The following is a 54,753-nucleotide window of genomic DNA, read 5'->3' as shown; positions in this document are numbered from 1 at the left end:
GCCACGAGTCCCGAAGCCCCGACTCCCGCAAGCCAGGCCCCCGAGGCCACGACTCCCGAAGTGCGGTGATCGCCCTGTCCAGGCCCCGTGTCGGCCTCGTCCTCCCGCTCGTGCTCAGTGCGGTGCTGCTGTCCGCCGGCACCCCGACCGCCACCGCCGCGGACGGCCTCGGCGACCCGGTCTTCCCCTCGCTCGGCAACAGCGGGTACGACGCGCTCGCCTACGACCTGTCGTTCGACTACCGCGCCGATACCCGCACCGTCGACGCGACCGCGGTGATCACCGCCCGGCCGTCCCGCACCCTGGCGCGGCTGGAGCTGGACGCGCTGGGCCTGACCGTCCGGGCCGTCCGGGTCGACGGGCGCCCGGCGGGGTTCGCCGCCCACGACGAGAAGCTGACCATCACCCCGCCCCGGCCCCTGCACCGCGGCACCACCGCGCGGCTGACCGTCGAGTACACCGCCGACCCGCGCGCCAGGCTCCCGCACACCGGCTGGGTCCCGACCCCGGACGGCTTCGCGGTGGCCGGTCAGCCGGACAGCGCGCACACCGTCTTCCCGTGCAACGACCACCCCAGCGACAAGGCCCGGTTCACCATCGCCGTCACCGCGCCCGACGGCCTGCTGGGCGTCGCCAACGGGGAGCTGACGCAGACCCAACGGCTCGGCGGCGGCCGGACCACCCGGCGCTACGCCTCCCGCGAGCCGATGGCCACCGAGCTGGTGCAGGTCTCCGTCGGGAACTACACCGTCCGCGAGCGCACCGGCCCGCACGGCCTGCCGCTGCGCGACGTCGTCCCGACCGCCCGGGCCGCCGACCTCGAACCCGCCCTGGCGCTCACCGCCGGCCAGCTGACCTGGGCCGAGCAGCGCCTCGGGCCGTTCCCCTTCGAGACCTACGGCCTCCTGCCCGCCGACACCGACGACCCGGACGCGTTCGGCTTCACCGGCCTGGAGACCCAGACCCTCACCCTGTACAAGCCGAACTTCCTGCGCCGGCCCGAGTCCGCGATCGGCTCGCACCAGATGCACGAGCTGGTGCACTCCTGGTTCGGCGACAGCGTCTCCCCCGCCAGCTGGGCGGACCTGTGGCTCAACGAGGGGCACGCCGACTACTACGCCCTGGTCTACCGCTACGAGCGCGGCTGGCCGGACGCCTGGGGCCACACCACCCTGGTCGACCGGATGCGGGCCCTCTACGGCCTCGGCGACCAGTGGCGGCACGACTCCGGACCGGTCGCCGCTCCCAGCGCCGCCAAGCTCTTCGACAGCCAGCGCTACACCGGCGGCGCGCTGGTGCTGTTCGCGCTGCGCGAGCGGGTCGGCGCCGAGACCTTCGACCGGATCGAGCGCACCTTCCTGCGCGAGCACCGGTACAGCACCGCCACCACCCTGGACTACCTGCGCACCGCCTCCGAGGTCTCCGGCCAGGACCTCTCCGGCTTCCTCACCGACTGGCTGTACGGGCTGCGCACCCCGCCGATGCCCGGCCACCCCGACTGGACGGTCACCCCGGTGGCCTCGGCCCCGACGGCCGCCGCCCGCGGTGTCCCCACCGAGCCGCCGCGCGGCTCCGGGACGCTCTGACCCACCGCCACCCGGCCGGCCCGATCCGTGGTCCGCCGCCCCCTGCGTCCCACCCGTACGCCCCTGGCGCGCCGCATCGTGCGCCCGGACGCCCCGTGAGCGCCTCTGGCCGGACGGGCCCGACGCGGCCATCGTGGTGCCCACGGCCCGCCCGCCGCCCGGCCGAGTCCCGGCCGGCTCGCGGGCCGTCCAACCTCCCCGCGCCGGCCGACCGAAAGTCACCGCGCCCGGAAGACAACCCGGAACACCGTCCAGCACGTTCATCAGCTGTGAGTAGGACACCACGATCGCGGCCCAGCAGGCCGCCACAGCTGACAGGGACGGCGCGGACACCATGGCGGGGACGGCGGGATGAGGGATGGCACACCGGACTTCGAGGAGTTCGTCTCCGCCTGCGGCCCGAAGATGCTGCGAGTGGCCTGGCTGTTGACCGGCGACCCGCACCAGGCGGAGGATCTGCTGCAGACCGCGCTCGCCAAGATCTGGCCCAAATGGGACCGGATCTCCATCGACCGGCCCGAGGCCTACCTGCGGAAGGTGCTGGTCAACTGCAACGTCTCCTGGTGGCGCCGCCGCTGGACCGGCGAACTGCCGCACGGCGAACTGCCGGAGCCGCCGCCGGCGAGCGTGGACCCGTACGAAGGGGTGGTGCTCGGAGAGGTGGTCGCCCAGGCCGTCCGTGCCCTGCCGCCGCGCCAACGGGCCGTGGTGGTGCTGCGCTTCTTCGAGGACCTCAGCGTCGAGGAGACCGCCGAGGTCCTGGGCTGCAGCACCGGCACGGTCAAGAGCCAGACGCACCGCGCGCTCGCCGCGCTGCGCGGCCGGCTGCCGGCCCGGGAACTGCTGCTGGCGGGAGGACCCAGTGATCGGTACTGACCTGCTGGACCCGGACGACCCGAGGCCGGACGGCGGTGAGGGCGAGGAGCTGCGGGTCCTGCTCCACCAGGCCGTACCGGAGCTCGCCACGCCCGAGGACCGGATGGAACGGGTACGCGCCCGCGCCATCGGCACCCGACGCCGACGGCGGGCCGCCGGGCTCGGGGCCGGACTGACCGCAGGGCTGGTCGCCGCAGCGCTCGCCGCCGCGCCCGCGATCGCGCCCACGCCGGAGCACGGGGTGGCGGCGGGGCCGAGCATGGCGGCCGGACCGGCCGAGACGGTGCCGGGCGGGGAACCGCCCGTTCCGACGGACGGCGCCAGCGCGACACCGACCACGGTGCCGACGTCCCGGTCGCAGGTCCACTTCTCGTCGTACCCGGACGTGGTGCTCGACCTGCCGAGCGGCTGGTACAGCCAGAGCACCTTCAACGGCGACCCCCGGAACGGCATCGGCTACCTGGCCACCGGGCCGATCAGCCCCGCGTCCCCCTGCCGGACGGCGGGCATCACCTGCCCGTCCGACTCGCTGCTGCCCGCCGACGGCGCCCTCCTCACCCTCCGGTTGGTGGACCAACCGGACCTGGTGGGGAAGTTCACCACCTCATCGGCCGTCACCTCCGACGTCGCGCTCGACAAGGAATGCCTCTCCCTCGGCGGCACCCGCGAGCTCATCGGCAATCGGGCCCTCGCCCGGACCGGCACGCTGGTGCTGATCCGGCTGACGGCCTGCCTGCGGGAGCCGTCGCACCTGACGATCCAGCAGGTGCAGCAGGTGCTGGACTCGATCCGGACCGCCGAGGGGAGCACTCCCTCGTCGAGGGCGACCCGCTGAGAACCGGCCGGGCTGGCCGGGCCTCCCGGGCAGACCTGGCCGACCTGGCCGACCTGGGTCCAGTGTCAGTGGCTCCTGCTAGCGTCCCGAGCACGATCAGAGAACGGGGGTCCTCTCATGGGTGGCGAGCAGCGACGGGCAGGTGCCGGGGTCTGCGACCGGTGGACGGCGCGGTGGTACGGCGCGGGCGGCGGGGCGGCCCTGCGCGGTGCGGGCGCCCGGCCGATCACCGTCGGGCCGATACCCGGGGTCGGGCCGGTCTCCTCGGGCGCCGCCGGGCGGGCGTTCCACCGGTCCTGACCCGGCCGTGACACGGCGGTGCGGGCCCGGCTGCCGTGCCGGGCCCGCACCGGGCGGGTCAGTACCAGGGGGTCAGTACCTGGCGGGTCAGTACCGCAGGACGGCCGCGATGTGGCCGCGGGCGTCGAGTTCGCCGGTGGGGACGAACTGCACCTTGGCACCGGTGTCGAGGGCGCGCTCCACGATCTCGTCGACCATGTCCTCGCGGACGTCGGGCTCACCGGCCGCCGCCGGGACGAGGTGGTTGTCGGTCACCCGGACGGGCTGCCAGTAGTCCTCCTCCACCGCGACCAGCGCGGCGCGGCCCTCGGCGACGGTCTGCCAGACCTCGTCGATGCCGGCGGCCAGGCCCTTCACGCCCTGGGCCTGGTCGAGGCGCTCGTGGAGCTCGGTGACGGCCCTGCTGGCCTGCTCGGCGACCGTGGACCGGACGGCCTCGGCCACCGCGGCGGCGGCGGCGTGGCCGAGGCCGCCGTGCGAGACCTGGGCGGTGGCCCGCTTGGCAGCGGTGCCGACCTCGTCGAGCAGGGAGATCGCGGCGGCCTCGCCGAGCACGTACAGCGGGCGGTTGTCGGCCTCCAGCACGGCGGCCAGCGCGGTGTCGGCCGAACGCAGGAAGCGGCGGGTCTCCTCGTCGCGGAAGGTGCTCGGTACGTCCCCGATCCGCTCCTTGCGCTCGACGTCCCAGTCCGGCGGAACCTGGTCGAGCGGGAAGGCGGCACCCGTGTGCTCGGCCAGGTGCGTCCCGCTGCCGCTGAACAGGGCGACCCGGTCGGCGGCGACGGTCAGCACCCAGTAGGGCGCACCGGCGGTGTAGGCGGAGACCAGGTTGCGGGTCAGGAAGGTCTCGGACAGCACGACCCGGGAGGGCACCGGGCGCGGCAGGGACCACACCTGGTGCTCGCCGGGGGCGGCGAAGATCACCAGGCCGTCCTCGGCGTGCACGAGGTCGACCTCGGTGAGCGCGCGGTCCAGCTGCTCGACGACGTCCAGCCGGTCGGCCCGGCTGACCGCCTCGTCGGCGTGCAGCCGGTTCTTCGCCTCGGCGACGAGGTTGCGCAGGCGGACCGGGTCCTGGGTGTTGTCGGGCTCGCTGCGGTGGGTGGGCAGCAGAACGGAGACGGCCGGGTAGCGCCGGGGGCGGCGCAGCTCGGCGAGGACGGCTGGCGTGAGTTCGGCTGCGTGCATCGGGTGCCCTTCGTGTCGCGGTGGGGGGGTCCTGGTCGATGAGACCGACGTCGATGAGACCGAAAGTGTGGTGATTCAACCGATTTGCCGGAATCATTCCCGACCCCTCCCCATCCCACCGCCCTCCCACGCCTCCCGCCACCGGAAAAGGCTCGGGGCCCGACAGCCCGTCCGGTGCCCGTGGCCTCGACCGCACGGCCACGGACGAGGGAATCCACCACCGTCCTCGTAACCCGACCGGCGGATCGTCGTTGGACCCGCCATGAAGAAGCGCAGCATGCTCGCCGTCGCCTCGCTCGCCGTGGGTTTCGTGGCCTCGCTCACCGCACCGAGTGCACACGCCAGTGCGGTCGGGGGGCAGGACGGACTGTCCGGATCCCTGACCAGTGCGCCGGACGCGTTGCCGGGGCAGGTCGGGGACGCGGGCGGCGTGGTCGGGGAGGCGACCGGGTACGTGACGGGCTCGGCCGACGGACTGGTCGGGGTCACCCCCGCATAGCTCGCAGCGGCGTGGTGTCAGGGCAGCGCGGCGGCGCGGTGTCAGGGCAGTGCGGCGTCAGGGCAGCTGGGCGCCGAGGTCCTGGGTCCAGTAGGTGCCGGCGGGGCCGGTGGCCAGGCCGATGCCGACGTCCTTGAAGCCGCAGTCCAGCATGTTGGTCTGGTGGATGCCGCCGTCCATCCAGTGGGCGACCACCGTGGCGGGGGACGTCGGACCCCGGTCGAGGTTCTCGCCCCACTGGGACCAGCGGTAGCCGACCGCCGTCAGCCGGGCGTCGGTGCGGACGCCGTCCGGGTTGACGTGGTCGAAGAAGCCACGGGCGACCATGTCGTCGGCGTGCTTCTGGGCGGCCGCGTGCAGCCGGGGGTCGATCCGCAGGGGGGCGCAGCCCACCTTGCCGCGTTCGGCGTTGACGAGGTCGACGAGTTGGCGCTCCGGGCTGGGTGGCGGCGGGGCCACCGACCGGGTGGCGGTGGGTGACGGCGTGGCCGTCGGCGTCTCGCTGGGGGTCGGCGTGGGCGTGGCCGTCAGGGTGACCGGGGCGGCGGCCGGGGTCGCGGCGGGCACCGGGGCGGCGGGAGCGGCGGCCGGGGTGGTGGGAGCGGGGGTCGCCTCCCTCGGGGTGTCGGCGGGGTGCGACCAGACCAGGGCGAGGGTGGTGACGGTCACCACCGCCACCGCACCGCTCGCCAGGACGGCCTTGCGCGCGGCGGTCCCGGCCCAGCCCGCATGGGTGCTCGCGGCGGTCGGGGCGGTGGCGGCGACGGTGGCCGCGGTGTGCTGGAAGTGCAGCAGCGCGGGCGAGCCGAGCGGGATCGGCACCAGGGCGAGGCCGGCCAGCAGTCCCTCGGCGGGGAAGAGGTCGCGGCCGAGGCGGTCGCAGGTGGCGCAGCCGCGGATGTGGCGGGCGATGCGCTTGCGCCACACGGAGTTGGGGGTGCCGTCGAAACCGGTGGTGACGTCGGCGAGTTCGGGGCAGCGGGGGTAGGCGCCGAGGGCGCGGACGACGATCCGGCCGGCTTCGAGCTGCTTCTTCATCCGCTGCACCCGGACGGCGGTGTGCTGCGGGGTCAGGTCGAGGGCTTCGGCCAGTTCGGCGCGGGTGAGTTCGCCGCTGGCCTCCAGCCACCAGAGGGCGAGGAGTTCGCGGTCGTCGGGGTCGAGCCAGCGGGTGGCCTCGGCGACTTCCCGGCGCTGGCCGGAGAGGCCGAGGCGCAGGACGGTGAGGTCGGTGAAGTCGGCCCTGGGGTCGGCGAGTTCCCAGGTCTCGTCGAGGCCGCCGACGGTGGGCTGCTGCTGGCCGGCGGCGTGGCGACGACGGATCTGGTTCATCGTGATGGCGACCAGCCAGGAGCGGAAGGACTCCGGCTCGCGCAGCCCGTCCAGGCCGTCCAGGGCGCGGATCATGGTCTCCTGGGCGACGTCGTCGACGTCGGCGTGACCGTCCAGGGCGCGCCCGGCGACGTTGTAGACGAGCGGCAGCCAGGCGGCGACCAGCGCCTCCTGGGCCTGCCGGTCGCCCGCCTGGGCCGCGCGTACCAGGGTGGTCCCGGTCCTGTTCTGCACGTCAGCGTTCATGGTCCGCACTCCGTCTTGCCGTGTTCCGTTCGCCGCTGCCTCCTCGGAGACCTGTGGTGAGTGATCAGATAACAACAATTTGCGCGGAATCGGAAAACGGACCCTGCCGGAGGGCCGGTCAGGCCGGGGCGGCGAAGACCTGGGTCCACCAGGGGCCGCCGGAACCGGTCCGCACACCGACCCCGAGCTGCTTGAACGCGCAGTTCAGGATGTTCGCACGGTGACCGGGGCTGTTCATCCAGGAATCCATCACCGCGGCCGGGTCCTTCTGGCCGCGGGCGATGTTCTCGCCCCAGGTGCTCCAGCGGTAGCCGGTCGCCTCTATGCGGTGGTCGGCGTGGTCGCCGTCGGGGCTGGCGTGGTCGAAGTAGTTGCGGTCCGCCATGTCGTCGCTGTGCGACTGGGCTGCGCCGGCCAGCCGGGGCTCGGCGCTGACCGGGCCGCAGCCGGCCTTGGCGCGTTCGACGTTGACCAGGTCGACGACCTGCTGGGCGGAGGAGGGCGCGGCGCCGCCGCCGACCGGGGTGCGCACCGAGGCGCTCGTGGGGGCGGGGGCGCCGGTGCGCTGCGCGGCGGCCGGGGTGCCGGTGGGCTTGGCGGGAGCCGGAGCGGGAGCGGTCGCGGGCGTGCTCGGGCTCGCCTTCCCGGTGGCCGTCGGGGTCGGCGTCGCGGTCGCCGGAGCCGTCGGGGACGCCGGGGCGGCGGGGGTGGTCGCGGCGGCACTGGTCGGTGCCGGTGCCGGGTCGGTGGCGGTCGGGGTGACCGGCGGCGCGGCGACGTCGGGGCCCGCTCCCCCGGCGCCGGGGACCTGGATGCCGTCGTGGGTACCGGCCTCGGCTGCTATCAGGGCGGCGTCCGCCGCCAGCGCCTGGCCGGTGGCGTCCCGGTCGACCTGCTTGCCGCCGTAGGCCGCGTAGCCGGCGCCGACCAGGGCGGCGAGCAGTCCGGTGCCGGCCACGGCGGCGGCGACGGCGGCGACCGGGCCGACCGGACCGCGCCGTCGGGCCCGGCGGCTCCGGCCTCCGGGGCGTTCCGTGTGCCGCTGGGCGGCCCGGCGCGCGGCGCGGCCGCCGGGTCGGCCGGAGGCTCCGCTCCGTGCACCGCTCTCGGCACCGTTCGCCGGGAGGATGGTCGTCCTGTCGTCGCTGTTCACGTGCCCACGCTTTCTGTCCGGGTCGGCGGGTCGGGTGCCGACACCTGGGAGACCGCCCGGCGGCGCGCCGATAACAGAAAGTCCGAACGAATGTCCGGCGACAGGGGTGCGGGCCCGGTCGCGGCCGCACCCGGGGCACGGTCCCCAGGCCGCACCCGGGGCACGCCCTCAGGCCGCCCGGCCGCGGGTCACGGGGCGTCCGGGGCCATGTCGTAGGTGACGAACATCGTCCGGGTGGCGACCTGGTCGTACTTGCTGCGGGCGCGGTGGTTGTCGTCGGCGGTGATCCAGCGGACGGTGTTCCAGCCGCGCTCGGCGGCGATCGCCCGCAGCCGGGCCAGCAGCTGGTCCACCGCGCCGCCGCCGCGCACCTCGGGCGCGACGAACAGGTCGTCGAGGAAGCCCCCGCCGGCGCCGTGCAGGGGGCGGGCGAAGGGGCGGTAGTGGGCGAGTCCGACCGGCGTGCCGTCGCCGTCGCGGACCAGCAGGCCCTCCAGTTCGTGGTCCGGGTCGTGGAGCCAGGACCAGACCAGTTCGGCCTTCTCCTCCGGCATCGGCACCCGGTAGAACGCGCAGTAGCCGCGGAAGAGTTCGCGCCAGGCGGGGTAGTCGGCGCGCTCCGGCGCGCCGATGCTCCAGCGGGTCGTGGTGGTCAACTCGGTCTCCCTCGATCGGGCGGGCCCCGGGATCGCCGGGCCGCGGTGTGGCGCCAGCATGACGGGCCGTCGGCTCCGAGCCGAGCTCCACCACGGCCAAGACCGGCCGCCCGCGCACTCCACTCCGGCGCGGTACGGGCGCGCCGCCCGCCGTGCGGCGGCCGGTCGGGTGACCGATCCTGGACGCCCGGCCACGCACCACCCGAGGAGCGCCATGCGGCTGCGGCACCTGGCCCGGACGTCCCGCGCCGTCGCCGCCGAGCCCGGGCGGCGGGCCAAGACGGCGCTGCTCGCGGACTGCCTGCGCGCACTGGGCCCGGCCGAGGCCCCGGCGGCCGTGGGCCTGCTGTCGGGCGAGTCGCAGCGGCTGCGCACCGGCGTCGGCCCGGCGGCCCTGCGCGACCTGCCGCCGCCCGCCGCCGAGGCCTCGCTCGGCGTCCGGGAGACCGAACGGGAGCTGGAGCGGATCGCCGGGGTGCACGGTCCCGGCGCGCAGGCCGAGCGGCGGCGGCTGCTGGCCGGGCTGTTCGCCCGGGCGACCGAGGTCGAGCAGGCGTTCCTGCGCGCGGTGCTGGTCGGCGAGCTGCGCCAGGGCGCGCTGGACGCGCTGGTCGGCGACGCCGTCGCCCAGGCGGCCGGGGTACCCGCGGCGGCGGTGCGCCGGGCGCTGATGTTCCGCGGCTCCGCCCGGGCGGTGGCGGAGGCGGCGCTGACCGGCGGGGCGCCCGCGCTGGCCGCGTTCCGGCTGGAGGTGGGCCGGGCGGTGCGGCCGATGCTGGCCGCCTCCGCGCCCGACGTGGCCTCGGCGCTGGAGCGCACCGGCCCGGCCGCCCTGGAGTGGAAGCTGGACGGCGTCCGGGTGCAGGTGCACCGGGACGGCGCGGAGGTCGCGGTGTTCACCCGCGGCCTGGACGACATCACCGCGCGCGTCCCCGAGGTGGCCGAGGCGGCGCTCGCGCTGCCGCTGCGCTCGGCGGTGCTGGACGGCGAGGCGATCGCGCTCGGGCCCGACGGGCGGCCGCGCCCCTTCCAGGAGACCGCCGCGCGCACCGCCTCCCGACGGGATCCGGAGCGGCTGCGCGCCGAAGTCCCGCTCAGCGCCTTCTTCTTCGACCTGCTGCACCGGGACGGCGAGGACCTGGTGGACCGCCCCGGCCGGGAGCGGTGGGCGGCGCTGGACGAGGCGGTGCCGGAGGGCCTGCGGGTGCCCCGCACCGAGACCGGGGACGGCGAGCGGGCACTGGCGTTCTTCCGCGAGACCCTGGCCCGCGGTCACGAGGGCGTCCTGGTCAAGGACCCGGCGGCCGGGTACGCGGCCGGGCGGCGCGGCGCCGGCTGGATCAAGGTGAAGCCCCGGCACACCCTGGACCTGGTGGTGCTGGCCGCCGAGTGGGGCAGCGGCCGGCGGCGCGGGCTGCTCAGCAATCTACACCTGGGCGCCCGGGCGGCGGGCGAGCCCGGGCTGGGCCCGTGGGTGATGCTCGGCAAGACCTTCAAGGGCCTCACCGACGAGACGCTCGCCTGGCAGACCGCCGAACTCCTCGCCCGCGAGAGCGGGCGGGACGACTGGACGGTGCGGGTCCGGCCGGAACTGGTCGTCGAGATCGCCTTCGACGGTCTCCAGCGCAGCCCCCGCTACCCGGCGGGGCTGGCCCTGCGGTTCGCCCGGGTGGTGCGCTACCGGCCGGACAAGGGCGCGGCCGAGGCCGACACCGTCGCCACCGTCCGGGAGATTGCCGCCGCCGAGGGGCTGTGAGCCGTCCTTTGGCGGAGTAACGTCAATTTCAAACCCCTTTGCGGCGGCGCTGGACCGGCTCCGAACCGAATCGGCCATTCTGGACGATCCCCGCATCGCCCCTCCGTGGACGCAAGGGTGGCGGTTAGGTTGGCAATGACAACGAGAGGCGGCCGCCGGACGCCCGGCGCCGCACTGGCGAGAGGTGCTCGACCATGAAGGTGAGCGTCGACCGGGACCGCTGCTGCAGTTCCGGGATGTGCGTCCTGAACGCTCCGGAGATCTTCGACCAGGACGAGCAGGACAGTCTGGTGGTCCTCCGTCAGACCGAGTTCAAGCCACCGCAGTTCGCCGTGCTGAGGCTCGCCGCCGAGCTCTGCCCGGGCGGCGCGATCACCGTCACCGAGGAGGACTCCGCCGAGGACGCCGGCTGACGCCCCCACCGGCTCCCGACGGTCCCCCGCCCGCGCCGACCCCGGCCACCGTGACGGCCGCCGCTCCCGGCCGCCGTCGCGCGAGCCGGCGGCCCCGGCGCCATCCCACCCACCCGAGGACATCGCGACGCAAGGAGACCCCACCTTGACGAGCACACCCACCGCCCGGACCTTCCCGATGCCCGCCCCGCGCGACGCCGGCTGTCCGTTCAGCCCGCCGCCCGCCTACACCGAGGCCGCCGCGACGGCGCCCATCACCCGCGCCGACCTGCCCGGCGGCGAGTCCTGCTGGCTGGCCACCGGCTACGCCGAGGTCCGCACCATCCTGTCCGACCGCCGGTTCAGCGCGGACGCCCGCCACCCGGGGTTCCCGATGCTGGTGCCCGGCCGCCGGGAGGCCCTCCTCGCCAACCCGAGCTTCCTGCGGCTCGACGACCCCGAGCACGCCCGGCAGCGCCGGATGGTCACCGGCGACTTCCTGGTCAAGCGGGTCGAGGCGATGCGCCCCGGCATCCAGCAGATCGTCGACGAGGCGCTCGACCGGATGACCGACGGCCGGACCGAGGCCGACCTGGTCGCCGACTTCGCGCTGCCCGTCCCCTCGCTGGTGATCTGCCTGCTGCTCGGCGTCCCGTACGAGGACCGGGACCGCTTCCAGGGCCTCAGCCGGACCCTGCTCAACAAGCACAGCTCGGCCGAGGAGGTCCAGGCCGCCTCGGACGAACTGCGCGAGTACCTGGGCGGCCTGGCCGCCCGCAAGCGGGAGGAGCCGGGCGACGACATACTCAGCCGGCTCGCCGTCCGGGACGACCTCACGCCGGACGAGGTCGCCACGACCGGCATCCTGCTGCTGATAGCCGGGCACGAGACGACCGCGAACATGATCTCGCTCTCCACCGCCCTGCTCCTCGACCAGCCCGAGCAGATCGCCAGGCTGGCCGACCCGGCCACGCTGCCCGGCGCCGTCGAGGAACTGCTGCGCCACCTGACCATCGTGGACCACGGCCTGCCCCGGGTCGCGCTGGAGGACGTCGAGCTGGGCGGCACCGTGATCAGGGCCGGGGAGGGCGTGATCGCGCTGATCTCCACCGCCAACCAGGACGAGGAGATGTTCGGCGGCGCCGACCTGCGGCCGACCGACCAGCTCGACCTCGACCGGGACGCCCGGCGGCACATGGCCTTCGGCTTCGGCGTGCACCAGTGCCTCGGGCAGCCGCTCGCCCGCGCCGAGCTCCAGATCGCCCTGGCCACCCTGTTCCGACGGCTGCCCGGCCTGCGGCCGGCGGCCACCGGGGAGGGCCGGAAGTTCCGCTCGGAGGCGTTCATCTACGGAATGCGGTCGCTGCCCGTCACCTGGTGACGGCCGTCGAACGGAGGGCGGGGCCGGCCGGCGACTAGCCCGTTCGGCTGGCCCCGGGGCCGGGGCGGGGGCAGGCTGGGGGGTGAGAGACAGACCCGGCCCTGCCGCACCCCGGCTCGGAGCGCGCCCGGACCGGCCGAGGAGACGGAGCCCGCCATGACCGACATGAGCGAACGGGCCGGGATGAGCACGGACCGTGACGAGGACGTCCGCGCCGCGGATCCCGAAGAGGGCATCACCTCGATGCAGAACCTGCACGCGCAGGACACCTCCCAGGCGGAGGGCGAGCCCACCCTGGAGGAGTCCGGTCCGGACCGCTGAACAGCTGTGAGCACCCGACCGCCCGGTGGGACCGGGCGGTCTTCGCGACCGCAGGTGTCGCTGCCCGGACAGCGGCTCACCGGCGGGGGAGGATAAGCGCATGACCGAACACGATCAAAACGGCAGGCAGGCCCGACCGCCCGTCGACCCGCGCACGTCGTGGGCGACCTGGACCACGCAGTCGATCATCAGCGGACCCGGCGGGGTCACCACCACCGAGATCGGCCCCATCTCCGGCGACCTCACCGTGCACACCACCTGGGCGGACGGCGAGGCCCGGCTCACCGTCCAGTACACCGGCGCGCTGGACTGGTACACGGTGACCGGCAGCCCCGTCCCGGCGGCCGACGAGACCACCGCGCGGGCGATACACCAGGCGATGGTGAACGGCGTCAAGGCCGGCCGTGGCGCGGCCGCCCCGGCGCCGCCGGACAGGCCCTAGGAACCTCAGTCCCCCGGGACGACCTCGCCCCGCACCGCCGGCGCCGCGGCGGCCCAGTAGGCGCGGTCGGCCGGGGGACGCGCACGCAGATCGGCGCGGACCTCGCCGGCCAGCCGGCGGGTGTCGCGCCGATTGACGGTGGCGCCGATGCCGGCGCCGACCAGCAGCGGGGTGAGCGACGGCAGGCGGCGCAGCGAGCTGCGGGTGAGCCGGCGGCTGAGCTGCTGGCGCACCTCCGCCCCGAGCGCCAGGGCGGCGAACCCGGCCGGCCGGGACAGCAGCCTCGCGTCGATGCCCCGGCGGTTGGCCCAGGCGGCCAGGTAGGCCCCGGCCCGCTGGGTGACGCTGCCGGGCGCCCGGGCGCCGTAGACCTCGTGCAGTTCGGCGATCAGCTTGATCTCCACGGCCGCGACGGCGAGCGTCTCCGCCGCGATCTCCACCGGCATCGCGGGCGGCACCGGCAGCATCGCCGCCGCGCCCACGCCGGCGCCGAGCGCGCCGGAGGCCCGGACCGCGCCGGTGACCAGCAGGTCGGCCAGCGCCTCGGGGTCGGCCGCGCCGGGGTGCTGGGCGCGCAGCGTGGCGAGGTCGCGCACCGGGATCCGCGGCGCGGCCTGCACCAGCTGCTCGGTGAGGGCGCGGCCGCCGAACGCGGCACCCTTGGCGGCGACCCGGCCGCCCCGGCCGAGCAGGCGGGCCACGTTCGCCACCAGGGCCCGGCCCCGGCCGCGGCCGGCCCGGTACTCGGCGATCCGCCACTCGCCCCCGGGCTGCTCGGCCTGCTCGACCAGTTCGGCGAGCTCGCCGGCCAGGCCGGCGTCGGGCACGGCGGCGGGGGTGGGGGCGGGCTCGGGGACAGGCCTGGAACGTCCGGGTTTACGGAAGACTGCCATAGATGTCCGGTACCCCCTCCGCTCCCGGGGTACGCCCTACCCGGTGATCTCGACCCCGTGCCAGAACGCCACCCGGCCGCGGATCTCCTCGGCCTCCGGCTTCGGGTCGGCGTAGAACCAGGCCGCGTCGGGGTTGGTCCGCCCGTCCACCTCCAGCGTGTAGTAACCGGCGGTGCCCTTCCAGCTGCAGACGGTGGTGGTGTCGGACGGACGCAGGAATTCGGTCCGGACGGATTCGACCGGAAAGTAGTGGTTGCCCTCGACGACGACGGTCTCGTCGCTCTCGGCGACGACGGTGCCCTGCCAGCGCGCTGTGGTCATGCGGCCGATTGTGCCCCAGGGGCGGGCCGCACCCGGGTGCTTCGCGGAAATCGTCGGCGGATGCCGGACGCCGGATTCCAGACGGCCGGGGCGGCGGTCAGGGCAGCGGCTCGGCGTGGACCGGCAGGTGCGGGGACTGGTGGCCGCCGCTGGCGAGCATCCGGACCTCGCCGGCGTCGCTGATCTCGGCGCGGACGATGCCGCTGGCGTCCTCGTACACCGGGTGTCCGCCCGGGCCCGTCGCGCTGGTGCGGACGACCACGACGACGTCCTGCGGGGCCTGGGTGCCGGGGGTGCCGGGGAAGGTGAGCACGTAACGGTTCGCGGGGGTCATCTCCATCTCCTGTCCCGATTGTCCCGATCTCCTGGTCCCGATGCGCGGCCGCGGTCGGCGGGCCCGCCCGACGGCGGTCGGCCTACGCGGTGGCCTCGGCGGCCCGGGCGGGCGCGCCGCGGACCTCCAGCTCGGTGAGCAGCCGGGCGGTGGCCTCGGCGACCGCGTCCACGGCCCGGTCGAAGGCCTCGCGGTTGTGCGCCGCCGGGGCGCGGAACCCGGACACCTTGCGGACGTACTGCAGCGCGGCGGCGCGGAAGTCGTCCTCGTCGGCGTCGAGCGTCACCGGCGGGCGCAACGTCTTGATGTTGCGGCACATGCACCCAGTCTCGCGCGTGGACGCCGTACTGGCGACCCCCTCCCGTCACACGCACCTCACGGCGGCGTCATCCGGCCGGATTAGGATGCCGGACGAACGAATCCCCCCGTCCCGCCGCGCCTCCCCGTCCGCGGGCGTCACCCCGGAGTCACCCCCTTGCCTCTCGCGCTGCTCGCGCTGGCCGTCACCGCGTTCGCCATCGGCACCACCGAATTCGCCGCCATGGGGCTGCTCCCCCAGGTCGCCGACGATCTGCACGTCTCCATCCCGCAGGCCGGCTGGCTGATCTCCGCGTACGCGCTGGGCGTGGTCATCGGCGCCCCGCTGCTCACCGCGCTGGCCTCCGGCCGGTCGCGCAAGGCGGTGCTGGTGGCGCTCGCCGGGCTGTTCGCCACCGGCAACCTGCTGTGCGCGCTCGCACCGGACTTCTGGACGCTGGCCGCCACCCGGCTGATCACCGGACTGCCGCACGGCGCGTTCTTCGGGGCCGGCGCGGTGGCCGCGGCCGAACTGGTGGCCCCGGACCGCCGGGCCCGGGCGGTGGCCGTGATGTTCTCCGGCCTGACCATCGCCAACATCGTCGGTGTGCCGGCCGCCACGCTGCTGGGCCAGCACCTGGGCTGGCGGGCGACCATGCTGGTGGTCGTCCTGATCGCCGCCGCCGGGACGCTCGCCATCGCCCGGCTGGTGCCTTCACTGCCCTCCCCCGGGCAGGCCGGCCTGCGGCACGAGCTGCGGGCCTTCCGCAACGGGCAGCTGTGGCTGGCACTGGCCACCGTGGTGTTCGGCTGCGGCGGCTTCTTCGCCTGCTACAGCTACATCGCGCCGCTGCTCACCGAGGTCTCCGGGTACGCCACCGGCTCGGTGACGCTGGTGCTGGCGCTGTTCGGGGTGGGGATGACGATCGGCAACGTGATCGGCGGGTTCGCGGCCGACCGGGCGCTGCGCCCGACGGTCTGCGCCGCCTTCGTGCTGCTGGCCGCCACCCTGGCGCTGTTCGCGGTGACCGCGCACGCCCGCTGGTCGGCCGCCGTCACGGTGGTGCTGATCGGGCTGTTCGGCTTCGCGATCGTGCCGGCCGTGCAGACGCTGGTCCTGCAGAAGGCGCGCAGCGCGCCGACGCTGGCCTCGGCGACGGTGCAGGGCGCGTTCAACCTGGCCAACGCGCAGGGCGCCTACTTCGGCGGGCTGGCCCTGGACGCCGGGTTCGGCTGGACGGCGCCGACGCTGGTGGGCGCCGGCCTGGCCGCTGCGGGCGCGCTGATCGCGGTGCTCGCCTGGGCGGCCGACCGGCGCCGGCCCGTGCCCGCCGCACCGGAGCCCGCCGCGACGGCTGCGGCCGCGGCGGCTCCGGTCGGCGTCCAGAACTAGGGCTGGGCCTGGGCCTGGGGCTGGGCGAGGGGTTCGAGCTCGCGGTGGGCGGCGGCCAGCAGCAGGTAGCCCTCGCCGTTGGCCTTGATGCCGGCCTTCTCGTCCTCGGTCAGCTCGCGGCGGACCTTGGCCGGGACCCCGGCGACCAGCGAGCCGGGCGGCACCCGCATGCCCTGCGGCACCACCGCGCCCGCCGCGACCAGCGAACCGGCGCCGATCCGGGCGCCGTTGAGGACGGTGGCGTTCATCCCGACCAGGGCGTCGTCCTCGACCACGCAGCCGTGCAGCACCGCGTTGTGCCCGACCGAGATCCGCTCGCCGACCACCAGCGGGAAGCCCGGGTCGGCGTGCAGGGTGCAGTTGTCCTGGATGTTGCTGTCCCGGCCCACGGTGATGGACTCGGCGTCGCCGCGCAGCACCGCCCCGTACCAGACGCCCGCGCCGGGGCCGATCGTCACGTCCCCGACCACGACGGCGTTCGGCGCGAGGAAGGCGCCCGGGTCGACGGTGGGCACCTTGCCCCCGACTGCGGCGATCAGCGGCTCTGCCATGTCTCGTCCTCCTGGTGACGGTCGGCCGTTCCTGTCGCCGGACAGCGTAGGGGGCGGTCCGGTCCGCGGCACCCGCCCTACCCCTGCCCGCCGCAGAGGCCGGCGTTCACCGCCCGCTGCCAGGTGGCGAGGGCCGCGGCCGGATCCGGCGTGTCGTAGAAGGTCGTGCTGTTGGCGAACTGGCGCTTCCCGTCGAGCGAGCCGAGCATCATCGTGCTGTAGCCGGGGATCCCGCCGGCGTGGCCCCAGAACGCACCGCACGGGGTGTCCACCCGCTGGAGGCCGAGCCCGTAGGCCTGGCCCCCGCCGTGGGCGGTGGTCTTCTGCATCTCGGCGAGTTCGGCGGGGCGCAGCAGCCGGCCGCCGAGCAGGGCGCGGATGAACGTCGTCAGGTCCGCGGTGGTGGAGATGCCCGCGCCGGAGGGGCCGGCCATGGAGGGGTTGAGCGCGGTGACGTCGGCCGGGCCGCTGTCGAGCTTGAGGTAGGCGTGGGCGTGCGGGCCGGGGATGGCCGGGGAGTAGAGCGGCATCGAGGTGCCCGTCAGGCCGAGCGGGCGGATGATCCGGCGTTCCACCTCCTCGTTCCAGCCGTGGCCGGTGAGGCGTTCGATGATCAGCGCGACCAGGGCGTAGTTGGTGTTGGAGTACTGCCAGTCCTGGCCGGGGCGGAAGGCGGGCGGGTACTTGTCGGCGAGGTCGACCTGGTCCTGCGGGCTGTAGGACGTGTAGCGGCCGGTGTCGAGCCAGTTCTGGTCGTAGGAGTTGAAGGCCGGGTCCTGGGTGTAGTCGGCGACGCCGCTGGTGTGGTCGAGGAGTTCGCGGACGGTGATGTCCGCGCTGTTCGGCACCGCGCCGGGCAGCAGGCTCTCCAGGCGGTCGTCCAGTCCCAACCGTCCCTCGCCGACGAGTTGGAGCAGCACGGTGGCCACGAAGGTCTTGGTGGTGCTGCCGATCCGGAAGCGGCCCGCGGGGTCGGCGGGGGTGTCGGCGCCGAGCCGGGCGACGCCGCCGGCGGCGCGGTGGACGAGCCGGCCGTTCTCCCGCACGGCGGCGAGGGAGGACGTGGCGACGTTCTTCGCGGTCAGGTCGGCGAGGGCGGTGTCGAGGGCCGTCCAGTCGGTGCCGCGGTCGGTGGCGCTCGCCGGGCGGGCCGCGTCCTGGGCGGCGGCGGCCGGGGCGAGCGCGGCGATCAGGCCCGCGCCCGCGAGGGCCGCGACAGCGGCGCGCAGGGCCGGCCCGCGTCGGCGGCGCCGGGTGGTGGCGGCTGGGTCGGTGGTCATGACGTCCTCCCTGGTCCGGCCGGCAGGGCCGTCAACCTCAGCCGCTGCCACGGTCTTTGACACCATGGCAGGGTGACTGCGGGGCGGTCGTCAGCCTCCGGGGCGGCGCGTCTGCTACCTGGGGAGGGGCGTGACCCTGACGGGTTCCCGGAGTCGCGCCCCCGAGACGGGTCGGGGGCGCGGCGGGCCGGGGCGGGTCAGGAGGCCGGTGCCTTGGTGCGCAGGATCTCGATGAACGCGCGCAGCCACGCCGGGTGGTCGGGCCAGGCGCGGGCCGAGACGACCACGCCGTCCACCACCGCCTCGCCGTCGACGAATTCGGCGCCCGCCGCCTTCACGTCCGGCGCCAGCGCCGGGTAGGCGGAGCTGCGGCGGCCGGACAGCACCCCGGCGGCGGCGGTGATCAGCGGGCCGTGGCAGATCTGTGCGACCGGCTTGTCGCCCGCGAAGAAGTGCTGGACGATCCGCTGCACGTCCGGGTCGTTGCGCAGGTACTCGGGGGCGCGGCCGCCGGGGATGACCAGCGCGACGTAGTCGGCCGGGTCGACGTCGGCGAAGGCGAGGTCGGCGGGCCAGGTGTAGCCGGGCTTCTCGGTGTAGGTGTCGTAGCCGTCGACGAAGTCGTGGACGACGAACTGGAGTCGCTTCCTGGTCGGGGCGGCGATGTCGACCTGGTAGCCCTCCTCGCGCAGCCGCTGGTACGGGTAGAACACCTCCAGCGACTCGGCGGCGTCCCCGGTGACGAGCAGGATCTTCGATGTCATCGCCGACATCCCTCCACATGGTCGAGCGTCCGACACGGCGTGGGCCCCGGCCGGTGGCCACCGGCCGCGGGCCCGGACCAACCTCCCGCACCGGCCGTGCCGTTGGCAACAGGGCGCACCGGGCGTACTGCGGCGCGTCACCGGGCGTACGCGCCTGCCGAGGGCCGTGCGCGCCGGGTCACCGCCCGGCTGCGGACCACGGCTGCCCGCGTCCTAGACTCCTGCTGCCCGCCACGACCGCACACCGGAGGAGCCCATGCCGGACCGCACCACCCACCTCGTCCTGCCCGGCTACCAGAACTCGGGCCCGGAGCACTGGCAGACCCGCTGGGAGGCCGCCGAGCCGGACACCTTCCGCCGGGTCCAGCAGGCGGACTGGGACCACCCCGACCGGAACGACTGGATCGCCCGGGTGGACGCGGCGGTGGCCGAGGCCGCCGCCGACGGGCCGGTGGTGCTGGTCGCCCACAGCCTCGGCTGCGTCACGGTGGCCCGCTGGGTGGCTACCGCTCCCGCCGGGCGGACCGCCGCGGTGCGCGGCGCGCTGCTGGTCGCCCCCGCGGACATCGACACCGCCGAAGTCCCGCAGCTGACCGGCTTCCGGCCGGTGGCCCTGGCGCCGTTCCCGTTCCCGGCCGTCGTCGTCGCCAGCACCGACGACCCGTGGGTCAGCCCCGAGCGGGCCCGGTTGTTCGCCGACGCGTGGGGCGCCCGGTACGTCGAGCCGGGCGCGTACGGACACCTCAACTCGGACTCCGGGCTGGGCGACTGGCCGGAGGGCCGCAAGCTGCTCGCAGAGCTGTGACGCATCGGACGGGGGGACGATGAGGAACCGGATGCCGAAGGCCAGGCGCGCCCTGGTCCGGCTGCTGCTGGCGGGCGGGGCGGCGGCCGTGCTGCTCTACACCGAGGGGCAGTGGGAGAGCCGCTCGGGCGGGCTGATGCTGGTCGCCGACCTGCTCAACCGGCCCGAGCTGCTGCTCGGCGCGGCGCTGGCCGCGCTGATCGCCGCCGCCTGGCTGGGCGACCGGCGCACCGCCGTACGGACGGCCACCCGGGCGGTCACGGTGACGGCCGGGGTGGTGTTCCTGCTCGGTGTGCTGGCCGCGCACAAGGTCTCGGCGGCCGAGACGCGCAGCCGGGAGACCGCCCCGGCCCGCCCGGAGCTGGCCCTGGTCGTGGTGCACCGCTCGTACGCCACCGCGCCGAAGGACAACGACGACTGGCAGGTGCTGCTGGAGGTCGGTGCGGGCTGGTCCGGGCGGCGCTGGTCGCTGGCCCAGATCGGCCGGGCACCGGACGACGCCCGGCTGGTGGAGGCGAGTTGGACCGGCCGGGACCAGATCACCGTGGTCACCGACTCCTACCGGCGGGTCTTCAACCTGGACCAGGACACCGGGGAGCCGGTCGAGGCACGGTAGCGTCCGCGCCACGGCGGCCCCACCGCGAGGGCGAACCGCCTGAGTACGGGTACTCAGGCGGGGCCGGGCGGCTCACTGGTCCTGGTTGTCGCCGGGGTCGGCCGGCGCGGCGGGGGCGAACGGGGTGGACTGCCCGGCCGGCGTGGACGGCGCGGAGCGGCCGACCGGGCTGTTCGGGTTGAGCGGGCCGACCGGGTTGCCCGTGCTGCCCTGATTGCCGGTGCTGCCCGGGGTGCTCAGGGCGCCGGGGCTGCTCGGGTTGCCGGGGCTGCTCGGCCGCTGCTTGCCCGAGCCGCTCCCGCAGGTGCCGGTCGGCGAGCCGCTGGGGGTGACGCAGTTCGGGTCGCGCTTGGGCGGGTCCGGGATGTAGACCGTCGGGAACTCCTTCTCCGGCATGTTCCGGACGGCGTCGCTCATCGCCTGCTCCCAGATCGGGCCCGGGCCGGTCGCGCCGAAGACCTCCTGCTGGTAGTGGCCGCCGATCCGGATGTTCTTCATCGGCACCTTGGTGCCCGGGCTGCCCAGCCAGACCGAACCGGCCAGGTTGCCGGTGTAGCCGGTGAACCAGGCCGACTTCTTCTCGTCCGTCGTCCCGGTCTTGGCCGCGATCTGCCGGCGGTCGTCCAGCCTCAGCTCCTTGGCGGTGCCCTTCTCCGTCACCCCGAGCAGCACGCTGTTGATCACGTCGGCGGTGTCCGTGGACATCGCCTCGGTGCACTTGGCCGGGCTCACCGGGACGTCCTTGCCGTCCACCGTGGAGATCTTGTTGATCGCCAGCGGCGCGCAGTAGGTGCCGCGGGCGGCGAAGCTCGCGTACACGTTCGCCATCGTCAGCGGGCTCACCTCCTGGGTGCCGAGGCCGAGGGCGGGCAGCTCCTGCAGCGGGTCACCGCTGGCCTTGCCGGTGACGCCCAGCTTGTTGGCCATCTGCTTGACCGCGCAGAGGCCGATCTCCTGCTCCATCTGCACGAAGTAGGTGTTCACCGAGAGGGCCATCGCCTCCTTGAGCTCGTACGGGCCGACCTCGCGCGCGCTCTCGTTCGGGATGCTGCCCTCCTTCTTGCCCTTGCTCAGGTTCTTCCAGGTGCCGTCGCAGGTCTTCATCGTCGGCCAGTCCATGCGGTTGGGCGAGTCGTACCGCTGGGTGGGCGGCAGGCCGGCCTCCAGGGCTGCGGCGGCCACGATCGGCTTGAAGTTGGAGCCGGGCTGGAAGCCGATGCCGCCGCCCATCGCCGCGTCCACGTTGTAGTTGACGACGGTCTGGTTCTTCTCCTTCGCCAGACCGTAGGGGCGGGTCTGCGCCATCGCCAGGATCTTGCCGGTGCCGGGCTCGACCATCGTCATCGCCGCCGAGACCGGGTCGGTGACGTACACCTGCTCGGAGACGGCCTTCTGGGCGGCGGCCTGCTTCTCCGGGTCCAGCGTGGTGTAGATGTTGAGGCCGCCGGTGTCCCACAGCTTCTTGCGCTCCGCGGCGCTCTTGCCGAACACCGGGTCCTGCTTGACCACGTGGCGCACGTAGTCGCAGAAGAAGCCCATGCCGGCCTGGGCGGTGATGCAGCCGTTCTGCGGGTCCTGGTACTTCAGGCCCAGAGGAGCGGCCTTGGCCTCCCTGGCCTGGTCCGCGGTGATGTGCTTGTTCTCGACCATCTTGTCGATGACGGTGTCCCGGCGCTTCTGCGCGGCCACCGGGTGCAGCTTCGGGTCGTACTGGGACGGGTTCTGCACCAGCCCGGCGAGCATGGCCGCCTCGGGGAGGGCGAGGTCCTTCGCGTCCTTGCTGAAGTACCGCTGGGCGGCCGCCTGTATGCCGTACGCCTGGTGGCCGTAGAAGGTGATGTTCAGGTAGTTGGTGAGGATCTGATCCTTCGTCAGGTCCTCCTCCAGCTTGATGGCGTACCGGAGTTCCTGGATCTTGCGGCCGAGCGTCTTGCGCTGCGCCTCCAGGACGGCCACCGGGTCGTCGCCGGCCTTCTCCACGTTGACGTTCTTCACGTACTGCTGGGTCAGCGTCGACGCGCCCTGGACGGCGGCGCCGCTCTCCGCGTTCTTGGTGATCGCCCGCAGGATGCCCTTGAGGTCGACGGCGCCGTGCTCGTAGAAGCGGGCGTCCTCGATGTCCACCTGCGCCTGGCGCATCAGCGGTGACATCTGCTCGGCGGGTATCACCGTGCGGTCCCGCTCGTAGACCTTGGCGATCAGGCCGCCCTTGGCGTCGAAGACCTGGGTGGCCTGCGACAGCGCCGGCGCCTTGAAGTCGTCGGGGATGCTCTCGAAGCCCTCGGCGCTGCTCTTGGCCCCGAGCCCGACGGCGCCCGCCGCGGGAAGGATGAGACCGGCCAGCAGGACACCGCCGAGAGTGCAGCAGCCGAGGAACGTGACCGTGTGACCCAGGAATCCGATCGGGGTCTCACGGCGCCGCGGGCGCGGCACCCAGGTGTCGCCCGCGTCCGGGGCAGGTATGCGGCTCTTCGGTGACATAACTGGAACACTACGGCCGCGAATACCGTGCCAGGGCAGGGTGTTGGCGAAGCTTTGTCACAAATCCGCCACAGATTCGGCTCATTCCAGCCGGTCGGACGGGCGCCCGGGTTCGGACAAGGACCGTTCGCCTACGGCCTGTTGCTCCCGCCCGGATGACCGCCCGCCCACCGCGCTCCGGCTACCGGAGGGTCAGGACGCGCGGGCCGTCCTCGGTGATGGCGACGGTGTGCTCGATGTGCGCGGCGCGACTGCCGTCCGTGGTGCGCAGCGTCCAGCCGTCCGGGTCGGTGCGGTAGTCGCCCCGACCGCCCGCCGTCAGCATCGGCTCCAGCGCCAGCACCAGGCCGGGGCGCAGCGGGTAACCCCGGCCCGGGCGGCCCTCGTTGGGCACGTGCGGGTCCTCGTGCATGCTCCGCCCGATGCCGTGCCCGCCGAAGCCTTCGAGCAGGCCGTAGCGCCCGGCGCGGGCGACCCTGCCGATGGCGTGCGCGATGTCGCCGATCCGGTTGCCGACCACGGCGGCGGCGATCCCGGCCTCCAGGGCGCGCCGGGTGGTGTCGATCAATGCCGCGTCCTCGGGCCGGGCGGCGCCGACGGTGAAGCTGACGGCGGAGTCCCCGGCCCAGCCGTCCAGGAGGGCGCCGCAGTCGATGCTCACCAGGTCGCCGTCGCGCAGCCGGTAGCCGTCCGGGATGCCGTGCACGACGGCGTCGTTCACCGAGGCGCAGATGACGGCCGGGAACGGCACGGGCGCGAAGGACGGCCGGTAGCCGAGGAACGGCGAGGTGGCGCCGGCCGCCCGCAGCACGCCGTGCGCCACCTCGTCCAGTTCCAGCAGGCTGACGCCCACGGCCGCCGCGTCCTGCACGGCGGCCAGCGCGTCCGCCACCACCCGCCCGGCTTCGCGCATCGCGCCCAGGGCGGCGTCCGACTTGATTTCGACCACGGTGAGTCGTCTCCCCTCGATCCAATTCTTATACCGGTATTTGTATCACGGTCGGAGGTGCACGGTCGGAGGTAGGGGCGGCCACGCGGCAGGACGGGAGCACCGAGGCGGGCACACGGCGTGACCCGGCGGGGAGGGCCTAGTATCGACGGCATGGTGAGGACTCCACTGACCCCGTGGGAGCGCGAGCGCGGGGAGCGCTTCGGGGCGCTGCTGCGCGAGGCGCGCGGCGCGCGCAGCATGGTCGAGGTGGCGGCGGTGGCCGGCGTCTCGGCGGAGACGCTGCGCAAGATCGAGACCGGACGGGCGCCGACGCCGTCGTTCTTCACCATCGCCGCGCTGGCGTTCGCGCTGGACCTGTCGCTGGACGAGCTGGCCGCCGTGTGCGCGCTCCCGGAGGACGGCGAAGCCCTCTCGGCGTGACGCCTCGATGCCTCAACGCCTTGCCGTCTTGCCGCCACGCCCTGCTCGTCCTGGCCGGGAGCTTCCTCTTCCCGGAGATCCCCGGGGCGGACGCCGACGGCTGAGCCCCGAACCGCGCTCCGGACGGCGATCCCGAACGGCGGCGGCCCGCCGGGCGCGTGCTGCGCCGGGCGGGCCGTCGTGGGGCGGGGAGGTGGTCAGTTCACGGAGCTGTTGTAGCTGTCGATGGCGGGCTGGAGCTCCTTGGCCGCGTCGGCCAGGGCCTGCTGGGCGGTCTTGGAGCCGGCGATGGTCTGCTCGATCGCGGTCTCGACGCCCTTGCGGGCCTGCGGCATCACGCCGAGCAGGCAGCCCGCGGTGGCCGGGGAGGGCTTGGTGGCCTTGAGCTGCTCGATGGCCGTCTGGAACTGCGGGTACTTGGCCACCCACTCCTTGTCCTTGGGGTCGTCCAGGGACTTGCGGTTGACCGGGAAGTAGCCGGTGCCGGTGTGCCAGGCGGCCTGCTGCTCGGGGGCGGTGACGAACTTCTCGAACTCCCAGGCGGCGCGCTTCTCGGCGTCGGAGTGGCCGGGGCCGCTGATCCACAGCGAGGCGCCGCCGATGACCGGGCCGCCCTGGTCGGCGGCGGCGAGCTTGGGGAAGGCCGCGGTGCCGACGGCGAACTTGGCGGCCTCGGTGTAGCCGCGCAGCACGCCGGTGGACTCCAGGTGCATGGCGACGGTGCCGGCCTTGAACGCGGCCTGGGCGTCGTCGGTGTTGCGGCCGGTGTTGGCCGCGTAGCCGCCCTTGACGAGGTCGGCCCACCACTGGACGATCTGCGCGCCCTGGGCGGAGTCGAACACGGCCTTGCCGGCCTTGTTGGTGCGGCCGTTGTCCTGGTCGCAGTACATGGTGCCGGACTCGGCGAGCAGCTGCTCGACGAACCAGCCGTAGATGGCGGCGCCGAAGCCGTAGCGGACGGTCTTGCCGTCGGCGTCCTTCTTGGTCAGCTTCTTCGCCAGCTCGCCGAGTTCGGCGAGGTCCTTGGGCGGCTGGGCCGGGTCGAGGCCGGCCTCCTTGAAGGCGTCGGCGTTGAGGTAGAGCAGCGGCATGGAGGAGTTGAACGGCATCGAGACGAGCTTGCCGCCGACGGAGTAGTAGTTGCGGATGTTCGGGTCGAGGTCGTCGAGGGCGAAGCCGTCCTTGTCGGCGAAGGCCTGGGCCGGGACGGTCTGCTTGGAGTCGATCATGAACCGGGTGCCGATGTCGTAGACCTGCACCAGGGCGGGGGTGCCCTTCTGCTGCACCGCGGCCTTGTACTTGGCGACCAGGTCGTCGTACTTGCCCTGGAACTGCGCCTTGACCTCGATCTTGCCCTGGTGGGCGGCGTTGAACTGGCTGACCAGCCCGGTGAGGACCTCGGCGTTCTTCCCCGTCATCGAGTGCCAGAACTCGACGCCGGTGACGCCCGAGGCCTGGTCGAGCGCCTGGGCGCCGGGGGCGGCGTCGGAGGAGCCGCCGGAGCCGGAGGTGGAGTCACCGGAGCTACAGGCGGTCAGGGACAGGCCGGCCACCAGCAGGGCCGCGAGCGCGCGGGCACTCTTCTTCACGGGAGGGTTCTCTCTCTGTCGGGAGGGACGTGCTCGAAGGAGCGGGAGGAGCGGGAGGAAGCGGCGGAGCGGGTCAGCGGACGGCGCCCGCGGTGAGACCGCGGACGATGAAGCGCTGGCCGAAGACCACCAGGGCGAGCGTGGGCAGCAGGGAGAGCACGACGCCGGCCAGGATCAGGCCCGGGTCGGACATCTCGGAGTCGCGCAGCGAGGTGAGGCCGATCTGCAGGGTCTGCATCTTCGCCGTGCGGGTGATGATGAGCGGCCAGAAGTACTGGTTCCAGGCGGACAGGAAGACGTAGATCGACAGCGCCGCCAGGGCCGGCTTGTTGAGCGGGACGACGATCCGCCACAGGAACCGCCAGTGGCCCGCGCCGTCGATCCGCGCGGCGTCGCGCAGTTCGCCGGGGAGCTGCCGGAAGGCCTGCCGCAGCATGAAGGTGCCGAAGCCGGAGGCGAGGAAGGGCAGCACCAGGCCGAAGTAGGTGTTCCCGAGCCCCCAACCGGACAGCGTCAGGTAGTTGGGGATGATGATGGCCTCCCACGGGACCATCAGCGTCGCCAGGAACACCCCGAACACCACGGCCCGCGCCTTGAGCGGCAGGAACACGAAGGCGTACGCGGCGAGGACCGAGGTGAACAGCTGGGCGAGCGTGATGACGGTCGCCACGATCGCCGAGTTGGCGTACTGCCTCGCCAGCGGGACGGTGTCGACGGCGCCGGCGAAGTTCCGCCCGGTGACCGAGTGGGGCACCAGTGCCGGCGGGTAGGAGGAGAGTTCGGACGGGCTCATGAAGGCGCCGGCGATCGCGTAGTACACCGGGAAGGCCACGGTGACGACGGCGACGGCGAGCAGCAGGTAGACGGCGGCGCGGCCGAGCAGGTCGCGCGGCGAGCGTCCGGCCAGCACGCGGGGGCGCGGGCGCGGCGCGGCGGCCCCGTCCTGGGCCCCGGGCCCGGCCTCGGTGGCGGTCACGGTCATGCGTAGTGCACCTTCCGCTCCAGGACGCCGAACTGGACGGCCGTGCAGGCGAGGACGACCACGAGCAGCACCACGGCCTGGGCACTCGCGGTGCCGAAGTCGCTGGAGCCGTAGGCGAAGGCCTTCTCGTAGACGGAGTAGACGAGGGTCCGGGTGGCGCCGTCGGGGCCGCCCTTGGTGAGGATGTGGATCTGGCCGAAACTCTGCAGCGAGTGGACGGTGGAGACCACGGTCAGGAAGAACAGGTTCGGGCCGAGCATCGGCACCGTGATCGAACGGGCCAGCCGCAGCCCCGAGGCGCCGTCGATCCGCGCGGCCTCCAGGATCTCGCCGGGGATCGAGCCGATGCCGGCGGACAGCACCAGCACGTTGTAGCCGAGGCTCATCCACACCGTGGTGACGGCCACCGAGACCAGCGCGTACCGGGAGTCGGTCAGCCAGCCGATCGGGCCCAGCCCGACGTGCGAGAGCAGGCCGTTGAGCACCCCGCTGGCGGGGTTGAAGAACACCGCGAAGACCACGGACGCGCTGGCCACCGAGAAGGCGAAGGGCAGCGCGAACGCGGAGCGCAGCAGCCGCACGCCCCGGATCCGGTTCTCCAGGAGCAGCACCAGCACCAGCGCGCCCAGCACGCCGGGCACCACGGTGAGCAGCGTGAACAGGGCGGTGGTGACGAGCGTGCGCCGGAAGTCCGCCGAGGTCAGCAACTCGGTGTAGTGCTTCAGCCCGACGTAGCGCGAGGGCGCGCCGAACAGGTCGTTGGCGTGTCCGCTCAGGTAGATGGTCCGTCCCAGCGGGTAGCCGATGAAGAGGACGAAGACCACCAGGGAGGGCAGCAGGAAGGCCCAGGCGAGGCCGTGCTCACCCCAGCGGCTTCGGCGGCCCTGGTGGGGCTTGGTGTGTGGTGCGGTCGGCATGGGTTTGCGCGTCCCGCCTTTCGTTGCGTCGGTTCCGGCCGAAACCGTGTCCTGCCCACACGACGGGTCGGAAACCCCACGGTGAGCAACGGGTGTCGTCGGGATTACGCGTTCGCGTCAGATTCGGCCGGTCGTGGGCGGACGGGCGTTGGGGCGCGTCCCCGGCCGGTCCTGGCGGGCGGGATGTGCGGCGCGCCCCCGCCCGTTCCGGTACGCCCTCCGGTGGCCCCGGACTGTCGGTGGGGCGTCGTACGGTTCCCGCATGGACGACACCGAGTTCGACATCCGGGCCGCGATGGCCGAATCGCTGCGGGGCCGCGCGGGCACCCGGGCGCTGGTCGAGGGCTTCGCCGCCTACTGGGGCGAGCCGCTGCGGCCCGGGGACGGCTTCGCGGACGCCGAACTCGACGCCGCGGAAGGGCGCCTGGGCCTGCGGCTGCCGGCCGCGCTGCGCGAGGCGTACCGACTGTTCGGCCGCCGGGAGGACCTCACCGGCAACCACAACCGGCTGCTGCCGCCGGAGGGACTGTTCGTCCTGGACGGCGCCCTGGTGTACCAGGAGGAGAACCAGTCGTGCGCGCACTGGGGCATACTGCTGGCCGACCTCGACCAGGACGATCCGCCGACAGTGGGCCGGCTCGACCTCGCGGACAAGTCGGCGGAGTGCTGGGAGCCCTGGGAGGAGCGCTTCTCAACGGCCGCGGCGGCGATGGTGATGGTGGAGAAGCTGCTGCAGGACGACGAGTTGAGCGTGTTCGCCGAGTGCGGGGTGGAGGTGCCGGAGGGGCTGGCGGAGCTGCCCCGGCTCGGCCGCGGCTGCCGCTGGTTCACCGGGCCGGACGTGCTGGTCGTCGAGGTCGACGAGGACCTCGTGGTGGCCAGGGCCCGGACCGAGGAGGCCCGGGACGCACTGGCCGAGCAGTGACCTGATGGCCCAACGACGTTGCACCGTAGGGCTGTTGGGCCATGGGCGGATCGGTCCGCGGCCCAACGACGGGGCGTCTGCCGGTCGTTGGGCCGCGGGTGGATCAGGCGGTGGCACCGCCGTCCAGGACGAGGTCGGCACCGACGGTGAAGCCCGCCTCGGACGAGGCCAGGTACAGCACCGCGGCGGCGATCTCCTCGACCGCACCCGCCCGGCCGACGGGGAGGCTCTCCTTCATCCGCGCGGCCTTGTCGTCGGCGTTCTCGCCGGGCCGGGTGGACATGCTGGTGTCCACCGGGCCGGGGCTCACCATGGTGATCCGGACGCCGTCCGCGATGTGGTCGAGGGCGGCGCTGCGGGTCAGCGCGGTGACGGCGGCCTTGCTCGCGGCGTAGGCGCCGAGGCCGGGCAGCCGCATGTGGACGCCGAGGTTGGACGACACGTTGACGATCGCGCCGCCGCCGTGAGCCCGCATGTGGCCGATCTGGTGCTTCATGGCGAGCCAGGTGCCGGTCAGGTTGACCGCGAACACCCGGTGCCACTCGTCCTCGTCGATGTCGGCGACCGGGCCGACGGCGCCGAGCACACCGGCGTTGTTGACGGCGACGTCCAGGCCGCCGAGGAGTTCGACGGTCTCCCGGACCAGCCGGGCGGCGTCCTGACCGTCCGCCACGTCGCCGGTCAGCGCCACGGCCTTGCCACCCGCCTGCTCGATCAGCTCGACCGTCTCGGCGAGCGGGCCCGCGCTGCGGCCCGCGACCGCGACCCGGGCACCCTCCCGGGCGAAGGCGAGCGCCACGGCCCGTCCGATACCGCTGCCGCCGCCGGTGACCAGGACGGACTTGTCGGTGAAACGCGTGGTCATGAGAGGTGCTCCTTGATCTGGATGGTGCGTTCTGGTGCGGTGTCGGCCTCTGTGGTGGCCTCGGGAGCCGCCCGCGCCGACAGGGCGACGGCGAGGGCGGTCAGCGCCAGGGCGGTGCCCGCCGCCGCGAAGGCCGTGGCGTAGCCGCCGACCACGCTCGGGCGGGTGGCGGCGAGCGCCATCAGGGCGGCCACCCCGGCGGTGGGGCCGAGTTCCATGGCGGTGTTGAGCACGCCCGCGGCAAGGCCGGTCCGTTCGGGCGGCACGCCCGCGGTGGCGAGCACGGCCGCGCCGGCGAAGGCGGTCGCGGCCCCGGCGGGCAGCAGGAGCAGCCCGGGCAGCAGCCCGGTGGCGTAGTCGCTGCCGGGCGCGAGGCCCGCCAGCAGGCCGAGCCCGGCCGCCGCGAGGGCGAGCCCTCCGGCGGTGACCGCGACGGCGCCGTAGCGGGCGGTCAGCGGCCCGGCCAGGCGGCCGGCCGTCAGCAGTGCCGCCGCGTACGGCAGGAAGGCGGCGGAGGTGGCCAGCACGCCCCAGCCGCGGACCTGTTGGAGGTAGAGCGCGAGCAGCAGGAAGGTCAGCGCGGTGCCGGCGGCGGTCGCCATGACGGCGGCGAGGGCGGTGGCCCGGCGGCGGTCGGCGAGGAAGCCGGGCGGCAGCAGCGGGTCGGCGGTGCCGCGTTCGACGGCGGCGAAGGCGAGCAACAGGGCGAGCCCGGCGGCCAGCGGCAGCAGTGTCCCGGGGCTTCGCCAGCCGTGCTCGGTGGACGCCACCAGCCCGTAACTGGCCGCGCAGACACCGGCGGCGGCCAGGGCGGCGCCGGGCAGGTCCAGCGCCGGCCGGCCGACGGCCGACGGTCGGCCGTCCGGTTCGGCGGGCGGCAGCGAGCCGGAGCGGGCCAGGCCGACGAGGGCGACCAGGACGGGCACCGCGAACAGCCAGCGCCAGGAGACCCAGGCGGCGACGGCGCCGGAGAGCAGGTTGCCCGCCGTGGCGCCGAGCACCGAGAGGCCGCCCCAGGCGGCCATCGCCCGCCGGTAGTCGGCGGGTTCGGGCCGCAGGACCCGGACCACGGCGACCGCCGCCGGGGCCGCCAGGGCGGCGCCGACGCCCTGGGCGAAGCGGCTCGCCAGCAGGACGGGGTAGCCGGGCGCGAGGGCGCAGGCGATCGAGGCGGTGCCGAGCAGGGCCAGACCCACCCGCAGCAGCCGGCGGCCGCCGTGACGGTCGGTCAGTCGGCCGCCGAGGAGCAGCAGGGCGCTGAAGGACAGTCCGTAGGCGGCGCTCAGCAGCAGCACGCCGGACGGGCCGAGCCCGAACTCCCTGGCCACCAGGGGCAGTGGCACGGACAGGATCATGATCGTGAAGATCAGCGTGGCCTGCACGCCGCCGAGCAGCGCGAAGCCGGGCCGGTCGGCCGTGGCGACGCTCATGGAAACCCCCCTCCCAAAAATGACCGTTCGGTCCAGTATCGGGACAGCACATGGCGACCTCCCCCGTCGCCCCGCCATCGCCCCGCGACCCGTCAGCCGACCCGTCAGCCGATCAGTCAGTCGAGCAGCACCAGCGCCTGTTCGGCGGCGTCCCGCACCCGGGACGCGCCGTCGGCGGTCCGGCCCAGCACCCGCACGCCCTGCAACAGCACCAGCAGCATCCGGGCCAGCGCCCTCGGGTCCCGCCCGGCGGGCAGTTCGCCCTGCGCCTCGGCCCGGACCAGGGCGGCGGTCAGCACCGTCTCCAGGTGGCCGAGTCCGGCCTCCACCCGGCGGGCCGCCGAGGGATCGTGCGCGGCGAGCTCGATGGCGGTGTTGGTGATGAAACACCCGCGCTTCAGCCCGTCCTCGGCGGACTCCGCCGCGAACCGGCGGACCAGCGCGCGGACGGCCGGCAGCACCGGGCCGGGCTGGGAGAGCTCGGCCAAGAGCACCGGGTCGGCCTGCTCGCCGTACCGCTCCAGCGCCCGCAGGAACAGTTCGTGCTTGCTGCCGAAGGTGGCGTAGATGCTCGCCCGGGCGATCCCGAGCTCCTCGACCAGGTCGGCCATCGAGGTGGCCTCGTAACCGCGCCGCCAGAACAGCTCAAGGGCCGACTGGAGCACGGCGTCCGGGTCGAATTCCTTCGTTCGCGCCATGGGTGAACGCTAACCCTTTCCAGAACGGTCGGTCAAGATCCACCTCGAAGGTCGCACACGTGGGATCTGACGGAGCATTGCCAAGTGGACTAGACCAAAGCTACCCTTGCCGCCCCGTACCTCCTCCTCCCCCCACAGGAGGCGTTTCCCCATGCCCGCGAACCTTCCCACCTCTCCCCAGCGGGCGGCCGAGGCCGCCCGCCCGCTCGTCCTGACGGCCTTCCGGGTCGTCGTCGGGCTGCTCTTCGCCTGCCACGGCGCCGCCTCGCTCTTCGGCGTCCTCGGCGGCACCAAGGGCGGCGGCACCGTCCCGCTCGGCCAGTGGCCCGGCTGGTGGGCCGCGCTGATCCAACTGGTCGGCGGCGCCCTGGTGCTGCTCGGCGTCGGCACCCGGACCGCCGCCCTGCTCTGCTCCGGCTCGATGGCGTACGCCTACTTCACCGTCCACCAGGAGCACTCCCTGCTGCCGCTGCAGAACGGTGGCGAACCCTCCGTCATGTTCTGCTGGGCCTTCCTCGCCATCGCGGTGCTCGGCTCCGGCCCCTACGCCCTGGACCGGCTGCTGATACGGCGCAGCACGGCCGAGCCGGCCGCCCAGCCCGCCCCGGCGGGAGCACACCCGGGCCAGGCCGGCTGAGCGCCCCCGGCCCGGCGGTCGGCTGAGAACCCGGCCGGCGGACGGCTGGACGGACGGCTCGACGGCTCGACGGACGGCACGGCTCGACGGCTCAGCGGCTCAGCGGACGGCACGACGGACTGACTTGTGCGGGGTCAGTCCGTCGACGGGCCAGGGCCGCGCCCGCCCGTCCTCACACCACGGTCGGCAGCGGCGGTTCGACCGCGAGCGGAGCGGTGGAGCGGGCCCGGTGCTGGGCGGCCCACGCGGCGAGGGCCACCGTGCAGGCGTGGTCCAGGTGGCGCAGCCCGGACCAGTCGAGTTCCACCGGCCGGTCGGCCGGCAGCCGTTCCAGGGCGTCCAGCAGCCGGGGCAGCCGCAGGAAGGTCGCGTTGCCGCTGAGCCGGACGCGCTGCAGGGCCTCGCCGGACGGCAGGACCAGTTCCTCCAGCCCGATCTGCAGGTGCGAGGTCTGCCAGGCGGACTTGGCCACGGCCAGGCCGATACCGATCAGCACACCCTCGAACAGGTCGGTGGCGATGATGGCGCCCGCGGTCACCGCGAGCACCAGCGCCTCGCCCCGGTGGTCGCGGCAGAGCGCGGCGATCCGCCGCAGCGGCACGAGCTTGGCGCCGGCGTGGACCAGGACGGCGGCCAGCGCGGTGAGCGGGACGAGCCCGAGCACGCCGGGCAGCAGCGCGGTGAACAGCAGCAGCCAGAGCCCGTGCAGGGTGCGCGAGGCCTTGGTCCGCGCCCCCGCCTGGACGTTGGCCGCGCTGCGGACGATCACCGCGGTCATCGGCAGGGCGCCGAGCAGCCCGCAGACGGTGTTGCCGATGCCCTGGGAGGTCAGCTCGCGGTCGTAGTCGGTGCGCCGGCCGTGGTGCATCCGGTCGACGGCGGCGGCGCTGAACAGCGTCTCGGCGGAGGCGATCAGGGTGAAGGCGACGACCGTACCGAGGCCGGCGGTACCCGCCACCGCGCCGAGCGCGGCACGGTCGGGCAGGTGGACGACGTCGAGCAGGCCGGCCACCCGGACCCTCGCCACCGGCAGGTCGGCGGCGGCCGTGACGGCGGCGGCCAGTCCGACGGCGGCCAGCGGCGCGGGGACGCCGCGGGCGACGCGCCCGGGCAGGTACTTCCAGCCGACCAGCACGAGCAGGGTGGCCAGGCCCAGGGCGACCGCGCTCGGGTTGGCCACGCCGGTGACCACGTCCGCCAGCAGGTCGGGCAGTCCGGCGATCTTCTCCGGCCCGGTGGCCGGGGCGCGGCGGTCGGCGAGCGCGTACAGCTGGCCGAACAGCAGGGTCAGCCCGATGCCGGCCAGCATGCCGTGCACCACCGAGGCGGACATCGCCCGGAACCAGCGGCCGAGCCGGAGGGCTCCCATCGCGATCTGGAGCAGCCCGGTGCCGAGGACGAGCAGGCCGAGGGCGGTGACGCCGAAGCGTTGGACGGCGTCGTAGACCAGGACGGTCAGCCCGGCGGCCGGGCCGCTGACCTGGAGGCTGCTGCCGGGCAGGACGCCGACGAGCAGGCCGCCGACGATGCCGGTGACCAGACCCAGTTCGGCGGGGACGCCGGAGGCGACCGCCACCCCGACGCACAGCGGCAGGGCGACCAGGAACACCACCAGCGAGGCGGGCAGGTCGTAGCGCCAGGGGACGGCGCGCAGCACGGCGAGCGGGGGCCGGCGGCGGCCCGGCGGGGCGGCCTTGCCGGGATGGCCCGGCGGGGCCTTGCGGCGGCGGGGCGTTCGGCTCACCCGGTCACCACCGGGGGGCGGGCAGGGAGACAGCGCATGGCGGCGTTCCTTTCGCGCGCCCGCCGCTGCGGGCACGCCGTCACAGGGGGTGAGGAGGTCACGGGGGCGAGGAGGGGAAAGAGAGGTGGACCGCACGGAGGGGGCGACAGCGGTACGGCCGCAGGTCCGGGTGGACCGGACGGCGGCGGCGGGTGTCGGGTCGGTGCGGCCAGGGGGTGCGTCCCTCGCTCGGGTGCGGCGGACCGGGCGCGCTGGTCCTGGACGGGACCGGCCGCCGGAGCTCCCCCGCTCCCGGACCGTCCCGAATCCCCCTTGCCGCGGCCTCAGTTGGACATCACGGGCCCGGCGTGCCACCGACGGTACCCAGGGGTGCGGGGTGGGCCGACCTCGGGCACCGTCCCTTCACCCGCACTGCACATCGGCCGCGCTTTCCGGCGCGGAACGGCCGGTTCCCCGGGTACACCAGCACGATCGGCGCCCACCTGTACGAACCCGGCCCCGCCTCCCCACCCCCGGACGCCCGTGGCGACCTGCGGTTTCACCCCCCGGGGCCGACGTCCACATTCTGTTGAACCCCCTCTTGACGCCCCGCCGAGCCCAGTCGTACCGTATTTCCGCATACAGAAACCATTCTTCCGTATGGTGGAATTCTGGAGATGAGCCCTCCGACCCACTGCGGGCCGACGCAGGAGAGACCCGATGCCTCGTATGACAGCCGCCCGCGCGGCCGTGGAGATCCTCAAGCTCGAAGGCGTTGAGGTCGCGTTCGGCGTGCCGGGCGCGGCCATCAACCCGTTCTACGCCGCGCTCAAGGCCTCCGGCGGGATCGGGCACACGCTGGCCCGGCACGTCGAGGGCGCCTCCCACATGGCCGAGGGCTACACCCGCGCCAAGGCCGGCAACATCGGCGTCTGCATCGGCACCTCGGGCCCGGCCGGCACCGACATGATCACCGGCCTGTACTCGGCGATCGCCGACTCCGTCCCGATCCTGTGCATCACCGGCCAGGCGCCCGTCGCCCGCCTGCACAAGGAGGACTTCCAGGCCGTCGACATCGCCTCGATCGCCAAGCCCGTCACCAAGGCCGCCACCACCGTGCTGGAGGCCGCACAGGTCCCCGGCGTGTTCCAGCAGGCCTTCCACCTGATGCGCTCCGGCCGCCCGGGCCCGGTCCTGATCGACCTGCCGATCGACGTCCAGCTGACCGAGATCGACTTCGACCCCGAGGCCTACCAGCCGCTCCCGGTCTACAAGCCGGCCGCCAACCGGATCCAGATCGAGAAGGCCCTCGCCCTGCTCCAGGCGTCCGAGCGCCCGCTGATCGTCGCCGGCGGCGGCGTCATCAACGCCGACGCCGCCGAACTGCTGCGGGAGTTCGCCGAGCTGACCGGCGTCCCGGTGGTCCCGACCCTGATGGGCTGGGGCATCGTCCCCGACGACCACGAGCTGAACGCCGGCATGGTCGGCCTGCAGACCTCGCACCGCTACGGGAACGAGAACTTCCTCGCCTCCGACTTCGTCCTGGGCATCGGCAACCGCTGGGCCAACCGCCACACCGGCGGCCTGGACGTCTACACCGCGGGCCGCACGTTCGTCCACGTCGACATCGAGCCCACCCAGATCGGCAGGATCTTCGCCCCCGACCTCGGCATCGCCTCCGACGCCAAGGCCGCGCTGGAGCTCTTCCTCCAGGTCGCCCGGGAGCTCCAGGCCGCCGGGCAGCTCAAGGACCGCAGCGAGTGGGCCGCCGCCACCCAGGACCGCAAGGCCCGGCTCCAGCGCCGCACCCACTTCGACAACGTGCCGCTCAAGCCGCAGCGCGTCTACGAGGAGATGAACAAGGCGTTCGGCCCGGACACCCGCTACGTCACCACCATCGGCCTCTCCCAGATCGCCGGCGCGCAGCTGCTGCACGTCTACCGGCCGCGGCACTGGATCAACTGCGGCCAGGCCGGCCCGCTCGGCTGGACCATCCCGGCCGCGCTCGGCGTCGCCACCGCCGACCCCGAGGGCCAGGTCGTCGCGCTCTCCGGCGACTACGACTTCCAGTTCATGGTCGAGGAGCTGGCCGTCGGCGCCCAGCACCGCATCCCGTACGTCCACGTGCTGGTGAACAACTCGTACCTGGGCCTGATCCGCCAGGCGCAGCGCAACTTCGACATCGACTTCCAGGTCAAGCTGGAGTTCGAGAACATCAACGCGCCGGAGCTGGGCGTCTACGGCGTGGACCACGTCCGGGTCGCCGAGGGCCTGGGCTGCAAGGCGATCCGGGTCACCGAGCCCGAAGGCCTGCTGCCGGCCTTCGAGGAGGCCAAGAAGCTCGCCGCCGAGTTCCGCGTCCCGGTCGTCGTCGAGGCGATCCTGGAGCGGGTCACCAACATCTCGATGGCCGCCGCCGACATCGACAAGGTCAACGAGTGGGAGGAGATCGCCACCCTCCCCGAGCACGCGCCGACCGCCGTCAAGCCGCTCGCGCTCTGACCCCGCCGCGGGCCACCCGGGGCGGACGCGGCACCGCACCCACCCCGAGTGGCCCGCAGGCGTACCGGGTACAGACCGGAAGACGCTCGCGCCCGACCTCCGCGCGCGGGCCCGGAACCCCCGGGAGCGCACACCATGCCCTTCAGCATGAGCAGGACCGAGCGCGAGCGGTTCCTCGCCGCACCGCACGTCGGCGTGCTGGCCGTCGACTCCGGCACCGGGCCGGACCGGGGCCCGCTGGCCGTACCGGTCTGGTACTCCTACGTCCCCGGCGGCCTGCTCACCGTCATCACCGGCCGCGACTCCGTCAAGGCCCGGCGGATCCGGGCCGCCGGGCGGTTCACCCTCTGCGCCCAGCACGAGCAGTACCCGGCCGCGTACGTGAGCGTCGAGGGCCCGGTGGTGGCGATCGAGGACCGGCTCGACCCGGACGAGTGGGCCGCCCTCGCCAACCGCTACCTGGCGCCCGAGGCCGCGCGCGACTACCTGGCCTCCGCCCGGGAGCAGTTGGCCGCCGACATCACGCTCCGGATGCGCCCCGAGCACTGGTCGAGCGCCGACTTCTCCACCTTCGGGGCCGATCTGCCGGAAGACCGGTAGGTCGGGCCCGGCTCAGGTGGTCACGGCCACTACGGTGGCTCGGCGACACCCTGTTTTGCACACCTGCCGAAAGGACCACCCCCGTGAGCCTGTACGACATCCCGCTGCACACCCTCACCGGCGAGCGCACCTCGCTGGCCGAGTACAAGGGCAAGGCGCTGCTGATCGTCAACGTCGCCTCCAAGTGCGGCCTGACCCCGCAGTACACCGGCCTGGAGAAGCTCCAGCAGCGGTACGCCGCACGCGGGTTCACCGTGCTGGGCTTCCCCTGCAACCAGTTCGCCGGGCAGGAGCCGGGCAGCGCCGAGGAGATCCAGACCTTCTGCTCCACCACCTACGGCGTCACCTTCCCGCTGTTCGAGAAGATCGACGTCAACGGCGACGACCGGCACCCGCTGTACCGGCAGCTGACCCAGGCCGCCGACGCCGAGGGCGAGACCGGGGACGTCGCCTGGAACTTCGAGAAGTTCCTGATCTCCCCCGACGGCACCGTGGCCGCCCGCCTGCGGCCGCGCGTCGAGCCGGAGTCGGACGAGCTGACCGCCGCAATCGAGGCCGTCCTCCCGGCCTGATCCGCCCCCCACCGACAGACCGGCCCCGGGCCCCCGCCCGGGGCCGGTCCGTCGTTCCCCAGGGAGTGGATGCGCCAGGCGGCTGCGGCCTAGATGATCGGGGGCCGGCCGAGCCGGGTCATGGTCCACACCGTGCGCCAGCGCATCGGCTTGCGCCGACTGCACGGTGTGCGCCAGCCCTCGGCGAAGCCCGAGAACCAGGCCTTCAACCCGGCGGCGTTCCGGGTGCGGGCGACCGTGAGCGCCACCCACACGCCGAGGTAGACCGGAACCAGCAACGCGGGCAGGTGGCGGCGCGCGAGGTACACGCGGTTGCGGGCGTTCACCCGGTAGAAGAACGAGTGGCGGGTCGGGCTGGTCCGAGGGTGTTGCAGCAGCAGCTCCGGCGCGTACAGCACCCGCCAGTCGGCGTCGAGCGCCCGCCAGGCCATGTCGGTCTCCTCGTGCGCGAAGAAGAACGCGTCCGGCCAGTCCCCGACCTGCCGCAGCATCTTCGTCGACAGCCCATGGCCACCGCCCAGGAAGCTGGTCACCTCGCCACCGCGCATCGGATCGCCGGCCCGCAGCCGGGGAACGTGGCGGCGCTGGGTCAGCCCGGTCTCGTCCGCGATCCGGAAGGACACGATGCCCAGCCCGGGGTCCGCCTCGTACAGCGCCTCGATCCTCGCAAACACGTCGTCGGCAACCAGCAGGCCGTCGTCGTCCAGGTCGATCACCACGTCCACGTCGCGCAGGTGCTCCAGCGCCACGTTCCGACCGCCGGTCACCCCGAGGTTCTCGGCCAGCTCGACGCCCTCCACCCACGCCGGCAGCTCCGGCAGCGGGCAGCCCTGGGCGACCACCACCGTCCGCGCCGGCTTGACCGTCTGCGTCTCCACCGAGGCCAGCAACTCGGCCAGTTCCTTCGGCCGCGTGCCCATGGTCAGGACCGCCACGCCCAACTTGACGCCCACCGAACTCATCCCTTCGAGGAAGCAGACATGACCCGACGAACGCACCGCTCGGGCGCCGCCCCGCTCAGGGAACTCGCCGAGAGGCGGATGCCTCCGGACCACCAGGTCATGCACCAGCCCACACTGAACCGGATCCGCCGGGATGCGGCCCGAGGTCTCCGCCGCGCCGTCCGCCCTGCCACACTCGCCGCGCATGGTGGTACCGGACGTCATCTGGTACTACCAGTCTGCGACCTGCGAAAACGCAACAGGAGGCGGCCCTGTCGGCGCCGACCAGTCGTCATCAGACGTGAACTGATGGAGCGTTAGAAATTCGAGAAGTTCCCGGTCTCCCCCGACGGCACCGTGGCCGCCCGCCTGCGGCCGCACGTCGAACCGGAGTCGGACGAGCTGACCGCCGCGATCGAGGCCGTCCTCCCGGCCTGACCCCACCCACCCGCCGACGGACCGTGGAGAAGACAGAGCTGCTGATACCGGTGCGACAGCAGCCACTTCGCAGGTTCGGCCGCCCAGCGCCCATGCCTCACCAACTCGCGCTGCTCCCAACCTCAGACCGGACGGCGCGGCTGATCCCAGCCGTCGGTCGGCGTCCACTCGTGCTTCAGGATCGAGTAGGTGACCGAGTCGCGCCAGGCGCCGTGGACGGAGACGTGATCGCGGAGAGCCGCCTTCGCAGGGGCTCCTCCAGGTCGAGGTTGTCGCCTCGAGTAGTGGTCTGCAGCAGTTCAGTGATGACGACAAGTTCGGCGAACTGACCGGCTGGCGTGCCGAGGATATGGGCGAGTCGGTGACGGACCTGGGCGGCGGTGTCCGGCACGAGGAGACTGTACGAGTGCAACAGTGCCGCGTCGTACCCAGCGGGCGCGACGCCCCAGCCTTCCCAGTCGAGCATCGTGAGGGCCGGACTTGTGAGGTTGGCCCAGTGCAGGTCCCCGTGGGCCGTCGTCCAGGCAGGCACCGTCGTGTCGATCGGGATGCCCAGGTACTGGGGCATGGCGCGGTCCAGGTACTCCTGCCGGACCGCGACCCGGTCGCTGGAAACGGCGGCGACGGCGTCGAGGGCGGTGCCGAGTTCGTCCCACCAGGTGTCGTCCAGGTCAGGAGCTTTCCGGAGGATCGGCTCGTGGGTGGTGATGGTGGAGGTGGTGATCTTGTCGTACAGCTCCGCCAGGTAGCCATGCTCGTCCTCGGTCCAGGTACGCCGCTCCCGCAGGCGCGGCCTGGGTACCGCAGGAGGCATCAGCCGTTCTGCCTCCTGCGGTCCCTCCCAGAGCTTTCCGCCGGCCCTGTCGGCCGGAGCGGATACCAGGCGGAGCCAGCCCTCGCCGGACTCCGTGGCGACCGCGCGACCGAGGGTGCGTCCGCGCCAGCCCCACGCTTCGCGGGTGCCAATCGGCGTCGCGTTGACCGCCGTTGCTGCTGTGGCGTGCATCCCGCGCATCCGCCTGGCGGTATCCGGCTCAGGTTCCGAGTACATCAACGACCCTTCGAAGTACGTCCGGAGACAACGGCGGTCGGCCGACGGCTCCCGCGGCCCGCATCCAGTGTTCCGGGTTCCCCGTCGATAGGAGCACGCGCTTCACCCCTGGGGCTGAGGCAACGACGGCGAGGGCGGTCTCGACAGGGGGCCTGCCAGGGGTGATCAGCTCGGACAATTCCGGGGTCACCAGGCCGGGGATCTCACCGCCGTGGAGCGGGGCGGAGGCGAACACCTCCAGCCCCGCAGCCAGGGCATCGGCCAACGGGCCGTGACCGCTGAGAGCCTGGGCGATGGGCGCGAGGTGGACGAGGGAGACCGGGAGCTGAATGGCCCACAGGTGATGATTCGGCCCGCCCGCCTTGGTCGCGAGTTCGAGTAGCGCGGGTACGTCGAAGAGACTGCTGCTGAAGCCGCGCCAGGTCGCTACTCCGTAGGCGCTGATGATCTGTTGGCTGCACGCCTCCTCCAGAGCCAGGAAGGCGTTGTAGAGCCTGCCGGTGATCTCGCCGTCCGGGCAGGCGTGCTCGGGGTTGTGAACGAACACCAGGTCGGGTACCCGGCTGAGCATGAGCCTGGAGCGCGCGAGTTGCCAGGCGATGTAGTCCGGGGTGAGGCAGTGCCCGCGTTGGGCGTCCGCCGCGGACAGGGCACCGGCTCGTACCCCGATGTGCCTGGTGCCGGCCGGGACGAAGCCCACCTTCGTGGAGACGCACAGATCCGGGTAGGCAGCCAGAGCCACTGCGAGCGACGCCTCCGCCCGACCGCCAGCGTAGTTGGGCGCCGTGTCCACCCAGTCGGCACCTCGGGAGGCGGCCATCAACGTCGCCTCGGACACATCGAGGCAACGGTAGGTGCCGAGGCCCAGCCGGGCGGTCATCGAAGGCCTCCGATCGCGGCGACCTGGCCGTCGACCAGCTCCGTCACGACACCGGCCGCCTGTCCGAGAGCGACGCCCGCGGCCTGCGCGAGATCGGCCAGCCGGTGAGGTTCCCCATCGGCGAGGAGCGCGAGCATCGGCGCGGCCTTGGCGGCGAACGTCCACTCCTCGCCGCCGGCGGTCAGCCGGACGGTGCCGTCGGGCAGGGCCGTGAGAACGGGCCGCGTGGTGACCAGGCGTACTTGCAGGTCGGCAGCCGGCGGGGCCGCCGTGATGTGGGGCAGCGACGGCGTGAGCCGGGCTCGCTCGGTGGCGTCGCGAGCGGAGGAGAAGCGGGCGATCAGGTCGTCGCTCTCCAGCTCGGTCGCGATGAGCTTGCCGATCGCGTCGAGGAAGTCGCGCTGATCCCCGGCCGCCCCGAAGCGGGGGATGTCCGCCCGGACGGTCTCGTGGGCACGCAACATCTCCGACAGCCAGGTGATCAAGTCGGCACCCGTCGTGCTCTGCAGCCCGCACGTGACGTGCAGCGAGTGCCGGCCCTCGGAGGCGGCGACGGCGTGCCACCAGCCCCGAGGCAGATAGAGCACATCGCCGGCGGTGAGCACCAGATCGGCGACGGGCTCTTCGGGCGGCGGCTCGGGCGTCTCGACGTCGCGGTGCATCGGCACCGTACGGGTGGGACCGTAGATGCGCCAGCGTTTCGCCCCGTCGAGCTGGACGACGACCACGTCGTGATCGTCCCAGTGGACGCCGAAACCCTCGACGCCGGTCCAGGAGGCGTACAGGTTGACCTGCACGCCGGTTCGCAGCCGGCGCTCAAGCCGGCCGGCCAGAGCACCGATGCCGGGGTGGAGTTCGTCGACGGCGTCCAGGACCAGCGTGGCACCCTCGGCGAGCCTCTTGTGCAGCTCGGAGGGCTGCAGCTGGTGCCAGACGGTGCTCCGCCGGGTGGTGACCGGCCGGGAGTAGGTGTGCGCAGGTACCTGCTCCCCGTTGGCGGCGAGCCGGAAGCGAGGGGGTTCGAACCGGTGGTGAGTCAGGATGGCATTGAGGTCATCCCAGCTCATCAGCCCGGCGAGCGACGCGGCGTCGCCGCGTACGACCTTGAAGCTGCGGCCGAGCGTCCGGGCGAGGAAGTCATCCCCGCCCAGACGCTCAACCACCGAGAAGTGCTCGGCGGTCATCGTGATACAGCCGTCAGTCGTTGGTGTCGGTTCGGCCGGTGGAGCCGCCGTCCGACGGCTGCTCGCCACGCGAGCGGGCCGCGGCGACCTTCGCTCGGGCGACCAGCAGGCCGTCGCCGTCCGGCTCGGTGCTGGTCGTCAGGTTCTCGGGCATGAAGCACTCCTTCGGGATCACGGGGCGGGCGGCTGCCCAGCCCCGTCGTTGGTGCAGCGATGGATCCGTTGCCAGGACAAAGCCGCTGGCAAGGAACCTCAGGTACTTGTGCCGCTCGGCCGTTGGCCGGCGCGGCCACCTGCATCCCCCCAAGCCCGCGTCGGGGCGGGAGGAAGTCGTGTCAGGCACTGGTCGCGATGACGTCCCGTGCCTTCGGGGCCGGGGCCCTCACCAGCGCGGTGAGTCGCTCGTCGCCCGAGACTGCGGCGGTGGGGCCGACCTCGAACCAGATCCGCTTGCCGGCGGGGTCTGGCTCGGCGCCCCAGTTCGTCGCGAGCGCTGCCACCAGGAACAGTCCTCGCCCGCCGGTGGCGTCGATATCGATCCCGCCAGCAGCTGGCAGTTCGTGGCCGACGTCAGTCACCTCGACGCGCAGCCGGTTACCGTCCCAGGACACGCACACGACGCACGGGGCGTGGGTGTGGGACACGGCGTTGGTGATCAGCTCGCTGGACAGCAACTCGACATCGCGGAGCGCGTCCTCCGCGAGCGGAAGTCCCCAACTGCGCACGGCCCGTATCACCCGCCGCCGGGCGTTCGGTACGGCCTCGGCAGTGGGCAGCACGCGAAAGCCGAACGGGGCAGGGGTGACCGCTTGGCGAGTGGCGACGGACATGAGCGCGGACCTTTCACCGGAACGAGGTCGGCAGCGGGCCGATTCGCGCCGGGATTCACCCGGCAGGTATCTACAGAACCGCCTCCAACGCCGGTGAACCAGAGCAGAATTGAAGCGGCGATGAGGCATCCTTGCTGCGAACCCGGGCATGACCTGGCCTGTTATGGCTGCAGACGAACCGACGTACCTCTGGAGGACGCGGGATGGCATCCAGGAGGTCCCGGCTGATCCAGCGCAGGGAGGCTGTCGGCCACACGCAGGAATCCCTGGCTGAAGCCCTCGGTGTGGACCGTACGACCGTGGGGCGGTGGGAGAGCGGCAGGGGTGCCCCACAGCCCTGGATGCGGCCGAGGCTCGCCCGCGCCCTGAAACTCTCGGTCGACCAGTTGGCCGACTTGCTGGCATCACCCCCTGCAGCCGCCAAAGCAGTTCCACTGCCCAGCAGCGCGCCGCTTGCTCCTGTTCGGCGGACAGGCCACGACAACGACCTCGTATCGGCCGTGGCAGCCGACTCGGCAGAGTCCGCACTCTTCCTCCGCTTCGCGAGCGCGTCCAACGTGGACGACACGCTGCTCGAACAGATCGACGCAGACATCGCGAGGCTGGCAGGGGACTACGTGAGCAAGCCGGTGTCCGAGCTCTTCCATGACATCGGAACCCTCCGGCGAGGGGTGTTCGACTTACTCCGAGGCCGCCAACGCCCGTACCAGACAGGCCATCTCTACCTCCAGGCCGGACGCCTCTGCGGCCTGGCCACCCATGTCGCTCTCGACCTCGGCCAGTACACAGCTGCGGCTACGCATTCGCGAACCGCCTGGCGTTGCGCGGAGTCAGCCGGCCACAACGGTCTCCGGGCCTGGATCCGATCCGTCCAGTCCCTGATCGCCTACTGGCAGCAGGACCACCGTCAGGCCGCCGAACTGGCCGGAGCCGGACTGCCGTACGCGGACAGCGGGACGATCGCAGCTCGTCTGCTCAGCCTCGAAGCGCGGGCCACAGCCGCGCTCGGCGACAGCGCGAGCGCGCTACGGGCCGTGGAAGCTGCCGAGGCGGCTCGGAGCGCCGTAGCCGGAGTGGATCTTCCCGGCGTATTCACGTTTCCCGAAGCCAAGCAGTGGACCTACGCCGGCACCGCCCTCCTTGCCCTGGACAGCCAGGCTCACGTGAACCGTGCCATCGAGGCGTCCTCCAGGGCCATCGCCCTGTACGAGTCCGCACCGCGGCAGGAGCAGTCCTCCGGTGACCTGTTGGCGGCACGCCTCGACCTCGCCAACGCCCACCTCGCCCACGGCGACCTCGACGGCGTGCAGGAGAAGCTCTCGGTGGTGCTGGACGCTGCACCGGACCGGCGAACAGCGAGCATCTCTGCCCGACTTCGGGCCCTGAGCACCCGTCTCGCCGAGCCCGCCTACGCAGGCTCCCCGATCGTCCTGAGTCTCCGTGAGAATGTCAGAGAAGCCTGCTCTCGACCCGCACTCACGAATCCGCCGGAGCTGCCCCAGTGACGAGCAACACCGCACAGCAGGACGCCGCTGTCGCCGACAAGGCGATCCTCGCGAACAGCGCCTACGCCGACGGACGCCACCTGGCCGCCCGCCAGTCCATCTACCGGTGGCAGCAGCCGCGGTACGACCTGCCCGGGATCGTCCTCGAAGAGCTGGCCGACACCGGAGGCACGGTTCTCGACGTCGGCTGCGGCAACGGCAAGTTCGTCAACCGCCTACACAAGAACCGTCCGGACCTTCAGGTCGTCGGGATGGACATTTCGGCGGGCATCCTCACCGACGTCGAGAAACCGGTCCTGGTGGCCGACGCCCAGTCCCTGCCCTTCGCCGACGACAGCGCCGACGCCGTGTTGGCTCTGCACATGCTGTACCACGTCAGCGATATCGAGGCCACGATCGAGGAGCTGGCCCGCGTCCTCCGGCCCGGCGGTGTGCTCATCGCCTCGACCAACAGCGCCATCGATAAACAGGAGTTGGACCGGCTCTGGGCCCGGGCCGCAGGCGACATCCTCGGGATCCCCGAGGGGCCGGCGCGGGTTTCCCTCAGCTCCCGCTTCTCCCTGGAGAAGGCCCCCGGCTACCTCGGGACAGCGTTCAAGGACATCCGGGTGCGGGAACTGCCTGGCGCCATCGAGATCACCGATCCTGCGCCGATCGTTTCCCACCTCGCCTCCTACGAAGCGTGGGCCGACCAATGCGGTGTCCCCTTCCGCGAGACGGTCAACCGGGCAGCAGAGATCGCTGCCGCCGCCGTCAAGACAGAAGGCTCATTCAAGATCACGTGCCTCGGTGGCATTCTGACCTGTAGGCGGTAAGGCGGCCGAGCGACGTGGTCACTGCCTGAAACGACAAGGTGGTTTCCTCGCGTCATCATGGCCGCTCCGGTTCATCCGGCCTCCTCCAGGGCGGAAGGAACAGTCGTTCATATGCCGTCCTCCCGACCTGATCCGCCCGCCGGTGGGGAGGGCCGCAGGTGGCGGCCCTCCCCGTCAGAGCAACAGGCGGGTCCCCGGGGGGAGTTCGCCGGAGCCGGCGGCGTGGTGCAGATGTGCCAGCAGGGTCGTGCGCAGGGCCTCTGCGGCGCGGGTGAGTGGCACTTCGTGGCCGTGGGCGACGGCGATGGTGCGGCCCAGGCCCGGCCCGGCGAAGGGTGTGACCGCGAGGCCCGAGCGGGCCGCGACCATGCCGGGGACGACCGCGGGCCCGAGTCCGGCCCGGACGAAGCCGAGGACCGCGTCCATCTCGCCGCCCTCCACCGCGAACTCCGGCTCGAAGCCGGCCGCCCGGCAGGCCGCCAACGTCGCCTCCCGGACGTCGTAGCCCTCCCGGAACATCACCAGCGGGCGCCCCCGCAGCTCCGCCACCCGCGCCTTGCGCCGGGTCTGCCGCTCGGCGGAGACCAGCACCAGCTCCTCGTGCAGCAGCTCGGTGACGGCCAGCGCCGGTGCGGCCTCCCCGCTCGGCGGGGTGATGATCAGCGCGAGGTCCAGCTCCCCCGCCGCCAGCGAGCGGACCAGGTCGCGCGAGCCGCCCTCCCGGACCGCCAGCGCCACCCCCGGGTGGCGGTCCCGGAACACCCGCAGCACGTCCGGCACCAGGCTGGTGCACAGGCTCGGCGGCGCGCCCAGCCGCACCCGGCCGCGGCGCAGCTGGACCGTCTCCTGGACGGCCAGCCGGGCGCTCTCGGTGTCCGCGAGGATGCGGCGGGCCAGCGGCAGCAGCGCCTCCCCAGCGTCGGTCAGGGCGATGTTGCCCCGGGTGCGGTGGAACAGCTCGGCGCCCAACTCCCGTTCCAGTGAGCGGATCTGCTGGGAGAGCGAGGGCTGGGCGACGTGTGCCGCCTCGGCGGCCCGGGTGAAGTGGCGGGTCTCGGCGACGGCCAGGAAGTAGCGGAGTTGCTGGAGCTGCACCCGGCCAGGATAGGCCGCATCGATAGGCCAGGGCTATTGTCACGAGCCGTAGCATGTCTTGGACGCACCCTGGCGTTCGTCCTTACCGTTGCAGCCATGACAACCGCGACTCGGACGGCCCGGCATCCGTCCACCCTGGCGACGCTCTGGCGGTCGACCGTCGGCAAGAAGGCGGTCATGGCCGTCACCGGCCTGGCCATGCTGCTCTACCTGGTCGCGCACATGCTGGGGAACCTCAAGGTGTTCGCCGGCCCGGACGACATCAACGGCTACGCGGCCTGGCTGCGCACCATCGGCCAGCCGTTCCTGGGCCACGAGTGGTTCCTGTGGATCGCCCGCTTCGGCCTGCTGGCCGCCGTCGTGCTGCACGGCGTCTCGGCCTACCAGCTCAGCCGCCGCGACCTCGCCGCCCGGCCGAGCAAGTACGTCCACAAGCGCCGCCGGGCGAGCTACGCGACCCGGACCATGCGCTGGGGCGGGGTGATCCTGGCGCTGTTCATCGTCTGGCACATCCTCGACCTGACCACGCTGACCGTGAACCCCGCCGCCGAACACGGCCGCCCGTACCAGAACATCGTGGCCTCCTTCGGCCAGTGGTACAGCTGCCTGATCTACATCGTCGCGATGCTCGCCGTCGGCCTGCACATCCGGCACGGCTTCTGGAGCGCCGCGCAGACCCTCGGTGCCAACAACGCCCGCCGGGACCGGGCGCTCAAGCTGACCGCCAACGGCCTGGCGCTCGTGCTGACCGCCGGCTTCCTGTCCGTCCCCGTGGCCGTGATGTTCGGAGTCGTCAAATGAGCTACCTGGACTACACCGCCGGCGAGCCCGTCGCCGACACCAAGGCCCCCGCCGGGCCGATCGAACAGCGCTGGGACCAGCGGCGGTTCGAGGCCAGGCTGGTCAACCCGGCCAACCGGCGCAAGCACACCGTGATCGTGGTCGGCACCGGCCTGGCGGGCGGCGCGGCCGGCGCCACGCTGGCCGAACAGGGCTACCACGTCGTCCAGTTCTGCTTCCAGGACTCCCCGAGGCGCGCCCACTCGATCGCCGCCCAGGGCGGCATCAACGCGGCCAAGAACTACCGCAACGACGGCGACTCGATCCGCCGGCTCTTCTACGACACCGTCAAGGGCGGCGACTTCCGCGCCCGCGAGTCCAACGTGCACCGGCTCGCCCAGGTGTCGGTCGAGATCATCGACCAGTGCGTCGCCCAGGGCGTCCCGTTCGCCCGCGAGTACGGCGGCCTGCTGGACACCCGCTCCTTCGGCGGCGTTCAGGTCTCCCGCACCTTCTACGCGCGCGGCCAGACCGGCCAGCAGCTGTTGCTCGGCGCCTACCAGGCGCTGTCCCGGCAGATCGCCGCCGGGAACGTGGAGATCCACCCGCGCACCGAGATGCTCGACCTGCTGGTCGTCGACGGCCGGGCGCGCGGCATCGTCGCCCGCGACCTGGTCACCGGCGCGATCAGCACGTACACCGCCGACGCCGTGGTCCTCGCCAGCGGCGGCTACGGCAACGTCTTCTACCTCTCCACCAACGCCAAGAACTCCAACGCCACCGCGATCTGGCGGGCCCACCGGCGCGGCGCCCACTTCGCCAACCCGTGCTTCACCCAGATCCACCCCACCTGCATCCCGCGCTCCGGCGACCACCAGTCCAAGCTCACCCTGATGAGCGAGTCGCTGCGCAACGACGGCCGGATCTGGGTGCCCAAGGCCCAGGGCGACACCCGGCCGCCGGCCGAGATCCCCGAGGACGAGCGGGACTACTACCTGGAGCGGATCTACCCGGCCTTCGGCAACCTGGTGCCGCGCGACATCGCCTCCCGGGCCGCCAAGAACGTCTGCGACGAGGGCCGCGGCGTCGGCCCCGGCGGGCAGGGCGTCTACCTGGACTTCGCCGACGCCATCCGCCGGCTGGGCCGGGACGCCGTCGCCGCCAAGTACGGCAACCTGTTCGACATGTACGAGCGGATCACCGCCGAGGACCCGTACCGGGTGCCGATGCGGATCTACCCCGCGATCCACTACACGATGGGCGGACTCTGGGTCGACTACGACCTGCAGACCACCGTCCCCGGCCTGTTCGCCGTCGGGGAGGCCAACTTCTCCGACCACGGCGCCAACCGGCTCGGCGCCAGCGCGCTCATGCAGGGCCTCGCCGACGGCTACTTCGTCCTGCCGCCCACCCTGAACGACTACCTGGCCCGCAACCCGCTGCCGGCCGTCCCCGCCGACCACCCGGCGGTCACCGAGGCCGAGGCCGAGGTCGGGGACCGGCTGAACCTCATCCTCGCGGTGGACGGCGACCGCACCCCCGACTCCTTCCACCGCGAACTCGGCGAACTCCTCTGGGACGAGTGCGGGATGGCCCGCGACGAGGCCGGACTGCGCCGGGCCCTGGCGCGGATCCCGCAGCTGCGCGAGGAGTTCTGGCGCCGGATCAAGGTGCCCGGCACCGGGCAGGAGCTCAACCAGTCGCTGGAGAAGGCCAACCGGCTCGTCGACTACTTCGAGCTCGCCGAACTCATGTGCCTGGACGCCCTGCACCGCGCCGAGTCCTGCGGCGGCCACTTCCGCACCGAGAGCCAGACGCCCGACGGCGAGGCCGCCCGGCGCGACGAGGAGTACGGCTACGCCGCCGCCTGGGAGTTCACCGGCACCGGCACCGCCCCCGTCCTCCACCGCGAGGCCCTCGACTTCGCGTACGTCCACCCCACCCAGCGGAGCTACGCATGAACCTCACCCTGCGCATCTGGCGCCAGCCGGGCCCGGACGCCCCCGGGTCGATGACGACCTACCAGGTCGGCGGCATCAGCCCCGACATGTCCTTCCTGGAGATGCTCGACAGCCTCAACGAGGAACTGATCACCAGCGGGGACCAGCCCGTCGCCTTCGACCACGACTGCCGCGAGGGCATCTGCGGCGCCTGCGGCATGGTCATCAACGGCCAGGCCCACGGCCCCGAGCGGACCACCACCTGCCAGCTGCACATGCGGCACTTCCGGGACGGCGACACCATCGACGTCGAGCCGTGGCGGGCGGCGGCCTTCCCGGTGGTCAAGGACCTGGTGGTGGACCGCTCCGCCTTCGACCGGATCATCGGCTCCGGCGGCTACATCTCCGCCCCCACCGGCAGCGCCCCCGACGCGCACGCCACGCCCGTCCCCAAGGAGGCCGCCGACACCGCCTTCGAGCACGCCGAGTGCATCGGCTGCGGCGCCTGCGTGGCGGCCTGCCCGAACGGCTCGGCGATGCTGTTCACCTCCGCCAAGGTGGTCCACCTCAACGTGCTCCCCCAGGGCGCGCCGGAGCGCGCCTCCCGGGTGCGGGACATGGTCACGGCGATGGACGCCGAGGGCTTCGGTGGCTGCACCAACACCGGCGAGTGCGCCACCGCCTGCCCCAAGGGCATCCCGCTGCCCAGCATCGCCGCGATGAACCGCGAGTTCCTGCGGGCCGCGCGCGGCTGACGCTCCCCCACGATCGGTCGGCCCCCCGCGTTCGGTGCTCGTCGCGGGGGGCCGACGCCCGCGTGCACGTGCAGCCGACCGTGCACCGTCATCTCGCCTTCCCCGTACGGGTGGTGGATCGTCGCGAGCGGTGCTTCCCGACGGATAATCGCGCTACGGTGGTGCTCCCCACGGAAGGACGGCATATGCCCCAGGTTCAGTCCTGCGCCGGCTGCGACGGGTCCGGGGGGACCCAGAAGACCGAGGCAACGGTCGAACTGGACGAGGAAGGAAGCATGGTGCCCAGGGTCCACGAATTCTGGTCGCCCTGCGGTCGGTGCCACGGATCCGGGACGGTGATCGTCGGATGAGGTTGGTCTTCGAGTGCGTCGAGTGCGGTGGGCACTACCTGCCGCCCGAGGGCATGGTGTACCCGGACGGTCCGGCCTCGCCGGTCTGGTGTTCGGGCTGCCAGGACGCCAACCGGGCGGCCGGGGTCCGGGAGGATCCGCTGCTGGCCCGGGTCGCCCTGGCCGCCGCCCGGGCCGCGCTCGCCCGGCGCACCGCCGTCGCCGAGGGCGAGCCCACCGTGCGCGCCGACGTCCGCCCGTCCCGGCCGCCACTGTCCCGCCGGGCCCACTCCGGCCCGGGCGGGGTGCGCAGCAAGCTGGGCTGAGCCCGCAGCCCCACCGCCCACGGGGAACCGCTCCCGCTGCCCCGGATCCGCTCTAGAAGAGCGCCTCCTGGGTGTCCGGCTCCGGCGGGCGGACCCGTTCCTCCAGGGCCACCCCGGACGTCGGACGGCCGGAGACGGGCGCGAGCGTCCAGCCGGTGAGCAGCCGGGTGTCCAGCAGCAGCGGCCCCGAGCCGTCGGCCTGGTCCAGGAAGAGGTGCCGGCCCACCGGCGGCCGCAGGGTGCCCGCGATCACCGCACCGTCGGCCAGCCCACCGACCTGCCGGTACGCCTCCGGGGCGCCGCCGGACAGCCCGAACCGCGCCACGTGGTCGACCACCGGGCGCTCGGCGAGCAGTTCCAGCGCGTGGCCGGCCAGCAGGCGGTGCGCCTGGGCCCGGGCCTCGGCCAGCACGGCCCGGCGGTACGGCTCGTCGCCGTGCGCCCACCAGTGCTCGGTCTTCAGCCTGGCCTTGAACCGCTCGCGCGCCAACCCGGAGGCGGCGACGGTGAGTTCGGCGCGCCGGATGGCCGGCAGCCCGCCCCGGGCGGTGAACGCGTAGGCCAGCGCCCCCTGTTCGAGCAGTCGGCTGTCGCCGCGCTGCTCGGCGGTCAGGCCGACCTTCAGCAGGCCGTCGCCGAACCAGGCGAGGTAGAGCAGGTACGTCCGGCCGTCGTCGAGGATCTGGTCCCGGGCGAGGGCCAGGCCGCGGTCGACGCTCTGGCAGGCCGGGCACTGCACCGCCGCACCGTCGGGCGCGATCACCGCGTGGTGCGGGCACGGGGTGCGCTCCGTCGCCCCGGCCAGCCAGGCGCCGGTGCAGCGGCGCGGCCCGCCCAGCAGCCAGCCGACCTCCGCGCCGGGCGTGACGGCCCGCTCGTGCGCCTGACCGCCGCGCACGGCGCCGAGCAGGGCGCGGCCCTCGTGCCAGCTCAGCCCGGTGGAGACCCATCCGGCGGGCCGGTCCGGGTGGTGCTGCGGTGCGATCGTCACGGGCATCCCTCCCTCGCGAACCAGTGCCTCGAACCAGTGCAGAGTACCCGCCACCCCTGACAGTGCTCCCGCCGACAGTGCCCCCTGCTAGCCTCCGCGACCATGACGCCCGAGCCCGCCGCCCAGCCCGCCGCCCACTCCCCCGTCACCGCCGACGACCTCGCGCTCGTCCTCCGGCTCGCCGCCACCACCCTGCGCGGGGCGCCCTCGGACGCCGACTGGTCCCGGCCCGCCGGGACGGTCGCCTGGGACTGCTGGACCACCGTCGAGCACCTCGCCGACGACCTGCTCGCCTACGCCGCCCAACTCGGCCCGGCCGCCCCGCCGCGCGAGCGCTACGTCCCCTTCGCCACCGAGCGCCGCTTCCCCGGCGGGCCGAACAACTTCGTCCGCGCCGACCGCGCGAGCGGGCCCGACGGGCTGGTCGAGGTGCTGGAGGCGAGCGGCGGGCTGATGGTCGCGATCGCCCGCGCCGCCGCGCCCGAGGTCCGCGCCTACCACCCGTGGGGCGTCGCCGACCCGGCCGGGTTCGTCGCGATGGGCCTGGTCGAGACGCTGGTGCACCTGCACGACGTCGCCCAGGGCCTCGGCCTGCCCTGGGACCCCCCGGCCGGGCTCTGCCGCCGCGTCCTCGCCCGCCTCTTCCCCGACGTCCCCGTCACCCCCGCCGACGCCCCCTGGCCGACCCTCCTGTGGGCCACCGGCCGCACCGCGCTGCCCGGCCGCCCGCTGCGCACCGACTGGCGCTGGTACGCCCGGCCCGAGGACGCGGCCCGGGTGCACTGACCGGTGCAGTGCAGCCGTGCCGCTCGCGGGGCTTGGCCCGGTGGGGTGTTCACGTTCTATTGTTGCGGGCGCGGTTGGCGGCGCGGCCGGGAGGTGGGCGGCGCGACCGGTCCGGCGTGCAATGAAGGGGTGGACGGTGGCGGGGCGGCGGAACGACGGAGTGCTGGCGATCTGGGCGGAGGCGCAGCGGCAGCAGCAGCGCCGGGAGGAGGCCCGCTGGCGTGCCGAGGCGGCGCAGCAGCGCCGGCTGGAGCGCGAGCAGCGGGATGAGCAGCGGGCGACGGCCCGCAACGAGCGGGAGGCGCAGCGGGCCTACCAGCAGTCCCGGGAGGCGGAGGCGGCCCGGCTGACGGCCGAACTGGACTCCCGGGTCGAGGAGTTGCGCGGTCTGCTGGCCGCCGGGCTGGCGGCGCCGGCGTTCGGCCCGCAGGCGCTGCTGGCGCCGCGCCCGGTGCCGCCGTTCGACCCGGGCCCGCTGGGCCGGCCGGTGGAGATGCCCGACCAGGCCGGCCCGAAGTACCACGTGCCGCCGCCGGACCAGGTGCAGGCGCGCAACCCGGGGGTGCGGCGGCAGTACGAGCAGTACCTGGCGCAGGCCCGGGCCCGGTTCGAGCAGGACTGGTACGCCGCCCAGGCGCAGGAGGCCGACCGGCAGCGCCGGCTGGCCGCGTACCACCAGGAGTACCTGGCCTGGGCGGCGCAGTTCCGCCGCCAGGACGAGGACCGCGCCGCCCGTACCGAGGAGTTGCTGCGGCGGCTGCGCGCGGGCGAGCCGGAGGCGGTGCAGGAGTACTTCACCGCCGGCCTGTACGCCTCGGCGGCCTGGCCGGAGGGCTTCCCGCACCGGCTGGTGGCGGCCTGGGAGGCGTCGACCCGGCAGCTGGTGGTGAACTGGGAGCTGCCCGGCCCGGACGTGGTGCCGGCCGCCGGCCGGGTGCGGTACGTGAAGACGGACGACCGCGAGGCGGAGGTGGCCCGCCCGGCGACGGAGCGCAAGGCGCTGTACCGGGAGGTGCTGGCGCAGTCGGCGCTGCGGCTGGCGGCGGAGCTGTTCCGGGCGGACCGGGACGGGATGCTGGACTCGGTGGTGCTGAACGGCTTCGTCCTGGGCATCGACCCGGCGACCGGCCGGGAGGCGGAGCGCTTCCTGTCCACCCTGACGGCCTCCCGGGCCGAGTTCGCCGGGCTGGCGCTGGACCGGGTGGCGCCGGTGGACTGCTTCCAGGGCCTGGGCGGCAAGCTGTCGGCGCGCCCGGAGCGGCTGGACGAGGTGCGGCCGGACCGGCTGCCGGAGACGGTCGGCGGGAGCCTGGCCGGGCACGGCGGCGACGGCGACCCGGACCTGTTCGAGATGGACCCGATCGAGTTCGAGGAGCTGATCGCCGAGCTGTTCCGGCTGCGCGGCTTCCGGGTGATGACCACGGCCCGCAGCGGCGACGTCGGGGTGGACGTGGTCGCCGAGGACCTGGACCCGGTGACCGGCGGCAAGATCGTGATCCAGGCCAAGCGCTACCGCAAGACGGTGTCCCCGACGGCCGTGCGCGACCTGGAGTCGACCGTCCGGCACCACGGGGCGAACAAGGGCATCCTGGTGACCACCGCCGGCTTCGGCCGCGGCTCGTACAGCTACATCGAGGGGAAGCCCCTGACGCTGGTCAGCGGGCCGGAGCTGGTGGAGCTGCTGGCCGAGCAGGGTCTGCGGGGGCGGCTCGGCGGCGGCTCCGCGGAACAGGAGAAGCCCGCGCCGGCGGCCGCGCCGACGGACCGTCACAGCAGCCTGACGGTCAGCTGGCAGAGCCGGACGGCCGGCGGCGACGCGGTGGAGCTGGACGTCACCGCGTTCCTGTGCGCCGCCGGGCGGGTGCTGAGCGACGAGCACTTCGTGTTCTTCAACAACCCGCAGGACCCGGACGGCGCCGTGCGGCTGCACCCCACCCACTCGGTGCCGGGCGAGCCGGTCCGGGCGGTCCGGCTGACCCTGGACCTGGAGCGGCTGGCGACCACGGTGGACGAGGTGGTGGTCGCCGTCTCCACCGAGGAGGAGGAGCCGCGGGCCCTGCCGCTCGGCTACGTGCACGGTGTCGCCCTGGCGGCGACGTACGGTCCGGGCGCGGCCGGTCCGGCGGAGTGGGCGGCCGGCACCGGCGGCGTGCCGGACAGCGCGATGCTCGTGGGTTCGTTCCAGCGCGCGGGCGGCGGTTGGCAGTTCAGCCCGTCGGGCCGCGCGGTGACGAACGGTCTGCTCGGGCTGGCGGGCGCGTTCGGCGTCGCGGTGGAGTAGCACGGGACCATGGTCCGTAGTACGGGGACCATGGTCCTCAGGGGTCGGTGTCATACCTGAGGAGGAGAAGACCCCCGCCGAGCCGCCGAGACGGCGGGGGTCGCCCCTCCTCGGGACATACGCATCGCGCTCGAACGGATTGGGAGGATGGAACGGAACCTCGAATGTCCGTTCCCGCCCTCAGGAGCACCACCGTGACGACCCCCGCAACCGCCGTCCGTACCGGCCTGGCGGCCGCCCGCGCCACCGGCCTCAACAAGGTCTACGGGGACGGGGAGACCCGCGTCGTGGCCCTCGACAACGTCAGCGTCGACTT

The 54,753-nt window shown here is 73.5% G+C and carries 54 protein-coding genes and 1 pseudogene; 27 read left to right on the top strand and 28 right to left on the bottom strand.

Annotated elements, in window-relative coordinates; all coding sequences use genetic code 11:
• The first annotated feature begins 74 nt into the window (after positions 1-74).
• The 3 genes from ACFVTF_RS35140 to ACFVTF_RS35130 all read left to right on the top strand — a co-directional run bounded on the left by ACFVTF_RS35140 (position 75) and on the right by ACFVTF_RS35130 (position 3,297).
• On the top strand, positions 75-1,586 hold the full coding sequence (locus ACFVTF_RS35140; protein ID WP_387818074.1) for a M1 family metallopeptidase: 1,512 nt from the start codon (positions 75-77) through the stop codon (positions 1,584-1,586).
• 351 nt (positions 1,587-1,937) lie between these two features.
• Positions 1,938-2,462: a SigE family RNA polymerase sigma factor gene (locus tag ACFVTF_RS35135; RefSeq protein ID WP_371515637.1), complete on the top strand. Its 525-nt coding sequence runs from the start codon at positions 1,938-1,940 to the stop codon at positions 2,460-2,462.
• Positions 2,449-3,297 (top strand): hypothetical protein, encoded by an 849-nt coding sequence (locus tag ACFVTF_RS35130; protein WP_387818066.1) that lies wholly within the window; start codon positions 2,449-2,451, stop codon positions 3,295-3,297. The genes ACFVTF_RS35135 and ACFVTF_RS35130 overlap by 14 nt, the downstream gene beginning before the upstream one ends.
• Positions 3,298-3,684: 387 nt before the next feature.
• On the opposite strand, the gene ACFVTF_RS35125 is transcribed toward ACFVTF_RS35130, so the two are convergent.
• Positions 3,685-4,785, bottom strand: coding sequence for a chemotaxis protein (locus ACFVTF_RS35125; RefSeq protein WP_387818065.1), 1,101 nt, complete (start codon positions 4,783-4,785; stop codon positions 3,685-3,687).
• Between the two features lie 262 nt (positions 4,786-5,047).
• On the opposite strand from ACFVTF_RS35125, the gene ACFVTF_RS35120 reads away from it, so the two are divergent.
• Positions 5,048-5,284, top strand: a complete 237-nt coding sequence (locus ACFVTF_RS35120; RefSeq protein ID WP_363585617.1) for a hypothetical protein — start codon at positions 5,048-5,050, stop codon at positions 5,282-5,284.
• Between the two features lie 57 nt (positions 5,285-5,341).
• Here ACFVTF_RS35120 and ACFVTF_RS35115 read toward each other — a convergent pair whose 3' ends face one another.
• From ACFVTF_RS35115 to ACFVTF_RS35105, 3 genes are all read right to left on the bottom strand, one after another.
• Entirely contained in the window at positions 5,342-6,862 is a 1,521-nt protein-coding gene (locus ACFVTF_RS35115; RefSeq protein WP_387818064.1) for a sigma-70 family RNA polymerase sigma factor, read from the bottom strand.
• Positions 6,863-6,980: 118 nt separating this feature from the next.
• Positions 6,981-8,015 (bottom strand): CAP domain-containing protein, encoded by a 1,035-nt coding sequence (locus ACFVTF_RS35110; protein WP_387818063.1) that lies wholly within the window; start codon positions 8,013-8,015, stop codon positions 6,981-6,983.
• A 188-nt stretch (positions 8,016-8,203) separates the two neighbouring features.
• Positions 8,204-8,671 (bottom strand): GNAT family N-acetyltransferase, encoded by a 468-nt coding sequence (locus ACFVTF_RS35105; protein ID WP_387818062.1) that lies wholly within the window; start codon positions 8,669-8,671, stop codon positions 8,204-8,206.
• A gap of 214 nt (positions 8,672-8,885) precedes the next feature.
• Here ACFVTF_RS35105 and ACFVTF_RS35100 point away from each other — a divergent pair, with 214 nt between their 5' ends.
• From ACFVTF_RS35100 to ACFVTF_RS35080, 5 genes are all read left to right on the top strand, one after another.
• On the top strand, positions 8,886-10,427 hold the full coding sequence (locus tag ACFVTF_RS35100) for an ATP-dependent DNA ligase (protein WP_387818061.1): 1,542 nt from the start codon (positions 8,886-8,888) through the stop codon (positions 10,425-10,427).
• A 194-nt stretch (positions 10,428-10,621) separates the two neighbouring features.
• A complete protein-coding gene (locus tag ACFVTF_RS35095; RefSeq protein WP_363587319.1) occupies positions 10,622-10,840 on the top strand; it encodes a ferredoxin in 219 nt (72 codons plus the stop codon).
• A gap of 145 nt (positions 10,841-10,985) precedes the next feature.
• Positions 10,986-12,200 (top strand): cytochrome P450, encoded by a 1,215-nt coding sequence (locus ACFVTF_RS35090; RefSeq protein ID WP_387818060.1) that lies wholly within the window; start codon positions 10,986-10,988, stop codon positions 12,198-12,200.
• A gap of 156 nt (positions 12,201-12,356) precedes the next feature.
• Entirely contained in the window at positions 12,357-12,521 is a 165-nt protein-coding gene (locus ACFVTF_RS35085) for a hypothetical protein (protein ID WP_363621898.1), read from the top strand.
• Between the two features lie 100 nt (positions 12,522-12,621).
• Positions 12,622-12,963: a hypothetical protein gene (locus tag ACFVTF_RS35080; protein WP_371515646.1), complete on the top strand. Its 342-nt coding sequence runs from the start codon at positions 12,622-12,624 to the stop codon at positions 12,961-12,963.
• A 5-nt stretch (positions 12,964-12,968) separates the two neighbouring features.
• Here the strand turns inward: ACFVTF_RS35080 and ACFVTF_RS35075 are convergent, their stop codons facing one another.
• From ACFVTF_RS35075 to ACFVTF_RS35060, 4 genes are all read right to left on the bottom strand, one after another.
• A complete protein-coding gene (locus ACFVTF_RS35075) occupies positions 12,969-13,790 on the bottom strand; it encodes a hypothetical protein (protein ID WP_387818059.1) in 822 nt (273 codons plus the stop codon).
• Positions 13,791-13,892: 102 nt separating this feature from the next.
• Complete coding sequence (locus ACFVTF_RS35070) at positions 13,893-14,177, bottom strand: DUF427 domain-containing protein (protein WP_387818058.1); 285 nt, start codon at positions 14,175-14,177, stop codon at positions 13,893-13,895.
• 97 nt (positions 14,178-14,274) lie between these two features.
• A complete protein-coding gene (locus ACFVTF_RS35065) occupies positions 14,275-14,511 on the bottom strand; it encodes a DUF6296 family protein (RefSeq protein ID WP_350886018.1) in 237 nt (78 codons plus the stop codon).
• Between the two features lie 82 nt (positions 14,512-14,593).
• A complete protein-coding gene (locus ACFVTF_RS35060) occupies positions 14,594-14,830 on the bottom strand; it encodes a DUF2277 domain-containing protein (RefSeq protein WP_350886016.1) in 237 nt (78 codons plus the stop codon).
• 156 nt (positions 14,831-14,986) lie between these two features.
• Between ACFVTF_RS35060 and ACFVTF_RS35055 the strand changes: the two genes are divergently transcribed.
• The gene (locus ACFVTF_RS35055) at positions 14,987-16,201 is read left to right on the top strand and encodes an MFS transporter (RefSeq protein ID WP_387818057.1); all 1,215 of its coding nucleotides are present in this window, start codon (positions 14,987-14,989) and stop codon (positions 16,199-16,201) included.
• On the opposite strand, the gene ACFVTF_RS35050 is transcribed toward ACFVTF_RS35055, so the two are convergent.
• The 3 genes from ACFVTF_RS35050 to ACFVTF_RS35040 form a co-directional block, all read right to left on the bottom strand.
• Positions 16,198-16,752, bottom strand: a complete 555-nt coding sequence (locus ACFVTF_RS35050) for a gamma carbonic anhydrase family protein (RefSeq protein WP_371515651.1) — start codon at positions 16,750-16,752, stop codon at positions 16,198-16,200. The genes ACFVTF_RS35055 and ACFVTF_RS35050 overlap by 4 nt on opposite strands.
• A gap of 77 nt (positions 16,753-16,829) precedes the next feature.
• Complete coding sequence (locus ACFVTF_RS35045) at positions 16,830-18,032, bottom strand: serine hydrolase domain-containing protein (protein ID WP_387818056.1); 1,203 nt, start codon at positions 18,030-18,032, stop codon at positions 16,830-16,832.
• 197 nt (positions 18,033-18,229) lie between these two features.
• The gene (locus ACFVTF_RS35040; protein WP_063346079.1) at positions 18,230-18,796 is read right to left on the bottom strand and encodes a DJ-1/PfpI family protein; all 567 of its coding nucleotides are present in this window, start codon (positions 18,794-18,796) and stop codon (positions 18,230-18,232) included.
• Positions 18,797-19,052: 256 nt separating this feature from the next.
• Here ACFVTF_RS35040 and ACFVTF_RS35035 point away from each other — a divergent pair, with 256 nt between their 5' ends.
• Together ACFVTF_RS35035 and ACFVTF_RS35030 are read left to right on the top strand one after the other, a co-directional pair.
• Positions 19,053-19,601 carry an RBBP9/YdeN family alpha/beta hydrolase gene (locus ACFVTF_RS35035; protein ID WP_387818055.1) on the top strand — a complete coding sequence of 183 codons (549 nt, stop codon included), beginning with the start codon at positions 19,053-19,055 and terminating at the stop codon, positions 19,599-19,601.
• A gap of 31 nt (positions 19,602-19,632) precedes the next feature.
• Positions 19,633-20,217, top strand: coding sequence for a hypothetical protein (locus tag ACFVTF_RS35030; RefSeq protein ID WP_387818054.1), 585 nt, complete (start codon positions 19,633-19,635; stop codon positions 20,215-20,217).
• Between the two features lie 72 nt (positions 20,218-20,289).
• Here the strand turns inward: ACFVTF_RS35030 and ACFVTF_RS35025 are convergent, their stop codons facing one another.
• Positions 20,290-22,698: a transglycosylase domain-containing protein gene (locus ACFVTF_RS35025; protein WP_387818053.1), complete on the bottom strand. Its 2,409-nt coding sequence runs from the start codon at positions 22,696-22,698 to the stop codon at positions 20,290-20,292.
• A 181-nt stretch (positions 22,699-22,879) separates the two neighbouring features.
• Entirely contained in the window at positions 22,880-23,647 is a 768-nt protein-coding gene (gene map / locus ACFVTF_RS35020; RefSeq protein ID WP_387818052.1) for a type I methionyl aminopeptidase, read from the bottom strand.
• Between the two features lie 153 nt (positions 23,648-23,800).
• Here map and ACFVTF_RS35015 point away from each other — a divergent pair, with 153 nt between their 5' ends.
• Positions 23,801-24,070, top strand: a complete 270-nt coding sequence (locus ACFVTF_RS35015) for a helix-turn-helix domain-containing protein (protein WP_063346085.1) — start codon at positions 23,801-23,803, stop codon at positions 24,068-24,070.
• A gap of 197 nt (positions 24,071-24,267) precedes the next feature.
• Here the strand turns inward: ACFVTF_RS35015 and ACFVTF_RS35010 are convergent, their stop codons facing one another.
• The 3 genes from ACFVTF_RS35010 to ACFVTF_RS35000 form a co-directional block, all read right to left on the bottom strand.
• Complete coding sequence (locus ACFVTF_RS35010; RefSeq protein ID WP_371515656.1) at positions 24,268-25,659, bottom strand: ABC transporter substrate-binding protein; 1,392 nt, start codon at positions 25,657-25,659, stop codon at positions 24,268-24,270.
• A gap of 73 nt (positions 25,660-25,732) precedes the next feature.
• Positions 25,733-26,641, bottom strand: a complete 909-nt coding sequence (locus ACFVTF_RS35005; RefSeq protein WP_371515657.1) for a carbohydrate ABC transporter permease — start codon at positions 26,639-26,641, stop codon at positions 25,733-25,735.
• Positions 26,638-27,558 (bottom strand): carbohydrate ABC transporter permease, encoded by a 921-nt coding sequence (locus ACFVTF_RS35000; protein WP_371515658.1) that lies wholly within the window; start codon positions 27,556-27,558, stop codon positions 26,638-26,640. Before ACFVTF_RS35000 ends, ACFVTF_RS35005 begins: the two co-directional genes overlap by 4 nt.
• Before the next feature lie 262 nt (positions 27,559-27,820).
• Here ACFVTF_RS35000 and ACFVTF_RS34995 point away from each other — a divergent pair, with 262 nt between their 5' ends.
• The gene (locus tag ACFVTF_RS34995; RefSeq protein WP_387818051.1) at positions 27,821-28,483 is read left to right on the top strand and encodes an SMI1/KNR4 family protein; all 663 of its coding nucleotides are present in this window, start codon (positions 27,821-27,823) and stop codon (positions 28,481-28,483) included.
• 103 nt (positions 28,484-28,586) lie between these two features.
• Here the strand turns inward: ACFVTF_RS34995 and ACFVTF_RS34990 are convergent, their stop codons facing one another.
• The 3 genes from ACFVTF_RS34990 to ACFVTF_RS34980 form a co-directional block, all read right to left on the bottom strand.
• The gene (locus ACFVTF_RS34990) at positions 28,587-29,348 is read right to left on the bottom strand and encodes an SDR family NAD(P)-dependent oxidoreductase (RefSeq protein ID WP_387818050.1); all 762 of its coding nucleotides are present in this window, start codon (positions 29,346-29,348) and stop codon (positions 28,587-28,589) included.
• The gene (locus ACFVTF_RS34985; protein ID WP_387818049.1) at positions 29,345-30,778 is read right to left on the bottom strand and encodes an MFS transporter; all 1,434 of its coding nucleotides are present in this window, start codon (positions 30,776-30,778) and stop codon (positions 29,345-29,347) included. Before ACFVTF_RS34985 ends, ACFVTF_RS34990 begins: the two co-directional genes overlap by 4 nt.
• A gap of 116 nt (positions 30,779-30,894) precedes the next feature.
• Positions 30,895-31,476, bottom strand: coding sequence for a TetR/AcrR family transcriptional regulator (locus ACFVTF_RS34980; RefSeq protein ID WP_387818048.1), 582 nt, complete (start codon positions 31,474-31,476; stop codon positions 30,895-30,897).
• Positions 31,477-31,627: 151 nt separating this feature from the next.
• Here ACFVTF_RS34980 and ACFVTF_RS34975 point away from each other — a divergent pair, with 151 nt between their 5' ends.
• On the top strand, positions 31,628-32,113 hold the full coding sequence (locus tag ACFVTF_RS34975; RefSeq protein ID WP_387818047.1) for a DoxX family protein: 486 nt from the start codon (positions 31,628-31,630) through the stop codon (positions 32,111-32,113).
• Between the two features lie 172 nt (positions 32,114-32,285).
• Here the strand turns inward: ACFVTF_RS34975 and ACFVTF_RS34970 are convergent, their stop codons facing one another.
• Positions 32,286-33,770 carry a SulP family inorganic anion transporter gene (locus ACFVTF_RS34970; protein ID WP_387818073.1) on the bottom strand — a complete coding sequence of 495 codons (1,485 nt, stop codon included), beginning with the start codon at positions 33,768-33,770 and terminating at the stop codon, positions 32,286-32,288.
• Positions 33,771-34,556: 786 nt separating this feature from the next.
• Between ACFVTF_RS34970 and gcl the strand changes: the two genes are divergently transcribed.
• The 3 genes from gcl (at position 34,557) to ACFVTF_RS34955 (ending at position 37,510) form a co-directional block, all read left to right on the top strand.
• Positions 34,557-36,338, top strand: a complete 1,782-nt coding sequence (gene gcl, locus ACFVTF_RS34965; protein WP_387818046.1) for a glyoxylate carboligase — start codon at positions 34,557-34,559, stop codon at positions 36,336-36,338.
• Positions 36,339-36,485: 147 nt separating this feature from the next.
• A complete protein-coding gene (locus ACFVTF_RS34960; RefSeq protein WP_387818045.1) occupies positions 36,486-36,938 on the top strand; it encodes a pyridoxamine 5'-phosphate oxidase family protein in 453 nt (150 codons plus the stop codon).
• A gap of 83 nt (positions 36,939-37,021) precedes the next feature.
• Positions 37,022-37,510 (top strand): glutathione peroxidase, encoded by a 489-nt coding sequence (locus ACFVTF_RS34955; protein WP_387818044.1) that lies wholly within the window; start codon positions 37,022-37,024, stop codon positions 37,508-37,510.
• An 89-nt stretch (positions 37,511-37,599) separates the two neighbouring features.
• Here ACFVTF_RS34955 and ACFVTF_RS34950 read toward each other — a convergent pair whose 3' ends face one another.
• From ACFVTF_RS34950 to ACFVTF_RS34925, 6 genes are all read right to left on the bottom strand, one after another.
• Entirely contained in the window at positions 37,600-38,472 is an 873-nt protein-coding gene (locus tag ACFVTF_RS34950; protein ID WP_387818043.1) for a glycosyltransferase family 2 protein, read from the bottom strand.
• A 592-nt stretch (positions 38,473-39,064) separates the two neighbouring features.
• Positions 39,065-39,904, bottom strand: coding sequence for a hypothetical protein (locus tag ACFVTF_RS34945; protein ID WP_387818042.1), 840 nt, complete (start codon positions 39,902-39,904; stop codon positions 39,065-39,067).
• A 19-nt stretch (positions 39,905-39,923) separates the two neighbouring features.
• Positions 39,924-40,820: an aldo/keto reductase gene (locus tag ACFVTF_RS34940; RefSeq protein WP_387818040.1), complete on the bottom strand. Its 897-nt coding sequence runs from the start codon at positions 40,818-40,820 to the stop codon at positions 39,924-39,926.
• Positions 40,817-42,004 (bottom strand): cupin domain-containing protein, encoded by a 1,188-nt coding sequence (locus ACFVTF_RS34935; protein WP_387818039.1) that lies wholly within the window; start codon positions 42,002-42,004, stop codon positions 40,817-40,819. Before ACFVTF_RS34935 ends, ACFVTF_RS34940 begins: the two co-directional genes overlap by 4 nt.
• A 13-nt stretch (positions 42,005-42,017) precedes the next feature.
• Positions 42,018-42,158: a hypothetical protein gene (locus ACFVTF_RS34930; protein ID WP_387818038.1), complete on the bottom strand. Its 141-nt coding sequence runs from the start codon at positions 42,156-42,158 to the stop codon at positions 42,018-42,020.
• Positions 42,159-42,339: 181 nt separating this feature from the next.
• Positions 42,340-42,834: an ATP-binding protein gene (locus ACFVTF_RS34925; protein WP_387818037.1), complete on the bottom strand. Its 495-nt coding sequence runs from the start codon at positions 42,832-42,834 to the stop codon at positions 42,340-42,342.
• A gap of 203 nt (positions 42,835-43,037) precedes the next feature.
• Between ACFVTF_RS34925 and ACFVTF_RS34920 the strand changes: the two are divergent.
• The 3 genes and pseudogenes from ACFVTF_RS34920 to ACFVTF_RS34910 form a co-directional block, all read left to right on the top strand.
• Positions 43,038-43,220: pseudogene (locus ACFVTF_RS34920) on the top strand (helix-turn-helix transcriptional regulator); the annotation flags it as partial.
• 171 nt (positions 43,221-43,391) lie between these two features.
• Positions 43,392-44,339 (top strand): XRE family transcriptional regulator, encoded by a 948-nt coding sequence (locus ACFVTF_RS34915; protein ID WP_387818075.1) that lies wholly within the window; start codon positions 43,392-43,394, stop codon positions 44,337-44,339.
• A complete protein-coding gene (locus ACFVTF_RS34910; RefSeq protein WP_387818036.1) occupies positions 44,336-45,154 on the top strand; it encodes a class I SAM-dependent methyltransferase in 819 nt (272 codons plus the stop codon). Before ACFVTF_RS34915 ends, ACFVTF_RS34910 begins: the two co-directional genes overlap by 4 nt.
• A 174-nt stretch (positions 45,155-45,328) precedes the next feature.
• On the opposite strand, the gene ACFVTF_RS34905 is transcribed toward ACFVTF_RS34910, so the two are convergent.
• Positions 45,329-46,249: a LysR family transcriptional regulator gene (locus ACFVTF_RS34905; RefSeq protein WP_371515667.1), complete on the bottom strand. Its 921-nt coding sequence runs from the start codon at positions 46,247-46,249 to the stop codon at positions 45,329-45,331.
• A gap of 96 nt (positions 46,250-46,345) precedes the next feature.
• Here ACFVTF_RS34905 and ACFVTF_RS34900 point away from each other — a divergent pair, with 96 nt between their 5' ends.
• From ACFVTF_RS34900 to ACFVTF_RS34885, 4 genes are all read left to right on the top strand, one after another.
• Positions 46,346-47,050: a succinate dehydrogenase cytochrome b subunit gene (locus ACFVTF_RS34900; RefSeq protein WP_387818035.1), complete on the top strand. Its 705-nt coding sequence runs from the start codon at positions 46,346-46,348 to the stop codon at positions 47,048-47,050.
• Positions 47,047-48,990, top strand: a complete 1,944-nt coding sequence (locus tag ACFVTF_RS34895) for a fumarate reductase/succinate dehydrogenase flavoprotein subunit (protein WP_387818034.1) — start codon at positions 47,047-47,049, stop codon at positions 48,988-48,990. The genes ACFVTF_RS34900 and ACFVTF_RS34895 overlap by 4 nt, the downstream gene beginning before the upstream one ends.
• Entirely contained in the window at positions 48,987-49,724 is a 738-nt protein-coding gene (locus ACFVTF_RS34890; RefSeq protein WP_363372913.1) for a succinate dehydrogenase/fumarate reductase iron-sulfur subunit, read from the top strand. Before ACFVTF_RS34895 ends, ACFVTF_RS34890 begins: the two co-directional genes overlap by 4 nt.
• Before the next feature lie 346 nt (positions 49,725-50,070).
• The gene (locus ACFVTF_RS34885) at positions 50,071-50,379 is read left to right on the top strand and encodes a hypothetical protein (RefSeq protein WP_387818033.1); all 309 of its coding nucleotides are present in this window, start codon (positions 50,071-50,073) and stop codon (positions 50,377-50,379) included.
• Positions 50,380-50,431: 52 nt separating this feature from the next.
• On the opposite strand, the gene ACFVTF_RS34880 is transcribed toward ACFVTF_RS34885, so the two are convergent.
• Complete coding sequence (locus ACFVTF_RS34880; RefSeq protein WP_387818032.1) at positions 50,432-51,370, bottom strand: DUF2797 domain-containing protein; 939 nt, start codon at positions 51,368-51,370, stop codon at positions 50,432-50,434.
• 102 nt (positions 51,371-51,472) lie between these two features.
• On the opposite strand from ACFVTF_RS34880, the gene ACFVTF_RS34875 reads away from it, so the two are divergent.
• A complete protein-coding gene (locus tag ACFVTF_RS34875; protein WP_387818031.1) occupies positions 51,473-52,156 on the top strand; it encodes a maleylpyruvate isomerase N-terminal domain-containing protein in 684 nt (227 codons plus the stop codon).
• A 136-nt stretch (positions 52,157-52,292) separates the two neighbouring features.
• Positions 52,293-54,437 (top strand): restriction endonuclease, encoded by a 2,145-nt coding sequence (locus tag ACFVTF_RS34870; protein ID WP_387818030.1) that lies wholly within the window; start codon positions 52,293-52,295, stop codon positions 54,435-54,437.
• Positions 54,438-54,753: the final 316 nt, after the last annotated feature.

It is taken from the genome of Kitasatospora sp. NPDC057940 (assembly GCF_042887425.1).
GTDB lineage: Bacteria > Actinomycetota > Actinomycetes > Streptomycetales > Streptomycetaceae > Kitasatospora.
The sequence above is the reverse complement of the archived record's forward strand: the minus strand, read 5'-3'. Positions and strand labels throughout refer to the sequence as shown.

Excerpts from the sequence above, each read along its gene's own strand:
- ACFVTF_RS35135 (WP_371515637.1), top strand. The coding sequence starts at position 1,938 with ATGAGGGATGGCACACCGGACTTCGAGGAGTTCGTCTCCGCCTGCGGC.
- ACFVTF_RS35125 (WP_387818065.1), bottom strand. The coding sequence starts at position 4,785 with ATGCACGCAGCCGAACTCACGCCAGCCGTCCTCGCCGAGCTGCGCCGC.
- ACFVTF_RS35120 (WP_363585617.1), top strand. The coding sequence starts at position 5,048 with ATGAAGAAGCGCAGCATGCTCGCCGTCGCCTCGCTCGCCGTGGGTTTC.
- ACFVTF_RS35115 (WP_387818064.1), bottom strand. The coding sequence starts at position 6,862 with ATGAACGCTGACGTGCAGAACAGGACCGGGACCACCCTGGTACGCGCG.
- ACFVTF_RS35100 (WP_387818061.1), top strand. The coding sequence starts at position 8,886 with ATGCGGCTGCGGCACCTGGCCCGGACGTCCCGCGCCGTCGCCGCCGAG.
- ACFVTF_RS35095 (WP_363587319.1), top strand. The coding sequence starts at position 10,622 with ATGAAGGTGAGCGTCGACCGGGACCGCTGCTGCAGTTCCGGGATGTGC.
- ACFVTF_RS35085 (WP_363621898.1), top strand. The coding sequence starts at position 12,357 with ATGACCGACATGAGCGAACGGGCCGGGATGAGCACGGACCGTGACGAG.
- ACFVTF_RS35080 (WP_371515646.1), top strand. The coding sequence starts at position 12,622 with ATGACCGAACACGATCAAAACGGCAGGCAGGCCCGACCGCCCGTCGAC.
- ACFVTF_RS35070 (WP_387818058.1), bottom strand. The coding sequence starts at position 14,177 with ATGACCACAGCGCGCTGGCAGGGCACCGTCGTCGCCGAGAGCGACGAG.
- ACFVTF_RS35065 (WP_350886018.1), bottom strand. The coding sequence starts at position 14,511 with ATGACCCCCGCGAACCGTTACGTGCTCACCTTCCCCGGCACCCCCGGC.
- ACFVTF_RS35060 (WP_350886016.1), bottom strand. The coding sequence starts at position 14,830 with ATGTGCCGCAACATCAAGACGTTGCGCCCGCCGGTGACGCTCGACGCC.
- ACFVTF_RS35050 (WP_371515651.1), bottom strand. The coding sequence starts at position 16,752 with ATGGCAGAGCCGCTGATCGCCGCAGTCGGGGGCAAGGTGCCCACCGTC.
- ACFVTF_RS35045 (WP_387818056.1), bottom strand. The coding sequence starts at position 18,032 with ATGACCACCGACCCAGCCGCCACCACCCGGCGCCGCCGACGCGGGCCG.
- ACFVTF_RS35040 (WP_063346079.1), bottom strand. The coding sequence starts at position 18,796 with ATGACATCGAAGATCCTGCTCGTCACCGGGGACGCCGCCGAGTCGCTG.
- ACFVTF_RS35035 (WP_387818055.1), top strand. The coding sequence starts at position 19,053 with ATGCCGGACCGCACCACCCACCTCGTCCTGCCCGGCTACCAGAACTCG.
- ACFVTF_RS35030 (WP_387818054.1), top strand. The coding sequence starts at position 19,633 with ATGCCGAAGGCCAGGCGCGCCCTGGTCCGGCTGCTGCTGGCGGGCGGG.
- ACFVTF_RS35025 (WP_387818053.1), bottom strand. The coding sequence starts at position 22,698 with ATGTCACCGAAGAGCCGCATACCTGCCCCGGACGCGGGCGACACCTGG.
- ACFVTF_RS35015 (WP_063346085.1), top strand. The coding sequence starts at position 23,801 with ATGGTGAGGACTCCACTGACCCCGTGGGAGCGCGAGCGCGGGGAGCGC.
- ACFVTF_RS35005 (WP_371515657.1), bottom strand. The coding sequence starts at position 26,641 with ATGACCGTGACCGCCACCGAGGCCGGGCCCGGGGCCCAGGACGGGGCC.
- ACFVTF_RS35000 (WP_371515658.1), bottom strand. The coding sequence starts at position 27,558 with ATGCCGACCGCACCACACACCAAGCCCCACCAGGGCCGCCGAAGCCGC.
- ACFVTF_RS34995 (WP_387818051.1), top strand. The coding sequence starts at position 27,821 with ATGGACGACACCGAGTTCGACATCCGGGCCGCGATGGCCGAATCGCTG.
- ACFVTF_RS34990 (WP_387818050.1), bottom strand. The coding sequence starts at position 29,348 with ATGACCACGCGTTTCACCGACAAGTCCGTCCTGGTCACCGGCGGCGGC.
- ACFVTF_RS34985 (WP_387818049.1), bottom strand. The coding sequence starts at position 30,778 with ATGAGCGTCGCCACGGCCGACCGGCCCGGCTTCGCGCTGCTCGGCGGC.
- ACFVTF_RS34980 (WP_387818048.1), bottom strand. The coding sequence starts at position 31,476 with ATGGCGCGAACGAAGGAATTCGACCCGGACGCCGTGCTCCAGTCGGCC.
- ACFVTF_RS34975 (WP_387818047.1), top strand. The coding sequence starts at position 31,628 with ATGCCCGCGAACCTTCCCACCTCTCCCCAGCGGGCGGCCGAGGCCGCC.
- gcl (WP_387818046.1), top strand. The coding sequence starts at position 34,557 with ATGCCTCGTATGACAGCCGCCCGCGCGGCCGTGGAGATCCTCAAGCTC.
- ACFVTF_RS34960 (WP_387818045.1), top strand. The coding sequence starts at position 36,486 with ATGAGCAGGACCGAGCGCGAGCGGTTCCTCGCCGCACCGCACGTCGGC.
- ACFVTF_RS34950 (WP_387818043.1), bottom strand. The coding sequence starts at position 38,472 with ATGAGTTCGGTGGGCGTCAAGTTGGGCGTGGCGGTCCTGACCATGGGC.
- ACFVTF_RS34945 (WP_387818042.1), bottom strand. The coding sequence starts at position 39,904 with ATGCGCGGGATGCACGCCACAGCAGCAACGGCGGTCAACGCGACGCCG.
- ACFVTF_RS34940 (WP_387818040.1), bottom strand. The coding sequence starts at position 40,820 with ATGACCGCCCGGCTGGGCCTCGGCACCTACCGTTGCCTCGATGTGTCC.
- ACFVTF_RS34935 (WP_387818039.1), bottom strand. The coding sequence starts at position 42,004 with ATGACCGCCGAGCACTTCTCGGTGGTTGAGCGTCTGGGCGGGGATGAC.
- ACFVTF_RS34930 (WP_387818038.1), bottom strand. The coding sequence starts at position 42,158 with ATGCCCGAGAACCTGACGACCAGCACCGAGCCGGACGGCGACGGCCTG.
- ACFVTF_RS34925 (WP_387818037.1), bottom strand. The coding sequence starts at position 42,834 with ATGTCCGTCGCCACTCGCCAAGCGGTCACCCCTGCCCCGTTCGGCTTT.
- ACFVTF_RS34900 (WP_387818035.1), top strand. The coding sequence starts at position 46,346 with ATGACAACCGCGACTCGGACGGCCCGGCATCCGTCCACCCTGGCGACG.
- ACFVTF_RS34895 (WP_387818034.1), top strand. The coding sequence starts at position 47,047 with ATGAGCTACCTGGACTACACCGCCGGCGAGCCCGTCGCCGACACCAAG.
- ACFVTF_RS34890 (WP_363372913.1), top strand. The coding sequence starts at position 48,987 with ATGAACCTCACCCTGCGCATCTGGCGCCAGCCGGGCCCGGACGCCCCC.
- ACFVTF_RS34885 (WP_387818033.1), top strand. The coding sequence starts at position 50,071 with ATGAGGTTGGTCTTCGAGTGCGTCGAGTGCGGTGGGCACTACCTGCCG.
- ACFVTF_RS34875 (WP_387818031.1), top strand. The coding sequence starts at position 51,473 with ATGACGCCCGAGCCCGCCGCCCAGCCCGCCGCCCACTCCCCCGTCACC.